This is a genomic window from Chloroflexota bacterium (assembly GCA_038040195.1).
Lineage (GTDB): Bacteria > Chloroflexota > Limnocylindria > QHBO01 > QHBO01 > DASTEQ01.
On the sequence record JBBPIR010000003.1, the window covers coordinates 44,765 to 101,671 of the forward strand.

At 69.6% G+C, this 56,907-nt stretch carries 59 protein-coding genes, 3 tRNA genes, 1 other RNA gene and 2 pseudogenes (1 of these 65 running past the window's edge); 57 read left to right on the plus strand and 8 right to left on the minus strand.

What is annotated here, in order from left to right; genetic code table 11:
• The first annotated feature begins 136 nt into the window (after positions 1–136).
• From AABM41_05625 to AABM41_05635, 3 genes and pseudogenes are all read left to right on the plus strand, one after another.
• A pseudogene (locus AABM41_05625) lies at positions 137–673 on the plus strand (sigma-70 factor domain-containing protein).
• 552 nt (positions 674–1,225) lie between these two features.
• Positions 1,226–2,032: pseudogene (locus tag AABM41_05630) on the plus strand (sigma-70 family RNA polymerase sigma factor).
• A 79-nt stretch (positions 2,033–2,111) separates the two neighbouring features.
• Positions 2,112–2,186: transfer RNA gene (locus AABM41_05635), tRNA-Asn, on the plus strand.
• 13 nt (positions 2,187–2,199) lie between these two features.
• Here AABM41_05635 and AABM41_05640 read toward each other — a convergent pair.
• On the minus strand, positions 2,200–2,616 hold the full coding sequence (locus AABM41_05640) for a VOC family protein (GenBank protein MEK6191791.1): 417 nt from the start codon (positions 2,614–2,616) through the stop codon (positions 2,200–2,202).
• A gap of 140 nt (positions 2,617–2,756) precedes the next feature.
• Between AABM41_05640 and AABM41_05645 the strand changes: the two genes are divergently transcribed.
• The 4 genes from AABM41_05645 to AABM41_05660 all read left to right on the plus strand — a co-directional run bounded on the left by AABM41_05645 (position 2,757) and on the right by AABM41_05660 (position 5,691).
• Complete coding sequence (locus tag AABM41_05645; protein ID MEK6191792.1) at positions 2,757–3,170, plus strand: VOC family protein; 414 nt, start codon at positions 2,757–2,759, stop codon at positions 3,168–3,170.
• A gap of 482 nt (positions 3,171–3,652) precedes the next feature.
• On the plus strand, positions 3,653–4,015 hold the full coding sequence (locus AABM41_05650; GenBank protein MEK6191793.1) for a helix-turn-helix transcriptional regulator: 363 nt from the start codon (positions 3,653–3,655) through the stop codon (positions 4,013–4,015).
• Between the two features lie 61 nt (positions 4,016–4,076).
• A complete protein-coding gene (locus AABM41_05655) occupies positions 4,077–4,997 on the plus strand; it encodes a proline dehydrogenase family protein (GenBank protein MEK6191794.1) in 921 nt (306 codons plus the stop codon).
• Between the two features lie 40 nt (positions 4,998–5,037).
• Complete coding sequence (locus AABM41_05660) at positions 5,038–5,691, plus strand: carboxypeptidase-like regulatory domain-containing protein (protein MEK6191795.1); 654 nt, start codon at positions 5,038–5,040, stop codon at positions 5,689–5,691.
• 2 nt (positions 5,692–5,693) lie between these two features.
• On the opposite strand, the gene AABM41_05665 is transcribed toward AABM41_05660, so the two are convergent.
• A complete protein-coding gene (locus AABM41_05665; protein ID MEK6191796.1) occupies positions 5,694–5,909 on the minus strand; it encodes a hypothetical protein in 216 nt (71 codons plus the stop codon).
• A 30-nt stretch (positions 5,910–5,939) separates the two neighbouring features.
• Positions 5,940–6,494 carry a hypothetical protein gene (locus AABM41_05670; GenBank protein ID MEK6191797.1) on the minus strand — a complete coding sequence of 185 codons (555 nt, stop codon included), beginning with the start codon at positions 6,492–6,494 and terminating at the stop codon, positions 5,940–5,942.
• 94 nt (positions 6,495–6,588) lie between these two features.
• On the opposite strand from AABM41_05670, the gene AABM41_05675 reads away from it, so the two are divergent.
• On the plus strand, positions 6,589–6,945 hold the full coding sequence (locus tag AABM41_05675; GenBank protein ID MEK6191798.1) for a hypothetical protein: 357 nt from the start codon (positions 6,589–6,591) through the stop codon (positions 6,943–6,945).
• 6 nt (positions 6,946–6,951) lie between these two features.
• On the opposite strand, the gene AABM41_05680 is transcribed toward AABM41_05675, so the two are convergent.
• Together AABM41_05680 and AABM41_05685 are read right to left on the minus strand one after the other, a co-directional pair.
• Positions 6,952–7,914, minus strand: a complete 963-nt coding sequence (locus AABM41_05680) for a ParB/RepB/Spo0J family partition protein (GenBank protein ID MEK6191799.1) — start codon at positions 7,912–7,914, stop codon at positions 6,952–6,954.
• Positions 7,907–8,674 (minus strand): ParA family protein, encoded by a 768-nt coding sequence (locus tag AABM41_05685; GenBank protein MEK6191800.1) that lies wholly within the window; start codon positions 8,672–8,674, stop codon positions 7,907–7,909. Before AABM41_05685 ends, AABM41_05680 begins: the two co-directional genes overlap by 8 nt.
• 178 nt (positions 8,675–8,852) lie before the next feature.
• Here AABM41_05685 and AABM41_05690 point away from each other — a divergent pair.
• The 6 genes from AABM41_05690 (at position 8,853) to AABM41_05715 (ending at position 14,566) form a co-directional block, all read left to right on the plus strand.
• Positions 8,853–8,928 (plus strand) — tRNA-Ile (locus tag AABM41_05690).
• A 16-nt stretch (positions 8,929–8,944) separates the two neighbouring features.
• Positions 8,945–10,495 (plus strand): acyl-CoA carboxylase subunit beta, encoded by a 1,551-nt coding sequence (locus AABM41_05695; protein ID MEK6191801.1) that lies wholly within the window; start codon positions 8,945–8,947, stop codon positions 10,493–10,495.
• Positions 10,496–10,532: 37 nt separating this feature from the next.
• Positions 10,533–12,047 carry a biotin carboxylase N-terminal domain-containing protein gene (locus AABM41_05700; protein ID MEK6191802.1) on the plus strand — a complete coding sequence of 505 codons (1,515 nt, stop codon included), beginning with the start codon at positions 10,533–10,535 and terminating at the stop codon, positions 12,045–12,047.
• Positions 12,044–12,523 carry a biotin/lipoyl-containing protein gene (locus tag AABM41_05705; GenBank protein MEK6191803.1) on the plus strand — a complete coding sequence of 160 codons (480 nt, stop codon included), beginning with the start codon at positions 12,044–12,046 and terminating at the stop codon, positions 12,521–12,523. The genes AABM41_05700 and AABM41_05705 overlap by 4 nt, the downstream gene beginning before the upstream one ends.
• Before the next feature lie 10 nt (positions 12,524–12,533).
• Positions 12,534–14,147 carry a methylmalonyl-CoA mutase family protein gene (locus AABM41_05710; GenBank protein ID MEK6191804.1) on the plus strand — a complete coding sequence of 538 codons (1,614 nt, stop codon included), beginning with the start codon at positions 12,534–12,536 and terminating at the stop codon, positions 14,145–14,147.
• Positions 14,144–14,566 (plus strand): VOC family protein, encoded by a 423-nt coding sequence (locus AABM41_05715; GenBank protein MEK6191805.1) that lies wholly within the window; start codon positions 14,144–14,146, stop codon positions 14,564–14,566. The genes AABM41_05710 and AABM41_05715 overlap by 4 nt, the downstream gene beginning before the upstream one ends.
• Here the strand turns inward: AABM41_05715 and sucD are convergent.
• Positions 14,563–15,441, minus strand: a complete 879-nt coding sequence (gene sucD, locus AABM41_05720; GenBank protein MEK6191806.1) for a succinate--CoA ligase subunit alpha — start codon at positions 15,439–15,441, stop codon at positions 14,563–14,565. The two genes, AABM41_05715 and sucD, sit on opposite strands and share 4 nt — an antisense overlap.
• On the minus strand, positions 15,438–16,580 hold the full coding sequence (gene sucC / locus AABM41_05725) for an ADP-forming succinate--CoA ligase subunit beta (protein MEK6191807.1): 1,143 nt from the start codon (positions 16,578–16,580) through the stop codon (positions 15,438–15,440). Before sucC ends, sucD begins: the two co-directional genes overlap by 4 nt.
• Positions 16,581–16,654: 74 nt before the next feature.
• Between sucC and AABM41_05730 the strand changes: the two genes are divergently transcribed.
• From AABM41_05730 to rnpB, 7 genes are all read left to right on the plus strand, one after another.
• Positions 16,655–17,677 (plus strand): isocitrate/isopropylmalate dehydrogenase family protein, encoded by a 1,023-nt coding sequence (locus AABM41_05730; protein ID MEK6191808.1) that lies wholly within the window; start codon positions 16,655–16,657, stop codon positions 17,675–17,677.
• Entirely contained in the window at positions 17,674–18,075 is a 402-nt protein-coding gene (gene sdhC / locus AABM41_05735; GenBank protein MEK6191809.1) for a succinate dehydrogenase, cytochrome b556 subunit, read from the plus strand. Before AABM41_05730 ends, sdhC begins: the two co-directional genes overlap by 4 nt.
• A gap of 4 nt (positions 18,076–18,079) precedes the next feature.
• Entirely contained in the window at positions 18,080–18,517 is a 438-nt protein-coding gene (locus AABM41_05740) for a succinate dehydrogenase (protein ID MEK6191810.1), read from the plus strand.
• A 10-nt stretch (positions 18,518–18,527) separates the two neighbouring features.
• Positions 18,528–20,318, plus strand: coding sequence for a succinate dehydrogenase flavoprotein subunit (gene sdhA, locus AABM41_05745; protein MEK6191811.1), 1,791 nt, complete (start codon positions 18,528–18,530; stop codon positions 20,316–20,318).
• Positions 20,319–20,321: 3 nt separating this feature from the next.
• Positions 20,322–21,023: a succinate dehydrogenase iron-sulfur subunit gene (locus AABM41_05750; GenBank protein MEK6191812.1), complete on the plus strand. Its 702-nt coding sequence runs from the start codon at positions 20,322–20,324 to the stop codon at positions 21,021–21,023.
• The gene (locus AABM41_05755; protein ID MEK6191813.1) at positions 21,020–21,427 is read left to right on the plus strand and encodes a ribonuclease HI family protein; all 408 of its coding nucleotides are present in this window, start codon (positions 21,020–21,022) and stop codon (positions 21,425–21,427) included. The genes AABM41_05750 and AABM41_05755 overlap by 4 nt, the downstream gene beginning before the upstream one ends.
• A 10-nt stretch (positions 21,428–21,437) precedes the next feature.
• Positions 21,438–21,749: RNase P RNA component class A (gene rnpB, locus AABM41_05760), an RNA gene on the plus strand.
• A gap of 2 nt (positions 21,750–21,751) precedes the next feature.
• Here the strand turns inward: rnpB and AABM41_05765 are convergent.
• Complete coding sequence (locus tag AABM41_05765) at positions 21,752–21,988, minus strand: hypothetical protein (protein ID MEK6191814.1); 237 nt, start codon at positions 21,986–21,988, stop codon at positions 21,752–21,754.
• Positions 21,989–22,100: 112 nt separating this feature from the next.
• Between AABM41_05765 and AABM41_05770 the strand changes: the two genes are divergently transcribed.
• From AABM41_05770 to AABM41_05945, 36 genes are all read left to right on the plus strand, one after another.
• Positions 22,101–22,967 carry a hypothetical protein gene (locus tag AABM41_05770; protein MEK6191815.1) on the plus strand — a complete coding sequence of 289 codons (867 nt, stop codon included), beginning with the start codon at positions 22,101–22,103 and terminating at the stop codon, positions 22,965–22,967.
• A gap of 126 nt (positions 22,968–23,093) precedes the next feature.
• The gene (mraZ, locus tag AABM41_05775; GenBank protein ID MEK6191816.1) at positions 23,094–23,543 is read left to right on the plus strand and encodes a division/cell wall cluster transcriptional repressor MraZ; all 450 of its coding nucleotides are present in this window, start codon (positions 23,094–23,096) and stop codon (positions 23,541–23,543) included.
• Positions 23,544–23,636: 93 nt separating this feature from the next.
• A complete protein-coding gene (gene rsmH, locus AABM41_05780) occupies positions 23,637–24,590 on the plus strand; it encodes a 16S rRNA (cytosine(1402)-N(4))-methyltransferase RsmH (GenBank protein MEK6191817.1) in 954 nt (317 codons plus the stop codon).
• 26 nt (positions 24,591–24,616) lie between these two features.
• Positions 24,617–24,823, plus strand: coding sequence for a hypothetical protein (locus AABM41_05785; protein MEK6191818.1), 207 nt, complete (start codon positions 24,617–24,619; stop codon positions 24,821–24,823).
• 15 nt (positions 24,824–24,838) lie between these two features.
• Complete coding sequence (locus tag AABM41_05790; protein ID MEK6191819.1) at positions 24,839–25,255, plus strand: hypothetical protein; 417 nt, start codon at positions 24,839–24,841, stop codon at positions 25,253–25,255.
• Positions 25,256–25,290: 35 nt separating this feature from the next.
• Positions 25,291–27,105, plus strand: a complete 1,815-nt coding sequence (locus AABM41_05795; GenBank protein ID MEK6191820.1) for a penicillin-binding protein 2 — start codon at positions 25,291–25,293, stop codon at positions 27,103–27,105.
• Positions 27,106–27,143: 38 nt separating this feature from the next.
• Positions 27,144–28,550 (plus strand): UDP-N-acetylmuramoyl-tripeptide--D-alanyl-D-alanine ligase, encoded by a 1,407-nt coding sequence (gene murF / locus AABM41_05800; GenBank protein ID MEK6191821.1) that lies wholly within the window; start codon positions 27,144–27,146, stop codon positions 28,548–28,550.
• Between the two features lie 2 nt (positions 28,551–28,552).
• Positions 28,553–29,533 carry a phospho-N-acetylmuramoyl-pentapeptide-transferase gene (gene mraY / locus AABM41_05805; GenBank protein MEK6191822.1) on the plus strand — a complete coding sequence of 327 codons (981 nt, stop codon included), beginning with the start codon at positions 28,553–28,555 and terminating at the stop codon, positions 29,531–29,533.
• 11 nt (positions 29,534–29,544) lie between these two features.
• Positions 29,545–30,972 (plus strand): UDP-N-acetylmuramoyl-L-alanine--D-glutamate ligase, encoded by a 1,428-nt coding sequence (murD, locus tag AABM41_05810; GenBank protein MEK6191823.1) that lies wholly within the window; start codon positions 29,545–29,547, stop codon positions 30,970–30,972.
• On the plus strand, positions 30,969–32,234 hold the full coding sequence (gene ftsW / locus AABM41_05815) for a putative lipid II flippase FtsW (protein ID MEK6191824.1): 1,266 nt from the start codon (positions 30,969–30,971) through the stop codon (positions 32,232–32,234). The genes murD and ftsW overlap by 4 nt, the downstream gene beginning before the upstream one ends.
• The gene (locus tag AABM41_05820) at positions 32,140–33,243 is read left to right on the plus strand and encodes a UDP-N-acetylglucosamine--N-acetylmuramyl-(pentapeptide) pyrophosphoryl-undecaprenol N-acetylglucosamine transferase (GenBank protein ID MEK6191825.1); all 1,104 of its coding nucleotides are present in this window, start codon (positions 32,140–32,142) and stop codon (positions 33,241–33,243) included. The genes ftsW and AABM41_05820 overlap by 95 nt, the downstream gene beginning before the upstream one ends.
• The gene (murB, locus tag AABM41_05825; GenBank protein MEK6191826.1) at positions 33,240–34,199 is read left to right on the plus strand and encodes a UDP-N-acetylmuramate dehydrogenase; all 960 of its coding nucleotides are present in this window, start codon (positions 33,240–33,242) and stop codon (positions 34,197–34,199) included. Before AABM41_05820 ends, murB begins: the two co-directional genes overlap by 4 nt.
• Positions 34,196–35,311, plus strand: a complete 1,116-nt coding sequence (locus AABM41_05830) for a D-alanine--D-alanine ligase family protein (protein MEK6191827.1) — start codon at positions 34,196–34,198, stop codon at positions 35,309–35,311. Before murB ends, AABM41_05830 begins: the two co-directional genes overlap by 4 nt.
• Entirely contained in the window at positions 35,308–36,279 is a 972-nt protein-coding gene (locus tag AABM41_05835; GenBank protein ID MEK6191828.1) for a hypothetical protein, read from the plus strand. The genes AABM41_05830 and AABM41_05835 overlap by 4 nt, the downstream gene beginning before the upstream one ends.
• Before the next feature lie 50 nt (positions 36,280–36,329).
• Positions 36,330–36,665 (plus strand): small basic family protein, encoded by a 336-nt coding sequence (locus tag AABM41_05840; protein MEK6191829.1) that lies wholly within the window; start codon positions 36,330–36,332, stop codon positions 36,663–36,665.
• Between the two features lie 28 nt (positions 36,666–36,693).
• Positions 36,694–37,932, plus strand: coding sequence for a cell division protein FtsA (gene ftsA, locus AABM41_05845; protein ID MEK6191830.1), 1,239 nt, complete (start codon positions 36,694–36,696; stop codon positions 37,930–37,932).
• Between the two features lie 207 nt (positions 37,933–38,139).
• Complete coding sequence (ftsZ, locus tag AABM41_05850; GenBank protein ID MEK6191831.1) at positions 38,140–39,396, plus strand: cell division protein FtsZ; 1,257 nt, start codon at positions 38,140–38,142, stop codon at positions 39,394–39,396.
• Positions 39,397–39,456: 60 nt separating this feature from the next.
• Positions 39,457–40,188, plus strand: coding sequence for a YggS family pyridoxal phosphate-dependent enzyme (locus tag AABM41_05855; protein MEK6191832.1), 732 nt, complete (start codon positions 39,457–39,459; stop codon positions 40,186–40,188).
• Positions 40,189–40,230: 42 nt separating this feature from the next.
• Entirely contained in the window at positions 40,231–40,482 is a 252-nt protein-coding gene (locus tag AABM41_05860) for a YggT family protein (GenBank protein MEK6191833.1), read from the plus strand.
• A 53-nt stretch (positions 40,483–40,535) separates the two neighbouring features.
• Positions 40,536–40,612 (plus strand) — tRNA-Val (locus tag AABM41_05865).
• Between the two features lie 30 nt (positions 40,613–40,642).
• Positions 40,643–41,956, plus strand: a complete 1,314-nt coding sequence (locus AABM41_05870; GenBank protein MEK6191834.1) for an MFS transporter — start codon at positions 40,643–40,645, stop codon at positions 41,954–41,956.
• A 1-nt stretch (position 41,957) separates the two neighbouring features.
• Positions 41,958–43,154, plus strand: a complete 1,197-nt coding sequence (locus tag AABM41_05875; protein ID MEK6191835.1) for a glycosyltransferase — start codon at positions 41,958–41,960, stop codon at positions 43,152–43,154.
• Between the two features lie 42 nt (positions 43,155–43,196).
• Positions 43,197–43,457: a hypothetical protein gene (locus tag AABM41_05880; GenBank protein ID MEK6191836.1), complete on the plus strand. Its 261-nt coding sequence runs from the start codon at positions 43,197–43,199 to the stop codon at positions 43,455–43,457.
• Between the two features lie 8 nt (positions 43,458–43,465).
• Complete coding sequence (locus tag AABM41_05885; protein ID MEK6191837.1) at positions 43,466–43,939, plus strand: NUDIX hydrolase; 474 nt, start codon at positions 43,466–43,468, stop codon at positions 43,937–43,939.
• Entirely contained in the window at positions 43,936–45,078 is a 1,143-nt protein-coding gene (gene gcvT / locus AABM41_05890; GenBank protein MEK6191838.1) for a glycine cleavage system aminomethyltransferase GcvT, read from the plus strand. Before AABM41_05885 ends, gcvT begins: the two co-directional genes overlap by 4 nt.
• Positions 45,075–45,458 (plus strand): glycine cleavage system protein GcvH, encoded by a 384-nt coding sequence (gcvH, locus tag AABM41_05895; protein ID MEK6191839.1) that lies wholly within the window; start codon positions 45,075–45,077, stop codon positions 45,456–45,458. The genes gcvT and gcvH overlap by 4 nt, the downstream gene beginning before the upstream one ends.
• Positions 45,455–46,798: an aminomethyl-transferring glycine dehydrogenase subunit GcvPA gene (gcvPA, locus tag AABM41_05900; GenBank protein ID MEK6191840.1), complete on the plus strand. Its 1,344-nt coding sequence runs from the start codon at positions 45,455–45,457 to the stop codon at positions 46,796–46,798. The genes gcvH and gcvPA overlap by 4 nt, the downstream gene beginning before the upstream one ends.
• Positions 46,795–48,441, plus strand: a complete 1,647-nt coding sequence (gene gcvPB / locus AABM41_05905; protein ID MEK6191841.1) for an aminomethyl-transferring glycine dehydrogenase subunit GcvPB — start codon at positions 46,795–46,797, stop codon at positions 48,439–48,441. Before gcvPA ends, gcvPB begins: the two co-directional genes overlap by 4 nt.
• A gap of 40 nt (positions 48,442–48,481) precedes the next feature.
• Positions 48,482–49,078 carry an RNA polymerase sigma factor gene (locus tag AABM41_05910; GenBank protein ID MEK6191842.1) on the plus strand — a complete coding sequence of 199 codons (597 nt, stop codon included), beginning with the start codon at positions 48,482–48,484 and terminating at the stop codon, positions 49,076–49,078.
• A gap of 2 nt (positions 49,079–49,080) precedes the next feature.
• Positions 49,081–49,650 carry a hypothetical protein gene (locus tag AABM41_05915; GenBank protein MEK6191843.1) on the plus strand — a complete coding sequence of 190 codons (570 nt, stop codon included), beginning with the start codon at positions 49,081–49,083 and terminating at the stop codon, positions 49,648–49,650.
• 383 nt (positions 49,651–50,033) lie between these two features.
• Positions 50,034–51,689: a peptide ABC transporter substrate-binding protein gene (locus tag AABM41_05920; protein ID MEK6191844.1), complete on the plus strand. Its 1,656-nt coding sequence runs from the start codon at positions 50,034–50,036 to the stop codon at positions 51,687–51,689.
• Between the two features lie 93 nt (positions 51,690–51,782).
• A complete protein-coding gene (locus AABM41_05925; protein MEK6191845.1) occupies positions 51,783–52,793 on the plus strand; it encodes an ABC transporter permease in 1,011 nt (336 codons plus the stop codon).
• A 29-nt stretch (positions 52,794–52,822) separates the two neighbouring features.
• Positions 52,823–53,788 carry an ABC transporter permease gene (locus AABM41_05930; GenBank protein MEK6191846.1) on the plus strand — a complete coding sequence of 322 codons (966 nt, stop codon included), beginning with the start codon at positions 52,823–52,825 and terminating at the stop codon, positions 53,786–53,788.
• Between the two features lie 136 nt (positions 53,789–53,924).
• The gene (locus tag AABM41_05935) at positions 53,925–54,905 is read left to right on the plus strand and encodes an ABC transporter ATP-binding protein (protein MEK6191847.1); all 981 of its coding nucleotides are present in this window, start codon (positions 53,925–53,927) and stop codon (positions 54,903–54,905) included.
• On the plus strand, positions 54,902–55,999 hold the full coding sequence (locus AABM41_05940) for an oligopeptide/dipeptide ABC transporter ATP-binding protein (protein MEK6191848.1): 1,098 nt from the start codon (positions 54,902–54,904) through the stop codon (positions 55,997–55,999). Before AABM41_05935 ends, AABM41_05940 begins: the two co-directional genes overlap by 4 nt.
• 125 nt (positions 56,000–56,124) lie before the next feature.
• Positions 56,125–56,907: the start of an ABC transporter substrate-binding protein gene (locus AABM41_05945; GenBank protein MEK6191849.1), read on the plus strand. The gene runs 900 nt beyond the window's last position; the window shows 783 of its 1,683 coding nt (coding positions 1–783); the start codon lies at positions 56,125–56,127; its stop codon lies beyond the right edge, outside the window.

Below are 56,907 nucleotides of genomic sequence, written 5' to 3' on the forward strand. Positions count from 1 at the left end.
CGTGAAAGCGACCGCCGCGAAGCCGACGGCCGTGAAAGCGACCGCCGCGAAGCCGACGGCCGTGAAAGCGACCGCCGCGAAGCCGACGGCCGTGAAAGCGACCGCCGCGAAGCCGGTGGCAGCGAGAGCCCCAGCCGTGAAGGCGACTGCTGCGAAGCCCGCTGCTGCGAAGCCCGCTGCTGCGAAGCCCGCTGCTGCGAAGGCAGCCCCCGCACCGACCGCAGCCAAGGCGAAGACCGCGAAGGTCAAGGCCGCCGCGGTCACCAGCCCGGAAGGATCCGAGGAGGCTGCCGCCGCCGTCGAGGACCTGCTGTCGCATGGCCGCGAGGACGGATTCATCACCCACGACCAGATCCTGGCCGCCGTTCCCGCGCCCGAAACCAACCTGGAACATATCGAGGAACTGTTCGCGGCAGCCGAGGAGCAGGGGGTCGAGGTCTTCGACGCCGAGAACCAGCCGACCTTTGGTGAGCCGACCGACGAGGTCGCCGTCGCCATCCCTGACGAGGACGGCATAGCCGTGGGCAAGGCCGACAAGGAGCCCGAGGAGGACCTCGAGGCTCTCGCTGCCGACCTCATCGGGATCGACGACCCGGTGCGGATGTACCTCAAGGAAATCGGGAAAGTGGCGCTGCTGACCGCCGAGGAGGAGGTCGTGCTGGCCAAGGCGATTGAGCTGGGAGAGCTGGCGATCGAGGACCCGGCGCGCGCGATGGTGATGCTGTACACGTGGGTCACGCTCAGCAGCGAGCCCAAGGCACGGGCCATGGCCGCCATGCGCGCCTTCGACCTGCCCCAGGAGTCACCCCGCGTGACCCTGGACGCCATCGACTGGTGGGTCGCCTCCGGAAAGCCCATCGAGCGTCCCCCGATTCGGTTTACCAAGGCACGCCGCGACCCGGAGCTGGACGACGAGGGTCGGGCGCGGATTCTGGAGGCCGAGTCGCTTCTGAAGTCAATCGCCAGCGACCCGGCCCAGGCGCTGAAAGACGCGGTCCTGTTCGGCCACACGTATCGCTTCCGGCAGCTTGAGCACCCGGGCCGCGACGAGCTTTACGCGCTCGAGCGCTGGGCCCGCGAGACGGCGCAGGCGATCGTCCGCGCCTACATCGAGGCCGGCCGCGACCGGGCGTACCTCAAGGAGCTCGGCTCCGACCCGGAGGTCCCCCCGGAGATCCCGCTCGAGCGGCGCAGCGGCCGGCTGGTGGACCAGAGCGTCGACGGCCGACGGCGCCTGACCGAGGCCAACCTCCGGCTGGTGGTGAGCATCGCCAAGAAGTACATCGGTCGTGGCATGAGCTTCCTGGACCTCATCCAGGAGGGGAACATCGGGCTCATCCGGGCGGTCGAGAAGTTCGAGTACGAGAAGGGCTTCAAGTTCAGCACGTACGCCACGTGGTGGATTCGGCAGGCCATCACGCGGGCCATCGCCGACCAGGCTCGGACGATCCGGATCCCGGTCCACATGGTGGAGACCATCAACCGCCTGATCCGGGTCAGCCGGACCCTGCTCCAGGAGCTCGGTCGCGAGCCCACGGTCGACGAGATTGCGCGCCGCATGAGCCGCGACGAGATCGTGCGCGAGCTGCGCGACAAGCTCGAGCGCGAGCCCACCGAGGAAGAGGTCGACAAGCGCGAGGCGGCCGGGCCGCAGACGGTCAGCCCCGAGAAGGTGCGCGAGATCATGAAGGTCAGCCAGGAGCCGGTCAGCCTGGAGACGCCCATCGGCGAGGAGGAGGACAGCCACCTCGGCGACTTCATCCCCGACCTGGCGAGCGTCGCCCCCGCGGACGCGGCCAGCCACCAGCTCCTCAAGGAGCAAGTGGAGGGGGTGCTGGACAGCCTCACCCCGCGTGAGCGGCGGGTCCTTCAGCTCCGATTCGGGCTCGAGGACGGGCGGAGCCGCACCCTGGAGGAGGTGGGTCGCGACTTCAACGTGACCCGCGAGCGGATCCGACAGATCGAGGCCAAGGCCCTCCGCAAGCTCCGTCACCCCAGCCGCAGCCGCAAGCTCAAGGACTACCTGGAGTAGGGACCCAATGGATAGGCCGATCCGTCCTGCGGCCTATAATCCGCGCCGTTCCCCGGCCGCCGCCGCGGCCGGCATCCGTTCCGGCGTAGCTCAGTGGTAGAGCGGGCGGCTGTTAACCGCTTGGTCGTAGGTTCGAGTCCTACCGCCGGAGCCACTCCCCGCCGACCCTAACGGACGTGGTGCTTGACCTCCTGGACCAGCCAGCCGTTGCCGTCGGGATCGCTGAAGGATAAGTAGGTTCCGTAGTCGCGCCGTTCGGGATCAAGACCCGGCGTCTGTCCCTCCGGCCCGAAGTGGAATGGCTCGCTGACGCCAACCCCACGGTCGACGAGCTCGCCCCGCGCGGCCTCGATATCGGTCACCACCAGGTGCAGGCCCTGGTAGGTGCCGGGCGCCACCTGCGTGACCCCGATTCCGATGGTGATCGAGCACGCCGAGCCCGGCGGCGTCAGCTGGACGACCCGGAAGGCGTCTCCGGCGCGGTGGTCGACGTCCACGATGAATCCCGCCTTATCGGCATAGAAGGACTTGGCGCGGTCCACGTCCGACACGGGGACGACCACGAGCTCGAGTTTGAAGTCCATCGTGTGCTCCTGCCTCGCTGCGTATATCGGTCACCTTACCGATTTCGGCCTAGGGCCCATTCGACGCGTCACAATTCGGCGTCGAGATCGGACATACCAATGACGAGGATCCCATGCTGCATTCAAAAGGAGGCATACCGATGAACCCGCACGTCAGCGGCATCACGCTCGGAGTCAGAGACCTGAACCGGGCGAAGCAGTTCTACAGCGAGGGCCTCGGCTGGCCAATCCAGCTGGAGCAGGGCGAGTGGGTTTCGTTCAGTCTCAACAACGGTACGTCCGCGTTGGGGCTCCTTCCGTGGGATGCGCTCGCCGACGACGCCGGCGTACCGCCGGATGGCAGCGGCTTTCGCGGTTTCACGCTCTCGTACGTCGTCCGCTCCGAAGAGCGCGTTGATGCGGTGTTGGCCGAGGCCGAACGCGCCGGCGGCAAGATCGCCAAGCCGGCGGAAAGCCAGCAGTGGGGTGGACGGAGCGGCTACTTCACCGATCCTGACGGCTATCTCTGGAAGGTCGCGGCAGGCGCCGGGGACCAGCCGATTGCCGCCGAATAGCCGGCCCGTGGGCCACAACGACTGGCTGGCCCGTCAGAGCCAACTACCCCCTATGGCGAAGTCCACACATACCAGTCGCGAAGTTCACCGCGAGGCGAACCGCTAAACCGCCAAGCGTGGCGATCGCCACGCCCTCGACGCAGCAGTTCTCTACTCGAGCCCATGATCTGGTTGCCCAGGAAGCCGGCGATGGCGCCGACGACGATCCAAGCCAGGGATCCCATTGAAATTCGTTCCTTCCGCGTCGCGCGGTCACTCGCGACCGTCGCGGCCTGCGGACTATGCCCTGCCGCTTGGGGGACCGTCATGCGGTCACTTGAACGGTACTCGCGGCCGCGAGGGGCTTCACGACCATCGCCGGGAGCCGCTTTGGGTGGAATACCGTCCTTGCATTGAACCACGCGACTGGGGTATTGTCAACTGTAGTTGTTAACATCAACTGTAGACATGAGGCCCAGTGGATGGCACCATCAATCGGATCCGTGCTCAAGCAGGCGCGCGATGTGCGCCGGCTGTCCGCAATCGAGGTGGCGCGCGCGGCAGGCATCTCTGCGGCGTACTTGAACAAACTCGAGAATGATGCGGTCAAACGGCCGTCGCCCAATGTCCTCTACCCGTTAAGCCAGGCACTGGCCGTGCCGTACGCGGACCTGATGCGACTCAGCGGCTATCGCTTGCCTGGCGAGTCTGATGCGCAGCCCAGCGACACGTTCAGCGCGGCGCTCTTGGCCGGACTCACCGACGACGAGCGGGAGGAGCTTCTCGAGTACCTCGCCTGGTATCGCGCGCGACAGCGATCGGGCCGCCGACGCCAGCGGCCCGGGGTGAGCCCCGCACGTACCTGAGCAGGCCCCAGGGGCCAGGTCACTTCCCGCGCTGGCCTCGACGGGTACCATCCCGCACCTGATGCGCCGCTTCCTATTGTGGTGTGCCCGCAACCCGTGGATGCGGACCCATGTCCCGCGTCTACCGGGCATGCGTCGCGCCGTCCGGCGATTCATGCCGGGCGAGACGATGGCCGAAGCGCTGACTGCCGCCGAAGCGCTGGAGGCTCGAGACATCCCGGCCCTCTACACTCGGCTGGGCGAGAACCTGACCCAGATGGCGCAGGCCGATACGGTGGCCGCCCACTACCACGCTCTCATCGAGGAGATCGCCCGCCGTCAGATGGCGGGGCACATCTCGCCCAAGCTCACCCAGCTGGGCCTGGACCTCGATCCGGAGGCGACCTATCGGCACTGCGAGTCGCTGGCGCGACATGCGGCCCAAACCGGCAGCCGGTTTTGGATCGACATGGAGGACAGCTCGTACGTCGACCGCACGCTGGACCTGTACGTGAGGCTCCTGGGCGCACAGCCAGGGGTGGGCGTCTGCCTCCAGGCCTACCTGCACCGGACGCCCGCCGACGTCGAGCGCCTCCAGCCCTTGGGTCCTGCCATCCGGTTGGTCAAAGGCGCCTACGACGAGCCCGCCGAGCGCGCGTTGCGCGACAAGGGGGACGTGAATGCGGCCTATCGCGAGCTGTCGCTGGCCATGCTTCCCGACGCGGCGGCTGGACGCCTGACCCTGGGCCTGGGGACCCATGACGTGGAGCTGGTGGAGGACATCGCCCGGGCGGGGGGCGACGCCGGGCATGCTCGGGACGCGTTTGAAGTCCAGATGCTGTACGGGATCCGGGCCGACCAGCAGCGTCGGCTGCGGGCGGACGGATACCGGGTCAGGGTCCTCATCGCGTATGGCGAGTATTGGTACCCGTGGTACGTCCGGCGCCTCGCCGAGCGGCCCGCCAACGTCTGGTTCGCCCTGCGCCAGCTCCTGCCATGGTAAGGATGCGGAACCCCGGGCCTCGGGCGAGCGTCCCTCAATCATGAGACAGCTGTCGGCGGTTCTTGTCCTTGCCCTGGTCCGGGGCGCGGCGGCCTGCATGTCGGCACCGTCGGCAACGCCGCTGACCTCCGCGGAGGCGGTGGACCTGGTCCTGGCCCAGAACGAGCTGTTCGCCGGGCTCGCGCCTCGCGACCCCGAGCTCATCGGTCAGGCCGCCTGGTATGAGGTCAGTGAGAGCGACGACGGTTGGCGGGTGGAGATCCGAATGGGGTGGGGCGACTGCCCGGCAGGCTGTATCGACGAGCACCGCTGGACCTACGCCGTCTCGAGCACTGGGGACGTGAATCTGGTTGACGAGTCGGGAGATCCGCCTCCTGCCGACTCGGGCGTGTCGGGGACGGTCACTGCCGGCCCGACCTGCCCGGTGGTCACCGACCCGCCGGACCCCTCCTGCGCCGATCGGCCCGTCGAAGGGGCCGTCCTGGTGGTGACGACCCTGGCCGGGGTGGAGATGGGTCGGACGAGCAGCGATGCCGAGGGTCGGTTCGCGCTGATCCTCGAACCCGGTACCTACCGTCTCGAGCCGCAGCCGGTGGAAGGGCTGATGGGCACGGCCGCGCCGGTGGAGTTCACCGTCGACCCCGGGGCTCCAGCCCTCGACCTGGTGATCGGCTACGACACCGGGATTCGCTGAGGCTAGCGGTCGGGCTCCGGGAAGTCGGGGTCGATGGGAGCCGTGTTGCCCTCGTGGTCGACGGTTGGAACCAGGACCCACATGAAGAAGGTCGCCGCGGCGCCGAAGGCGAGCAGCATGGTCGCGCCGGCCAACTCCGGCGGTTGGCTGAACAGCAGGTAGAAGACGCCGACCGCCACGATCAGGACCGGCAGGAAGAGGTAGCGGCGCGCGGTCATCTCGGGCGCATCATAGCCGCCGGCCGAGGGTCAGACGATCCAGCCGCAATCCGTGCGGCGGAGTGCCACTGAGCCAGGCGGTCGGGTGCCGGCATCCGGGTCGGCGGCGCGCACCAGGGCTCGGGCGCTGACCGCGTCATCGGCCCGCTCCAGCGTCGATCGTCGCACCGCGGGATCGACCACCGGCGGGCCGGTCTCGGCGGCCTCCGGCAGCGCCGACGCCGATGGGGCCGAGGCTCGAACGCGCCCCTCGCGCGCGGTGACGACGGTCTGGTCCGGGAAGGCCAACCACAGGCCCCGCATGCGTGCCACGAAGTGCTCGGCCATTCCTGGCACGAGCATGTCCACCTGGCCCTGGCGGCTCCGGCGGTAGCCGCGCGGCCGCTCGTCGGCACGGACGCGGTCCATGAACGGGCTGGCCAGGAGCTCCTCGAGGGCGGCGCTCACGTTGTCCGGGGCGCTGACCTGCCACCGGCCGCCCTGGAATGTTGCGGCGCCGACTACCGCCTCCCCCTGCGGCCCGGATTGGACCAGGTCGTAGGTGATGACGTCCTCGGTGCGGGGGTCGCTGCTGCGAGACAGCACGGTCCGAGGATAGCAGTGGCGTCTGGCCGGCCCGGGGTCGATTCGGCGTCGATCGGCTCGGCTAGAATCGCCCAGGCTCGAGCGAGGAGAGCGCGTGAATCTGACCGAGGCACAACCGTACCGGGAGATGGTTGCCGTCCAAAGCGACGAGCAGATCGACATCTGGGCGGGCGATCTGTTCATGGACTTCGCCAAGCGGCGCGGGGTGGGAACGGCCATCGCCGCCTTCAGCCGGGCGGCCGGGCTCGATGCCCGCGGCTTCCAGCGCGCCTTCCTGGTCGGCGGCGGCCCTGACCACGTGGTCGGCATCGACACCGCCGGGGCCCTGGCGGCGCCGATCTTCGAGCTCCCAAAGGCCGTCGCCGGCCTGCGCCGGACCGATCCGGATGCACGAGCCAAGCTCGTCGACTTCCTCGTCGAGCACCGCGAGGTGATGTCCTACACCCCCTGAGCGGGGTTACTCCTCGCGCGTGGCGCGGACGATGGCGATCGCGTTCTCGATCTTGAGCTTGGTGATGGTCAGGTACTTGGCCAGGTTGTCGCGGTTGGTGGCGGGGATCTGGTTGATCACCTCGTGCTGGCGGAGCAGGTCGGCCAGCTCGTCGACGACGGAGGCCAGCCGGCCTTTGACGTCCAGCAGCGCGTCGTCCGCGTTGCGGGCGGCCACGGCCACCCCGGCCGCGGTGCGGGCTCGGCGCTTCGGCCGATCCGACGGAGCCTTCGGCTCCCGGGTCCCGGTCAGGCGGCGGAGCTTGGCCAGAGTCAGCTCGCCCGCCGCCACCCGCGTCGCCAGCTTGCGCCGGGTCTTCTCATCGGTCACCTTCATCAGCTCGTAGGCGTGGCTGATGGTGTCCCTGCGGGCCGCCACCAGCTCGCGGATCTCCGGCGGCGCGTCGGCTAGCCGGAGCCGGTTCTCGACGTAGCCCTTGTCCTTGCCGATCTTGCCTGCCAGCTGCCGGACGGAGTAGCCCAGGGCCAGCATCTTGCGGTACATGCCCGCTTCCTCGAGCGGCGACACGTCCTCCCGCTGGAGGTTCTCGATGATGGAGACCTCGAGCGCGGTCTCTTCGTCGAAGTCCAGGACGATGGCCGGGACGGCGTTGAGGCCGGCCATCCGCGCTGCTCGCCAGCGGCGTTCGCCGGCGATGAGCTCGAACTGGGACCCGGCGGGCCGGACCAGGATCGGCTGCAGGACCCCATGCGCGCGGATCGAATCAGCCAGCTCGGCCAGGGAGTCCTCCTCGTACGAGAGGCGTGGCTGGGCGGGGTTGGGGAGAACCCGATTGGTGGGCACGTCCCGGATCTGGACCCGGGTCGACCGGGAGTCGATCAGCGAGACGATGCCCGCCGTCAGCTCCGTCGCGGCTGCCTCGTCGAAGAGACGGGCGATGTTGTCCTTGAAGACCGGCGGCCTAGCCAAGTTCGATCACCTCCCGCGCCAGGTCCCGGAAGGCATGCGCGGCCGCCGAGCTTGGCGCGTATTCGGTAACGGGGCGGCCGGTCAGCGGCGCCTCCCCGAGCTTCACCGTGTTCTTGATCATGGTGTTGAAGACACGCTGGTCACCCAGCTCCCGGAGGTTCTCCAGCATCTCGCGGGCGAGGATCGTGCGGCCGTCATAGAACGTCGGCAGCAGGCCGAGGATCACCAGGTCGTGATTGAGCTTGACCCGGATGGTGTTGATAACTTTGATCAGCGCGGTCAGGCCCTTGATGGCGTAGAACTGGGTCTGGACCGGGATGATGACGCGCGAGGACGCGACCAAAGCGTTGATCGTCAGCAGGCCCAGGGTCGGGGGACTGTCGATCAGGATCACGTCGTACTGCCGATCGGCAGAACCGGAGATCGCATCTCCCAGCACCATTTCGCGGCCGATGGCGGTGAACAGCTCGACCTCGGTCGAGGCCAGCTCCAGCGTCGCCGGAGCGACGGACAGGCCGGCCACCGCCGTTTCGCGAATGACCTCGTCCAGCCCCACTCGATCCTCGTTGAGCACATCGGCCATGGATCGGTGAACATCGCCTAGCGAGATCCCGAGGCCGACGGTCAGGTTGGCCTGGGGGTCCATGTCGATGCACAGAACGCGATACCCCAGCTCGGCCAGAGCGCCTCCGAGATTGATGGTGCATGTCGTCTTACCCACACCACCCTTCTGATTGGCCAACGAGATGACTTTGGTCAAGGCGACACCTTCCGCGGTCTGAATTTCGAGCTGCTGAATCGCGGATGCGATCCGGTGCGGATCATAGGCAGCCGCACCATCCAAGGTCATCGGGGTTATCCACAACGTCGGGGACTGTCGATGTCTTTGTGCAAAGACGAGCCTCTATACTCGGAGTTGTCCACCGCCAGCCCCTGTCGGGCCCATAGCTCAGTGGTTAGAGCATCCGGCTCATAACCGGCTGGTCGCAGGTTCGATCCCTGCTGGGCCCACCATCTCCTTGGAGGACCGGTGTCGACATCGGACAAGCTCGACCACCTGGCCGAACAACGACGCGCCGCGCAACGCGGCGGCGGCGAAGAGCGGATTGCACAGCAGCATGCGCGCGGCAAGCTGACGGCACGCGAGCGCCTGGAGATCCTCCTCGATGACGGGTCGTTCGCGGAGCTGGACGCCTTCGTCACGCACCGGACAACCGAGTTCGGGCTGGAAGACGAGCGCTACCTGGGCGACGGTGTGGTCACCGGCTGGGGAACCATCGACGAACGCACCGTATTCGTATACGCCCAGGACTTCACCGTCTTCGGTGGCTCCCTGTCGGAGGCGCACGCGCAAAAGATCTGCAAGGTGATGGACCTGGCGGTCGCCAGTGGGGCGCCGATCATCGGCCTTGCGGACTCGGGTGGCGCACGGATTCAGGAAGGCGTGGACTCGTTGGGTGGCTACGCCGAGATCTTCCTGCGTAACACCCTGGCGTCGGGGGTCGTCCCCCAGCTGTCACTGGTGCTCGGGCCATGCGCCGGCGGCGCCGTGTACTCGCCGGCCATCACCGATCTCACGATCATGGTCGACGGGTTGAGCTACATGTTCGTGACCGGACCCAACGTCGTGAAAACGGTGACCCATGAAGAGATCGACTTCGAGGGACTGGGTGGCGCGCGGATCCACAACGAAGTCAGCGGAGTGGCGCACTTCCTCGCGCCGTCTGAACCGGCGGCCCTGCTGCTCGCACGACAGATCCTGGGGTACCTGCCTCAGAACAATGTCGATCCGGTCATCACGCGGTCCGAATGGGCACCACCTCCCGGAGACGCGGACGAACTGGATGCCGTGATTCCCGATTCGCCCCAGCAGGCATACGACATGCACGACGTCATTCGCGGGATCGTGGACGCCGAATCGTTTCTCGAGGTGCACGCCGGGTTCGCGCGCAACATCATCTGTGGCTTCGCGCGCATCGAAGGTCGGTCAATCGGGGTCGTGGCCCAACAACCCAACGTGCTGGCAGGTGTTCTCGACATCGACGCCTCCGACAAAGCGGCGCGCTTCGTGCGGACGTGCGACTGCTTCAACGTTCCGCTGCTCACCCTGGTCGACGTGCCCGGATTCCTGCCCGGCGTCGATCAAGAGCATCGCGGCATCATCCGCCACGGCGCGAAATTGCTGTACGCGTTCGCGGAAGCCACCGTGCCGAAAGTCACGGTGATCACCCGCAAGGCATACGGCGGCGCCTACGACGTCATGAGCAGCAAGCACATCCGCGGCGACCTGAACTTTGCATGGCCGACGGCGGAGATCGCGGTGATGGGCGTCGAGGGCGCAGTGAACATCGTGTTCCGCGAGCGCCTCGCGCAGGCCGCCGACCCGGAGGCCGAGCGGCAGCAGCTGGTAGCGGAGTACGAAGAGCGATTCGCGAATCCGTACGTCGCCGCATCGCGCGGCTACATCGATGAAGTCATCCGTCCCTCCGAAACGCGGGGTCGGGTGGCTGGGGCCTTCGCCGTCCTGGACGGGAAGCGTCAGCCGGGCCCGCGGCGGAAGCACGGCAACATTCCGCTTTGACGCGCCGGCAGCCGTTGCCCGTCTTTCCGCAAAGACAGTGACGCCGCCGTTTCGCCGAGTCCTGGTCGCGAATCGAGGCGAGATCGCGATTCGGATCATCCGGGCCTGCCGCGAGTTGGGGATCGAGGCGGTCGCCGTCTACTCGGACGTCGACCGCGACGCACCCCACGTCCGCGCCGCCGACCGAGCGGAGCACATTGGTCCGGCCGCCGCCGCCGAGTCGTACCTGTCGATCGATGCGCTGCTCGACGCCGCCCGACGCTCGGACGCCGAGGCGGTGCATCCCGGGTATGGCTTCCTCAGCGAGAGCGCCACCTTCGCCCGCGCGGTGACGGCCGCCGGTCTGGTGTTCGTTGGCCCGCCGCCCGAAACGATGCAGGGGCTGGGCGACAAGCTGGCCGCCCGTCGCACCGCGGCAGATGCCGGCGTGCCCGTTACCCCGGGTCTGATGGTGGCGGTCGACACGGCGCGCCTGGCCGAACTGGACGATCTCGGCTATCCGTTGCTCGTCAAGGCCGCGGCCGGTGGCGGCGGCCGCGGCGTGCGAAGGGTCGATCGGCCGGCCGACATGCCCGAGGCGCTGGACAGCGCACGGCGCGAGGCGACGGCCGCCTTCGGGGACGGAACGCTGTACGTCGAGCGCCTGATCCTCGGTGCGCGCCACGTCGAAGTCCAGCTTCTCGGGGATCGACATGGGGGACTGGCCGTACTCGGGGAACGCGACTGCTCGGTCCAGCGCCGCCACCAGAAGCTGGTCGAGGAGGCACCCGCGCCCGGCCTCAGTCCAGAGACGCGCGAGCGCATGGCGGCCGACGCGCGCCGCATCGCGGAGGCGGTGCCGTTCCACAGCGCGGCGACAGTCGAGTTCCTCCTCGACCGTGAGCAGCACCACTGGTTCCTCGAGATGAACACCCGGCTTCAGGTCGAGCATGGCGTCACCGAGCTGGTGACCGGGGTGGACCTGGTTGCCTGGCAATTGCGGGTGGCAGCCGGCGAGCGCCTCCCAGTGGAGGTGCTCGAACCGCGGTGGCGCGGTCACGCGATCCAGGTGCGCCTGTATGCCGAGGATCCGTGGGAGGGTTTCCGCCCCACCACTGGCCGGATCGGTGCCTGGCGCATGCCCGACGGGCCGGGCGTCCGCGTGGATGCTGGGATGGAGGCCGACCTCGAGCTGCCCACCGAGTACGACCCGTTGCTGGCCAAGCTCATGGTCCATGCACCGGACCGCCCGGCGGCGGTGGCACGCCTGCGGCGTGCATTGGACGAAACGCGGATCGGGGGCGTGTCGACGACCTTGGGATTCCATCGCTGGTTGGTAGACCAGCCGGCGTTCATCGCGGGCAAGTACGACACCGGGCTGGTTCCCGACCTGTGGGCCGACGGGCCGGGTTTGTCCGACGGCGAGGTCCAGATGGCCGCGACCGCGGTGGCTGGGGCCCGCGCGACGGGCGTCCCGCCTCGGCCCCGCGCCGCTCCTTCGACCGGCGCCGCGATGACCCGGAGCGAACGCCCGTGGGCCCGGCTGGCGCGCGACGAGGCGGTCGAGCCGTGAGGGATGAGGCGGAGTTCCTGGTCGAGGGTCAGCCGACGGCCCCAGACCCCGAATGGGAGTTCGGCTGGCTAGCCCGCGGGCACCGTGAGGCGACCCTGCGCCGCGCCGGCGAGCGCGTCCCGGTCCTGGTCGAGGGCGGCCCGGCGGAGTGGGTCGTCACCATCCGTGGACGCCGGATCGCGGTCACGGTCCGCGGCCATCGGGAGCGGCTGCTGGCCGAGTCGAGCCAACTTGCCGCCCCGCGTCATGGCCCGGCGGAGGTCCGCGCCACCCTGCCGGGGTTGGTGGTCAAGGTCGCGGTCCGTCCGGGCGACCTGGTGGCGGAGGGGGATGCCCTGGTGACGGTGGAGGCCATGAAGATGGAGAACGAGATCCGTGCGCCGCGCGCGGGGCAGGTGGTGAGCGTCGAGGCGGCGCCAGGCCAGACGATCGTCAGCGGCGCCCTCCTTGTTCGGCTGGCCGAGCCCGAACCGTAGAATCGGCGGCGTGAGCAGCGGAGACGAACCGGCGAGCGCGGACAGCGGTCCGCGCCGCGATCGGTCCAGCTCGGGATTTGAGATCCGCGGCGTGTATCGGTCAGGCGACCTGGCCCCCGATCTCGACGACCGGCTGGGAGATCCGGGCGCCTATCCGTACACCCGGGGCATCCACGCATCGGGCTACCGCGGGCGCCCCTGGACCATGCGCCAGTACGCCGGGTTCACCTCGCCCGCGGAGTCGAACCGGCGCTTCCGTGACCTGCTGGCGGACGGCCAGACGGGGCTGTCGGTGGCGTTCGACCTGCCGACCCAGATGGGATACGACAGCGACGACTCGCGGGTGGCCGGCGAGGTGGGCCGGGTGGGGGTGCCGATCGACACCGTCCGTGACATGGAGCGCCTGCTGGATGGGATCGACCTGGGCACGGTCAGCACCTCGATGACGATCAACGCCACCGCGGCCATCCTGCTCGCACTGTACGAGACCGTCGGTCGCCGCCAGGGGGTGGAGCCGGCGCAACTGCGTGGGACGGTCCAGAACGACATCCTCAAGGAATATGTCGCGCGCGGGACCTATATCTTCCCGCCCGGCCCATCGCTGCGGTTGGCGACCGATGTCATCGCCTACTGCCGGGCGGAGCTGCCCCAGTTCAACCCGATCAGCATCAGCGGCTACCACATGCGGGAGGCCGGGGCGACCGCGGTCCAGGAGCTGGCCTTCACGATGGGCAACGCGATCACTTACGCCGATGCGGCCGTGGCGGCCGGCCTTACCTTCGACGAGTTTGCGCCCCGCCTGTCGTTCTTCTTCGCCGCCCACAACGACCTGTTCGAGGAGGTTGCAAAGTTCCGGGCCGCGCGCCGGCTGTGGTCGCGGGTCGCCCGCGACCGGTACCACGCCACCGACCCGCGAAGCATGACCCTGCGCTTCCACGTCCAGACCGCCGGCTCGACGCTGACCGCCCAGCAACCGGAGACGAACACGGTCCGAACGACGGTCCAGGCCCTGGCCGCGGTCCTGGGCGGGACACAATCCCTCCATACCAACGCGTTGGACGAGGCCCTGGGGCTGCCGAGCCCCGAAGCGGCCCGGCTGGCGCTGAGGACCCAGCAGGTCCTGGCCTACGAGTCGGGGCTCAGCGCGCCGATCGACCCGCTGGGCGGCTCGTGGTACGTCGAGGCCCTGACCGATGAGCTCGACGAACGAGCCAGCGCCGAGCTGGTGCGACTGGACGAGCTGGGTGGACCACTGGCCGCGTTGGAGGCCGGTTACCAGGCCGGCGCCATTGCCGACGCGGCCTATGCCGACCAGCGAGCGTTCGAATCCGGCGAGGCAGTCGTGGTGGGAGTGAATGCATTCGTTGAGCCCGGCGAGCAGGCCGCCCGCCCGCAGCCGCAGCGCATCGACCCAGGGGCGGAGCGCAGCCAGGCCGAGCGGACGCGCGCCGTCCGCGCCGCCCGCGACCCCCGCGCCGCGGCCGCTACGGTGGATGCCCTCGGCGCCGCGGCACGCGGGACCGAGAACCTGCTCCCGCGGATCCGCGCCTGCGTCGAGGCCGACGTCACGCTGGGCGAGATTGCCGACGCCCTGCGCGCCGCGTGGGGAGAGCACCGGCCGTGATCATCGACCACATCGCGGTGGTCGTGCGGTCCATCGACGAGGCGCTGCCGCGATACCGGGAACTGTTCGGCCTGGAGTCGTCTGACGGGGTGCGGCCCGTCGCCGCGCAGGGGGTTCGGATCTGCTTCCTGCCCACCGGCCCCGCTCCCGCCGCTCGCCTGGAGCTGATCGAGCCCACCGACCCGGACAGCGGCGTGGCCCGCTTCCTCGACTCGCGAGGCGAGGGGCTCCACCACGTCTGCTTCGGGACGACGACCCTGGTCCAGGAGCTGGCCCGCCTGAAATCCGCCGGGGCCGAGCTGGTCGACCACGTCCCGCGTCCGGGCGCCGAGGGGTCAGTGGCCTTCATCCACCCGCGAACCCTCAATGGGGTCCTGTGGGAGCTCCTCGAGCGCGGGACACCGGAGGACGGCGGCTAGGCCACCCCGGCCTCGCGGAGGAGTGCCGGGATCTGGAGCGGGGAGTCGGCAACCCGTACCCCCGCGTCGCGCAGGGCGGTCCGCTTCGACTCCGCGGTGCCGGTCCCGCCCGAGATGATCGCCCCGGCGTGACCCATGCGCCGTCCCGGCGGCGCCGTACGCCCGGCCACGAAAGCGGCCACCGGCTTGGACATCGTCTTTGCGATGTGCTCGGCCGCCCGTTCCTCCTCGTCGCCACCGATCTCGCCAATGAGCACGACCGCATCGGTCAGGGGGTCTGCCTCGAACAGTGTCAGGATCTCGATGAAGCTGGTGCCCACGATCGGGTCGCCGCCGATCCCGACGCAGGTCGATTGACCGATCCCTTCATCGGTCAAGGCCTCGACCACTTCGTAGGTCAAGGTGCCGGATCGGCTCACCAGACCCACCCGTCCCCGCCGATGAATGTTGCCGGGGATGATCCCGACCTTGGCCTCGCCGGGAGTCGTGGCGCCGGGGCAGTTGGGACCGATGAGGCGGACGCCCTGGGCGCGCAGGACGTGGTACACGCGAAGCATGTCCAGGGCCGGGATGCCCTCGGTGATGCAGAAGATGAGGCCGATCCCGCTCGACGCGGCCTCGAAGATCGCGTCCGGAGCGAAGGCCGCCGGGACGTAGATGACGCTCGTGTTGGCCCCCGTCCGGCCGACCGCCTCGGCGACCGTGTCGAAGATGGGGACCCGGCCGTTGAACGTCTCCTGGCCGCCCTTGCCGGGGGTGACTCCCGCCACTACCTGCGTTCCGAAGTTGAGCATGGCCTGGCCGTGGAACTGACCCTCGCGGCCGGTGATGCCCTGGATCAGGAGTCGCGTGTCGCCATCGACGAGGATGCTCATCGGCCCTCGCCGGCCGTGGCCGCGGCGACGGCCATGGCTGCCGCCTCGTCCAGGGTGTAGGCCGTCTGCAGGTCCGCCGACTCGAGGATGAACGCCGCCTCGTCGGCGTTGGTGCCCACGATTCGGACCACCATCGGCACCTGGCGCTCCAACCCCGCCCGGGCCTCGACGATGCCCTGCGCCACCTCGTCGCCCCGCGTGATGCCGCCGAAGATGTTGATCAGTACGGCGCGGACGTTGGGGTCGGCGAGGATGATCCGGAACGCGGCCGCCACCCGCTCGTGTCGTGCCCCGCCGCCGATGTCCAGGAAGTTCGCCGGCTCGCCTCCGGCCAGCTTGACCAGGTCCATGGTGGCCATGGCCAACCCAGCGCCGTTGACCATGCAGCCGATGGTGCCTTCAAGCTTGATGTAGCTGATGCCGGCCTCGCGGGCTGCGGCCTCGGCCGGCTCCTCCTCGGCCGGGTCGCGCAGCTGCTCGAGGTCGGGATGCCGGGCCAATCCGGAGTCGTCCAGGACCATCTTGGCGTCCAGCGCCACCAGCCCGTCGGAGGTGAGCGCCAGCGGGTTGATCTCGGCCAGCTCCGCATCGGTCTGCACGAAGGCCTCCACCAGGCCGGTCAGGGTGGTGGCGAAGGTCGCCCGATGTGCCTCGGGAATGGCCAGGAAGAAGCTGACCGCGCGGACGTTATGGGGCTGGAGCCCGATGAGCGGGTGCAGCGGCAGGCGCAGGACCGCCGCCGGATCGGTCTGCGCCACATCCTCGATGTCGATCCCACCCTCGGCGCTGGCAATGACGGTCACGGCCCTGGCGGCTCGGTCCAGGATGACGGCGAGGTAGTACTCGTGGGCGATGACGACGGATGGCGTCACGAGGACCGTGTGGACCGGCGCCCCGGCGATGCGCAGCTCCAGGATCTCGGCCGCCCGCGCCTCGGCCTCGGCCGGGTCGGCGGCCAGCTTGACGCCGCCGGCCTTGCCCCGTCCGCCGGCGAGTACCTGCGCCTTGACCACCACCGGCACCCCGAGCCGCTCAGCCGCCGCGCGGGCTGCGGCCGGCGTGGTTGCGATCTCGCCGGGGAGGGTGGGGATGCCGTGACGGGCGAGGATCTCCTTGCTGCGGAACTCCTGGAGCTTCACGGCCCGGAGCGTACCCGACCGGCCGCGCGGTCGACCGGCCACCGGGCGCGAGCCGGGCTGCCTACACTTGGGGCGTGACCTACCAGGTGACCCTCATTCCCGGTGACGGGATCGGGCCCGAGATCGCGGCGGCCGCCCGCGAGGTGCTCGAGGCCACCGGCGTGGCTTTCGAATGGGACGAGCAGACGGCCGGAGAGGCCACCCTGGCCAGCGAGGGCAATCCGCTGCCGGATCGCGTCATCGACAGCGTGCGACGCACCAAGGTCGCCCTCAAGGGGCCGATCACGACTCCGGTGGGAATGGGGTTCCGGAGCGTCAACGTCGCCCTGCGCCAGGCATTGACCCTGTACGCCAACGTGCGACCCGCCCGCAGCTTCGTCGGCGTCGCGTCCCGCTACTCCGACGTCGACCTGGTCATCGTCCGCGAGAACACCGAGGACCTGTACGCGGGAATCGAGCGTGCGGTCAGCGCCGACCACGCGGAGAGCACCAAGATCATCACCCGTGGCGCGTCCGAGCGGATCGCCCGCTACGCGTTCGAGTACGCGGTGCGGAACGGACGGAAGGTCGTCACCGCCGTCCACAAGGCGAACATCATGAAGCTCACCGACGGCCTGTTCCTGGACAGCTGCCGGCGGGTTGCGGCGGACTACGAGGGGCGCATCGGGTTCCAGGATCGGATCGTGGACAACATGTGCATGCAGCTGGTCCAGAAGCCGGAGACGTATGACGTCCTGGTGGCCCCCAACCTGTACGGGGACATCATCAGCGACCTGACCGCCGGCCTGGTCGGTGGGCTGGGCCTCGCCCCGGGCGCGAACATCGGGGAGGAGGCGGCCGTGTTCGAGGCGGTCCATGGATCGGCCCCGAAGTACGCCGGCCAGGACCGGGCCAACCCGACCGCGCTCATCCTTTCCGGCGCGCTCCTGCTCCGGCACATCGGGGAGACGGCGGCCGGCGCGGCGGTCGAGGACGCCGTCCGGGCGGTTATCGGCGAGGGAGCCATCCGGACCGCCGACCTGGGTGGCACATCCGGGACCCGCGCGTACGGCGAGGCAGTGGCGGCCCGGGTGCAGGCCCTGAGATCCGCCGCATGACGATCGCGTCGCGGCTGGCCCGGGCCCAGGCCCGCGTGGTCAGCTACCGCGTCTCCTGGGCCCAGCTGGCCTGGTTCGGTCATCGGCTGTCGGGGATCGGGGTCCTCGCCTACCTATTCGTGCACATCGTGGAGACGTCCATGGTGACCCTGGGCCCAACCGTGTACGACGCGACGCTGGGGCTGTTCCGCAACCTTCCCATCCGCCTCGGCGAGATCGTCCTCATGGCCGCCCTGGTGTACCACTCGCTCAACGGGTTGAAGGTGATCCTTCTCGATTTCTTCCCGGCCACGACGGCGTGGTACCGGCCGCTCACCTACGGGGTGGTCATCGCCACCCTGACGGCCATGATCCCGCTGTCCCTCCTGATGTTGGCCCCGTACGCGCCGTGGTGGTGATCCGATGAGCGTTGGCCGCACGGTCTGGCTTGGCAACCCGCCGGCCCGCAAGCCGCGCCCGGTTGGCCCGGGCCGCGAGCGGTTCTGGTGGTGGTTCATGCGGCTCAGCGGCCTGGCCCTCGTCTTCCTGGCGCTGGGCCACATGCTGATCATGCATGTCCTCGTTCAGCTGTCCGGCGAGGAGGTCAGCTTCGCCTTCGTCACCAGCCGCTGGGGGACACCGTTCTGGCGCATCTACGACGCCCTGCTGCTGGTCCTGGCGCTGGTCCACGGCGTGAACGGGGCGCGGGTCGTGATCACCGACCTCGTGCCGCGCGGATCGGTCCGCACACTGCTCGTGGGCGGCCTGGGGTTGCTCGCGGTGGCCTGGCTGCTTCTCGGGCTGTTCGTGGTCGTGTTCTTCAACCCGGACCAGGCTCCCGCCGTCGGCCCGTTCTCGTGAGCGGCCGCCCATGAGCGTGCCCATGATCGGGCGCGGCCCCGCCGCGGCCCCCCGCGTCCACGTCCTGGATGCGGTGGTGGTCGGCGCCGGGGGTGCGGGCCTGTATGCCGCCCTGGAGCTGAAGCGCAGGCTGGGGACGGCGGGGCGGGTGGGAGTCGTGTCCAAGCTTTACCCCACCCGATCCCACACCGGCGCGGCCCAGGGCGGCGTGTGCGCGGCGCTGGGAAACACCGAGGAGGACCACTGGGAGTGGCACTGGTGGGACACCGTCAAGGGCGGGGACTACCTCGTCGACCAGGACGCGGCGGAAGTCATGTGCCGCGACGCGGCGCAGACCATCCGCGACCTCGAGCACCTGGGCCTGCCCTTCGACCGGACCCCGGACGGGCTGATCGACCAACGTCGATTCGGAGGGCACACGCGGAACCACGGCGAGGCACCCGTCCGCCGTTCCTGCTACTCGGCCGACCGCACCGGGCACGCCATCCTGCAGACCCTGTATCAGCAGTGCATCCGCCATGACGTGACGTTCTTCGACGAGTACCAGGTCCTCGACCTGCTCATGCCGGATGGTTCCGGCGGCCATGTCAGCGGGGTCCTGGCCCTCCGGCTGGCAAGCGGCGAGCTGACGGTATTCCTGGCCCGCGGCGTGCTGTTCGCCACCGGCGGGTTCGGGATGGTCTACAAGGTCACCTCCAACGCCCATACCCTGACCGGGGACGGGGTGGCGATCGCCTACCGGCGCGGCCTGGCGCTGGAGGACATGGAGTTCTACCAGTTCCACCCCACCGGCATGTATCGGCTCGGCTTCCTGCTCTCGGAGGCCATGCGGGGTGAGGGCGGAATCCTGCGCAACGGTGACGGCGAGCGCTTCATGGAGCGTTACGCCCCGACGATGAAGGACCTGGCCGGTCGCGACGTGGTGAGCCGCAGCATCTACCAGGAGATCGCCGCCGGGCGAGGGATCAACGGCGAGGACTTCGTCCATCTCGACGTCCGGCACCTCGGCGCCGAGATCCTCGATCACAAGCTCCCCGACATGGCGGGCTTCATCCGGACCTACTTTGGGCTCGAGCCATTGACCGATCTGGTCCCCGTTCAGCCCACCGCCCACTATGCGATGGGGGGCATCCCGACCGATGTCGACGGCCGGGTCCTGGCCGATGTCGACGGCCGGGTCGTGCCTGGCTTCTTCGCCGCCGGCGAGTGCGCCTGCATCAGCGTCCACGGCGCCAATCGGCTGGGAACCAACTCGCTGCTCGACATCCTCGTCTTCGGCCGGCGGGCCGGCGAGGCCATGGCCGACGGGCTGCGCGACGCGCCCTCGCCCGGACGGGACCCTGAGGCCGAAGCGCGGTCCGCGGCGCGGCTGACCGAGCTGCTGCGCACCACCGACGGCGAGCGTCCGGCCACGATCCGGGCGGAGCTGCGCGAGCTCATGTTCACCGCCTGCGGGGTGTATCGCAGCGGGGCGGGGTTGGCCGCCGGACGGGCCGGGGTGGCCGCCCTGCGTGGACGAGCCCGGCGCCTACGGCTCGACGACCACGGCGTGCGCTACAACACGGACCTGACCGATGCGATCGAGCTCGGGTTTCTGCTGGATTGCGCGGAGGCCATGATCATCTCGGCCGAGGCGCGGACCGAAACCCGCGGCGCCCATGCAAGGGAGGACTTTCCCGAGCGCGACGATGCGCGCTGGATGCGCCACACATTCGCCACCCGCCCATCGGACGGGACGGTCGCGCTGACCTACAAGCCGGTCACGGTCACTGAATACCAGCCGGCTCCCCGGGTGTACTGACCGATGGATGTCGAGCTGCGGATCCGGCGCTTCAACCCGGAGGTGGATGCGACGCCCCACTGGGAGTCCTACGCCCTGCAGGCCGAGCCATCGGACCGCGTGCTCGACCTGCTGCACCAGGTGAAGTGGTTCCAGGACGGGACGCTGACCTTCCGCCGGTCCTGCGCCCACGGGGTGTGCGGATCGGACGCGATGCTGATCAACGGCCGCAACCAGCTGGCCTGCGCGGTTCTCATCCGCGACGCGGGCACCCACATCTCGGTCGAGGCGATGCGCGGGCTGCCGGTGGTCAAGGACCTGCTGGTTGACCAGGAGGGGTTCTGGGAGAAGTACCGCGCGGTCATGCCCTATCTGGTCAACGACGAGGTGCCGGAGGACGGAGGGGAACGCCGCCAATCACCCGCCGAACGGGCCGCGTTCGAGGACACCAGTCGCTGCATCCTGTGTGCGGCGTGCACCACCGCCTGCCCGGTGTACTGGACGAACCCGGCCTACGTGGGTCCGGCGGCCATCGTGAACGCCCATCGGTTCATCTTCGACAGCCGCGACAACGCCCACGCCGAGCGCCTGGAGATCATGGCCGATGCGGATGGCGTATGGCGCTGCCGGACCGTGTTCAACTGCGTCGAGGCCTGCCCGCGCGGCATCAACGTCACCCGCGCCATCATGGAGGTGACGCGCGCCATCGGGGAGCGGCCTGCATGACCCGCCTGCTGATCCACACCGATGGGGCGGCCCGCGGCAACCCGGGCCCGGCGGGCCTGGGGGCGGTGCTTCAGGATGCCGATACGGGGGAGACGGTTGCCGAGCTGGCGCGGTACCTCGGGGAGCAGACCAACAACGTGGCTGAGTGGACGGCCGTCCAGGACGCGCTGGAAGAGGCGCTGCGGAGGGGCGCGCGCCAGATCGACCTGCGGACCGATTCGCAGCTAGTGGCGCGTCAGATCAGCGGGCGGTATCGGGTCAAGCATCCCAACCTCAAGCCCATCCACGCTCGGGTCATGGGCTTGCTCGCGCAGTTCGACGCATATACGGTCGGGCACGTGCCGCGCGAGCGCAACCGCGAGGCCGACCGCCTCAGCAACGTCGCCATCGATCGGCGCGTATGATGCGGGCCCTGGAGGCGGCCGGACGGCCGCGGACGCGATCGTCGAAAGGCGGCGTTCGAGGAAAGTCCGAGCTCCACAGAGCAGGTTCGCGGGTAACACCCGTCCGCCGTGAGGCGAGGACCAGCGCCACAGTGACGATGCCCGCGCAAGCGGGAGTGAAACGGGCAAGCTCGAGCCGGAGCAAGACCGAATAGGAGGGCGCAAGGCGGCTTTCGGGCCGCAGCAGGTGGCTCGCTCAGCCCTCGGGTAGGTCGCCCAGATGGATGGCCGTCCCCGGACCTCGGTCCGGGACAGAACTCGGCTTACAGGCCGCTCTCCAGGGACTCAGTCTTCGTCCGCGCGCCAGATGCCCTTCGCGGTGCAGGCGTTGCAGATCGGCCTGGCCTCCGCGAACGTACCCAGCGGAAGTGGGTGATCCGGCCCACCCAGGAGGCAGCTGACGTCCACGGCGCGGCCGCCCGGGACCGGGGTGATAGCCACGTGACGCACGCTGCAGCGACGGATCTGTCCGGCGCGAGGGATCGGGATCCGCTGTGGCGCCTCGCTACGTTCGACCGCCATGAGGCTCCGAGCGTGCGCCGCAGGCGTGTGGTGCTCAATGGCGCGTTCGTACCAGGCGGGAAACTCGCTTGAGCCGTTCGAACCCGGGTCGTCGGAGGGGTATCCTCGCACCATGTTCAGGCGGGGCAACACGGCGGCCCAATCGGCGGCCGAGACCGAGCGCCAGGCGCTGTTCGAGAAACTCGCCCAGCGACCGGAGACCGTGTGCCCGTTCCTGGGGCTGGCCGCCTCCCGGGCCGACTACCAGGAAAAGGCGACCGATGACCACCGCTGCTATGCCTTCGGCGACCCCGAGCCCATCTCCGGGGAGCAGCAGCGCAACGTCTGCCTCCAGCGGGGTTATGCCAACTGCCCACGCTACCTGCGTGGCGTGCTCGTCATCCCGACCGACGAGCTGGAGGCGCTCCGGAGGCCACACCAACGCGTGCCCCCACCGCCGCCACCCCCTCCGCGACCGGCATCGGTGCCGGGAGGTGGGGGACGGCGAAGGACCGTCGTAGCCCTGCTCGTCCTGCTCCTGCTGGTCGGCGGAGGCGCCGGTGCATGGTGGGTGGTGGCTGGCCCCGGAGCGGTGGCAGTGGAGACACCGACTCCCGTCCCGTCTCCCACGAGCGCGCCGAGCCCGTCGGAGGCCGAGCCCTCACCCTCCGTCACTCCATCCACGGCCCCGACGCCGGAACCCGGCGATGAATTCATCGGTTACGAAGTGACCGTCGAGGAGGGCATCAACGATGTCTTCCGCGTTGACGAGGACGGGCAGATCCAGGACGAGTCGGAGGCCTTCTTCTCCGATCGCAGTCAGGGGCCGGTCGACCGCGTGATGGCCGACAACGGGCTCCTGCACTGGCGAGAAACTGAAGGGGGACTGGCTGGTTGGTCGTTCATCCGCGACCAGTCGGGCTCGTTCGGGATTCGCGAGGTGTACCGCGGATCCGACGGTTCGTTGCGCTACCTGGTGCTGCCCGAGGACGAGACCTAGACCGAACGGATCCAGGTCCCCACCCGAATTGGCCGAAAAAGTGCTTGACGGGGCTTCGTTGCCCTGTAAGATGGCGCCCTGTGGCTCAATGTGGGGCCAAATGGGGATCAATGGTAGGGCCATCGAGTGGAGAGGACCCCGTTCCTTACTGGCGAGTACCGCCACGCGCTAGACGACCGTGGTCGCATCGCGGTGCCCGTGCGGTTTCGGGCTCGCCTGTCGGAGGGCGCGACGCTTACCCGGTGGCTCGATGCCTGTCTCGCGGTCTTCCCGCGTGACGCGTGGGCCGAGCTGGCCGAGAAGCTCCGCGGCCTGCCATTGACCAGCACCAAGGCGCGGGAATTCGGCCGGTTCATGTCGTCGGGAGCGGTGGACGTGGAGCTCGACCGCCAGGGCCGTTTGCTCGTCCCGGGCTACCTCCGGACCTACGCCAGCCTGCAACCAGGCGAGGTGATCGTGGTCGGCGCTCTGAACCGACTCGAGATCTGGGCGCCGGCGGCCTGGGAGCCGTACCGCGCTCGAATCGAAGACGCCCCCGAGGCCCTGGCGGAGCAACTGCAGGACCTGGGGATCTAGGGCCCGTGGCGCCATGACGCACGCCACGACCCGGCCATTCATGCGTCTCCGGGCCGCTCGGCCCGTCAACCGACCGTTAAGGGACAGTCGCGCATGGGAGAAGGGCACCTGCCGGTCCTCGTCGACGAGGTTCTCGCCTCGTTGGCCCTCCGTGCCGGCAGCTCCATCGCGGACTGCACGGTCGGTGGCGGTGGGCACGCCGAGCGACTTCTGGAGGCCGTGTCTCCGGACGGCCGCCTTCTCGGCCTCGATGCCGACCTGGCGGCCGTCCGCGAGGCGTCCCGCTTCCTGGAGCGCTTCGGGGACCGCGCCGTCATCCGCCACGCCAACTTCAGCCGCCTGGGGGAGGTGGCGCGCGCCGAGGGCATGGGTCCCCTCGACGGCGTCCTGTTCGACCTGGGCCTCTCGAGCTATCAGCTCGCCGATGCGCGGCGCGGGTTCGCCTTCACGGCGGACGCGCCGCCGGACATGAGATTCGATGAAACGACTGGTCTTTCGGCTCTGGGTCTCATCGATCGCTCCTCGGAGCGAGAGCTCACCCGAATCATCGCGACGCTTGGTGAAGAGCGCCATGCACGCCGCATCGCGAAGGCGATCCTGGCGTCGCGTACGTCGGGCCGCCTCGTGACGGCGGCCGATCTGGCGTCCGTGGTGGCCGCCGCCGTCCCGGCCAGGGGGGCCGACGCAGGACGGATCCACGCGGCCACCCGGACGTTCCAGGCCTTGCGAATAGCCGTAAACCAGGAGCTCGAGTCGCTGGAGGCGGGCCTCGCCGCGGCGCTCGAGGTCCTGCGGCCGGGCGGCCGTCTGGCTGTCATCAGCTACCACTCGCTCGAGGACCGGGTCGCCAAGCGCTTCATGGCTCGCGAGGCGCGCGACTGCCTCGAGGTTCCGCTGCCCCCGGTCTGCACATGCGGACATCGGGCCCAGCTGCGAGCCGTGACGCGACGGGTCATCCGCCCGTCGCCGGAGGAGATCGACCGCAATCGCCGAGCGCGAAGCGCGCGGCTGCGTGCTGCCGAGAAGCTCGCGTCCGCGAGCGCCTAACCGGGTTCACACGAAGGAGGGTGCACATGAGCCGAGGTCGTCCCCGACACCAAGGAAGTCGGCGCCGCGCCTACAGCGTGCGGCAGCGGGAGGTCCGCGAGCGTCGCGTGCGACTGGCGCACGACGGGGAGTGGATGATCGATGGGCTCAGCGTCACCGACGCCGAGCCTCCGGCTGAGACCGAGGAGCCAACCTGGACCATCCGGCTTCACGGCGCCGCATCGGCCGCCTGAGTCGCATTCCGCAGCATGGCAGTCATCGGCGCCCGCCCGGCCAGCGTCCTCGGCGACCTCCGCTGGGGCATCCGTCGAGCGCCACGGCCTCGGCCCGGACCCACCACCGGTGGCTATCGGCTGCGCAGGACCGCCCTGCGCCGGCGTCGGGCGGCGGGGCTGTCGCTGGCATCGGTCGTCATCGGCGTGGCTGTTCTGCTGTCGTCGTTGTACTTGACCCAGTCGAGCCGGATCGCCAGCACCGGTTACGAGATCACCACCCTGGAGGCACGACTCGATATCCTCCAGGCCGAGCGCCAGGAACTGCTGCTCCAGATCGGACGGGCGCAGTCGCCGGCCACCATCGAGGCCCGGGCCATCGAGCTTGGTCTGACCACGTTGTCCGGGGCATCGGTCCACTTCGCCAGCCCATTGTCTGATCGCCACCCGTAACCGTCGCACGCCTCGGCGCGCGACCCGGAGACGCCATGCTCGCCAGAACCGACAGTCGAATCCGGGCCGTGGTCATGCTCGTCGTGGCGTCCATCGTGGCTGGCGTGATCGGGTACCGCCTGGTCTGGTGGCAGGTCATCGACCGCGAGCGGCTGGCCGACATGGGCCTGGCCCAGCTGGCGCACGCCCAACAGATCCCGGCCGCTCGCGGGCTGATCCTCGACCGCGCGGGCCTGATCCTGGCGACCTCGATTGCTGCCGAGTCGGTCTTTGCCACGCCACCCACGGTCGAGGATCCCGCGCTGTCGGCGCTCTTGTTGGCCGGCATCCTGGATGCGGACGCTGAGGAGCTCGAGGCGACGCTGAGCAGCGACGAGGCCTGGACCTGGCTGCGCCGACGGGTTGACGTCGAGACCGCGACCCGCGTCCGCGCACTGCACCTGCCCGGCATCGGCCTGGTCGCGGAGTCGCGCCGCGTCTACACCATGGGCGGCGCCGCGGACGGAACCAGCCTCGCGGCCCAGGTCCTGGGCTTCGTGAACGTGGATGGCATCGGCCAATACGGCGTCGAGGCGGCCGAGGATGCTCGGCTGGCCGGCTCGCCGGGATCCGTGGTGGCCCAGGAGGACGTGGCCGGTCGGTTGATCGCCGGTTCGGTCCACGAGCTCGAGGCGCCCGTCAACGGCGCCGACCTGACGCTCACCCTGGACGTCGGCCTGCAGCACATCCTGGAGGAGCAGATGCTCGACACCTTCATCAGGAACCGTGCCCGGGGCGTGACCGGCCTGGTGATGGACGTCAACACGGGAGCCATCCTCGGCCTGGCCTCATACCCGACCTTCGACGCCAACCAGTACTCGGTCACCGACCCGGTCCTGTTCGGGAATCCCGCGGTCAGCCGCCAGTACGAGCCGGGATCGGTACTCAAGGCCGTCACGGTGGCGGCCGCGCTGGACGCGGGCGCCATCACACCCGCCGACCTGTTCCTCGATGACAACGACCTGCACATCTACGACGCCGTCATCCACAACGCCGACCGGACGTGGTATCCGGGGGGACATGGCCTGCTCACGCCGGCCCAGGTCCTGGCCCTTTCCAACAACGTCGGCGCGGCCACCATCGGCCTGACCCTGGGAGGGCAAGGTCTGTACGACGCCCTGCGACGCTTCGGCTTCGGTACACCGACCGGCGTCGAGATGTCCGGGGAGGCGGCAGGGGTCGTCCTCCACCCCGATGACGAGGGCGCGTCGAAGGAGCTGACCACGGCCCAGAACGCCTTCGGCCAGGGGATCACGGTCACGGTCGTCCAGCTGGCCGCGGCCTACGCCGCCCTGGCCAACGGCGGGCGGCTGGTGACGCCGCATATCGTGGCGGGCTGGACGGACGGGGACGGGACCTTCCGGCCGCGCGAGATTCCCACCCCAACCCAGGTCATCACGCCCGAGACATCGGACACGATCCTCGAGATGTTGACCGGCGCCATCGACGACGGCATCGCCAACGGCGCAGCGGTGGCCGGCTACTCGATCGCCGGCAAGACCGGGACGGCGGAGATCGCGGGCCCGGTCAACGTCCGTGTCCACACCGGCTGGGATGCCAATGGGCAGCCGATCTACGTCGACACCACCCGGCAGGCGTACATCGAAGGCTGGATCGACTCCAGCTTCGTGGGAATCGCTCCCGCCTCCAGCCCGCGGTTCGTCACGATCATCCTCATTCACCGGCCGGTGGTGGGCGGCGGTGGCATCGGGGAGCGGCCGGAGGACGCCTTCGCGCAGCTGGCGCCGCTGGTCTTCGACTACTACGGCATCCCGCCCGACCGACCCCTCCCCGGGGTTGCCACCCAATGAGGCTGGTAGACTCCCGGCCGAAAGCCGCAGGAAACCGCGTGCCCGCGCCGATTCGAATCGACGACCTCCTGGCCGCCACCGGTGGCCGACTCCTGACTCCCACCCCTGTCCGGTCCTTCCGGCTCGCCGTCGTCGACTCTCGTCGCGTCGTCCCGGGGTGCCTGTTCGTGGCCATGCGCGGGGAGCGCGACGACGGCCACCGGTACGTCGCCAACGCCATCGCCGCGGGCGCCGTGGCGGCGCTCGTCGAGCGTGAGGTCACGCTTCCCTCCACGGCACGGGCGGCCCTGGTCCGGGTCCCGGACAGCCTGATCGCCCTCCAGGAGCTCGCGGCGTGGTGGCGGGACCGATTCGCGGTGCGCGTGGTGGGGATCACCGGGTCGACGGGCAAGACGCTGGCCAAGGAGGTCACCGCGGACGTCCTGGCCCGCGCCCTGAGCGTCCTGCGCAACGAGGGCAACCTGAACTCCGAGACCGGTCTGCCCATGACCCTCCTGGGCCTTGAGCCGGGCCACCAGGTCGCGGTCCTGGAGATGGGAATGTACACGGTGGGGGAGATCAGCCGGCTGGTGGAGATCAGCCGGCCCGAGGTCGGGGTCGTGCTGGCGGTGCACCCCACGCACCTGGAGCGGGCGGGAAGCCTGGAGCGCATCGCCCAGGCCAAGGCGGAACTGCCCCGCGGCCTGCCGGCGGACGGGCTCGCGGTCCTGAACGCGGATGACCCGCGCGTGGCCTCCATGGCCGCCCAGACGCGCGCGCCCGTCCGCACCTTCGGCCTGGGCCCATCGGCCGACGTGCGCGCGATCGACGTCGCATCCGACGGGCTGCGTGGCATGACATTCACCCTGCATGCCCCATGGGGACAGCTCCGGGTCCGCAGTGCGTCGCCCGGACGGCACCTCATTCCGCTCGCCTTGGCGGCGGCCGCGGTCGCGGAGCACTTCGGCGTGCCGCTGGTCGACGTGGCGGCGGCGCTGGAGGCCGGCAGCTCGGCCCCGCACCGGATGGCCATCAAGGAGATGCCGAACGGGTCGACCCTGGTCGACGACACCTACAACGCCTCGCCGGAATCGGTGTCGGCCGCCCTCGAGTTCGTGGCTCAGACCCCTGTCGGGCGCGGGCGCCGGCTGGCGGTCCTGGGCGACATGCTCGAGCTGGGGCCTGATGAGCGGACTCTGCACGAGCGGATCGGCGCCCAGGCCGCCGCGATCCTCGACGGCCTGGTCGGGGTCGGGGAACGCGGTCGCTGGATCGCGGAGGCGGCACAGGCGGCGGGACTCCAGCGGGTGGCGACGGCGTCCGACGCGGAGCAGGCCCTGGCGGTCGTCGAGCAGACACTCAACCCCGGCGCGCATGACCTGCTCCTGGTCAAGGCGTCGCGCGGGATCGCCCTCGACCGCCTGGTGGCCGCTCTGCTGGGCCAACCACCGGACCCGGAGAGCTAGCCGTGCTGCCTCTCCTGCTGGCGGTCGTGCTCGCGTTCGGTGGGGTCGTCCTGCTGGGCCCCATCTACATCCGGCTCCTCCAGCGGCTGGGCTTCGGAAAGCAGATCCGGATCGAGGGGCCCCAGGCCCATGCGGTCAAGGCCGGCACGCCGACCATGGGCGGGATGCTGATCGTGGTGGTCGTCATGTTCCTGGCCATGGCCATGCGGCTCGAGGACGAAAGCACCCTGACCCCCATGCTGACCCTGGTCGGGGTGGGCATCCTGGGTGCCATCGATGACTTCGTGAACACGCGGACCGGGTTCGGCATGCGCGGCCGGTACAAGCTCGTATGGCAGACCGTGGTCGCGATCCTCGCCGCGGTCTACATACAGCGCCACTACGACCTGACCGCCATCAACGTCCCGCTGGTCGGCCAGTTCGAGATCCCGATCCTGCTCCTCGTCCTGTTCATCGCGTTCGCGATCGTCGCCGCCTCCAATGCGGTCAACCTGACCGACGGGCTGGACGGGCTGGCGTCGGGGGTCCTGGTCTTCAGCTTCGTCGCCTATCTGCTGATCGCCCTGGTCGGGGTTCCCGGCCTGAAGCTCAGCCAACCCGAGCTGGCGGTCTTCTGCGCCCTGCTGATCGGGGCCCTGATGGGTTTCCTGTGGTTCAACGTCCACCCCGCCCAGATCTTCATGGGCGACGCCGGGGCGCTTGCGCTGGGTGCGACCCTGGCCGTGGTGGCGGTGGTCACCGGCCAGCTCCTGCTGCTCGTCATCATCGGCCTCGTGTTCGTGGCCGAGACGGTATCGGTCATTCTCCAGATCGGGTCGTACCAGCTTCGCGGCAAGCGGATCTTTCGGATGGCCCCCTTGCACCACCACTTCGAGCTCCTCGGCTGGGCCGAGGAAAAGATCACGCTCCGCTTCTGGATCGTGTCGGCCCTGGCCGGGCTGCTCGGCTTCAGCCTCTTCCTGGCCACCACCGGGCTGTCGTGATGCCGATGCCGATGCCTCCCCTCAGCTCCACCCTCCCCAGCCGCCGATCCGACCTGGCCGGGCGCCGGGTCCTGGTGCTCGGTCTGGCACGGTCGGGGGTGGCGGCTGCCCGCTTCCTGTCCGATGCCGGAGCCCAGGTGACGGCCTACGACCGTCAACCGGCCGAGGCCCTGGCCCAGTCCGTCGCCGCGCTCGGGGATCGACCCGTGACGCTGGCCCTGGGAGCGGCTCCGGCCGCCGTCCGTGAGCTGCTGACCGATGCCGATCTGGTGGTGACCAGCCCCTCGATCTCGGCCCGCTTCCCGACCACCGACCCGTGGCTGCGCGAGGCGCTGACCGATGCCGAGGCCGGCGGCACGCCACTCGTGAGCGAGGTCGACCTCTTCCTGCGCCTGACCCGGGCCCGGATCCTGGCCGTGACCGGGACGAAGGGGAAGACCACCACCGCGTCGCTGGCTGCCGACATCCTGCGCGCGGCCAAGGTGCCCCACGTCCTGGGCGGGAACATCGGGACCCCTCTGATCGAGGAGGCGCACGTCCTCGGACCCGAGACCTGGGCCGTCCTCGAGCTGTCCGAGCTCCAACTGCCGACCGTCAGCCGCGGGGCGGACATCGCGGTCTACACCAACATCCTGGCCGACCACCTGGATCGCCATGCCAGCGTGGAGGCGTACCGGGCGGTCAAGGGCCGCCTGGCCGAGCTGTCGGCACTGGGGGGCGAGCTCGTCCTCAACCGGGAGGATCCGGGGTGCGTGGAGCTCGGCGCGCGGCTGCCGGGTGCCCGCGTGCACTGGTACGGCCTCGAGCCACGCCCCGGCGCGGACGCCTGGGTCGAGGATGGCTGGGTCGTGGTCGGCGGCCAGCGGGTGCTGCAGACCGTCGACGTGCCGCTCCGCGGCGAGCACATGCGCCGCAACGTCCTGGCCGCCGCGGTGGGCGCCCGGCTGGCAGGCGCCGACACGACAGCCGTGGCCACCGGGGTCCGCGCGTTCGGGGGCGTTCCGCACCGGCTCGAAGACCTCGGGGTCCGGGCCGGCGTCGCGTACGTCAATGACTCGCAAGCCACCATCCCGGTGGCCGCCATCGCCGGCATCATGGCCTTCGACGAGGGCCGGGTGGTGGTCATCGCGGGCGGCCAGGGCAAGGGCCTGGACTACGCCGCGCTCGCGGAGGCCATCGTGGACCGCTGCCGGGCGGCGGTCCTGATCGGGGACACGGCGCCCGAACTGGAGCGCCTGATCGGCGGGCGGGTGCCGGTCCGCCGAGCCTCGTCGATGGCCGACGCGGTGGCAGCCGCGAGCGCTGAGGCGCGGCCCGGCGACGCGGTCCTGCTCGCCCCGGCGGCCGCCAGCTTCGACATGTTCGCCGACTACGCCGCGCGCGGGGACGCGTTCCGGGCGGCCGTGGCCGGCCTGCCGGATCCGGCAGGCGACCGATGACCGCGGCCGTCGGCGTCGCGGCCGCGAACCGGCGTGCGGTCCGCACCCGCGGCGTGCAACGTGTGCGACGCCGGGTCGCCATGCCCCTGCTGGTCGCCGTGCTGGCGCTGGTCGCAATCGGGGTCGTCATGGTCTACTCGGCCTCGAGCGTCCGGGCCCTGCTGAGCAGCAACGACCCGGCGCGCTATGGGATCGCGCAGGCCGTGTTCGCCGCCATCGGCTTGAGCGCGATGGTCCTCCTGAGCCGGATCGACTTTCGGGTCTATCGGTACTTCGCGATACCGGCCTACGTGGGGGCGCTGGTCCTCCTGGCGCTGGTCCTGGTGCCGAGCATCGGGTTCGAGGTCGGCGGATCGCGACGCTGGCTCCAGCTTCCGGTGATCGGGAACTTCCAGCCCGCCGAGGTCGCCAAGCTCGCGATCATCCTGTACCTGGCCCATTGGCTCGACCGCCGGGGGCGCGCGGCGCGTGGCCTGCGGGGAGGCTTGATTCCATTCGCGCTCCTCGTCGCCCCCGGGTTCCTCCTCATCGCCTTCGAGCCCGACCTCGGCACGGCCGGCATCTATGCCGTGGCCGCGATGTCGGTGTTCTTCATGTCGGGCGCCAACCTGGTCGGCTTCGTCGCCATGGCCGGCGCCGTGGCGGCCGCGGCCGTGGTCTTCGTGAGCCGGACGCCGTACCAGCTGGCGCGGGTCACGAGCTTCCTCGATCCGGAGCGCGACCCGCTGGGGGCCGGCTACAACGCCATGCAGGCGCTGATGGCGCTCGCCATGGGCGGGCTGGCTGGGGTGGGGCTTGGCGCCTCGCGCCAGAAGTACCTGTACCTGCCCGCGCCCTCGACCGACTTCATCTACGCCATCATCGGCGAGGAATGGGGACTCATCGGGACGCTCATCGTCCTGGTCCTGTTCCTCGTCATTGCCTGGCAGGGCTACCGCATCGCGGTCCATGCCCCCGATACGTTCTCCGGCCTTCTGGCGGCCGGGATCACGACCTGGCTCGTGGTCCAGGCTGTCATCAACATGATGGTGGTGACCGCCCTGTGGCCGGTCACCGGCGTCCCACTGCCGTTCATCAGCTACGGCGGAACGGCACTCATCATCAACCTCGTGGCGGTCGGCATCCTCCTGTCGATCAGCCGCGAGGCGCAGACAGGATCGGTGTTCGATGCGCTTCGTGATCTCAGGCGGCGGGACCGGCGGGCACATCTACCCCGCGTTGGCCGTCGCGCAAGCCCTGCGCGAGCTGCATCCCGAGGTTGAGCTCGCGTACGTGGGTGGCGTCCGCGGCTTCGAGCGCCGGCTGGTGGGCGAGGCCGGCGAAATGCCGTATCACCAGCTGGCCGTCCGTTCCCTGCGCTCCGCCGGGCGCGACGCTCACCTGGTCCTGGACCCGATGCGCCTTGTGGCGGCGGCCCCGCAAGCGTGGCGGCTCCTGCGCCGCCTTCGACCGGCGGCGGTCTTCACCACCGGCGGGTACCTCGCCATTCCGCTCCTGGCCGCGGCGCGGGTCCGCGGCATCCCGAGCATCGTGTGGGAGGGCAATGTGATACCCGGTCGGGCGACGCGCGCCGTCGGACGGCTAGCCACCAGGGTCGCCGTCGCCTTCCCGCCGACCGGGGAGGCGTTCGGGAAGCGCGCGTTCGAGTCCGGCACCCCGATTCGCTCCCTGGCCGGGATCGACCGCGCCGCGGCTCGCGCCGAGATGGGGGTCGGCCCCGAGGACCGACTGCTGCTGGTCTTCGGCGGTTCGCAGGCCGTGGCCCGCATCACGGCCGCCCTGGACGAGGCCCTGCCCGCGCTCGTCGCCGACTGGGTGGTGCTGCACCTGGCGGGCGAGGCGGGGATGGCCGCCGCCCTGGCCAGCCGCGACCAGCTGCCGGAGTCCCATCGCGACCGGTACCGCCCCGAGCCGTACCTGACCGATCGCATGGCCGCTGCGCTGGTGGCAGCCGACCTGGTGCTCGGGCGGGCCGGATCCTCGACCTGTGCCGAGGTCGCCGCCGCTGGAGTCGCCTCCATCCTGGTCCCGTATCCCCACGCCCGCGGGCACCAGGCGGCGAACGCGGCCTGGCTGGCCCAGCACGGGGCAGCCGTGGTCGTGCCCGACGAGGCATTGACCGGTGAGCGGCTGCGGGCCGAGGCGGCCGCGCTGCGGGATGACGCCCGTCGGACGCCCATCGCGGCCGCGGCGCGGCAGCTGGGCCGTCCCCGGGCCGGCCACGAGATCGCGGCCGCCCTCCTCGAGCTGGCCGAGGGCTCGCGCGCGTGACCGCCTCAACTTCCGCCGGGCGCAGGCGCGAGCTGGATGCCAGCCTGGATCGCCTCGATCGAATCGCGGATGAGCGGGCGATCCGGCTCCATCCTGACGTGCCCCTGGCTCCGATCACCACCCTGCGGGTCGGGGGTCCCGCCGACCGGCTGGCCGAGCCCCGCACGGGCGACGAGCTGCTGGCGGTCCTGGACGCGGCTCGCGAGGCCGAGGTGGCGTGGTTGGTCGTGGGCAACGGCAGCAACCTGGTCGTCGCCGACCGGGGCGTTCGAGGGCTCGTCATCCGGAACCGGGCCCGCGCGGTCCGCGTGAATGGCAGCGTCCTGTCCGCGGATGCCGGTGCGCCGATGGCGCTGCTCGTGAAGCGCGCGACCGCCGCGGGATTGACCGGAGTGGAGTGGGGGATTGCGGTTCCCGGCACCCTGGGGGGCGCCGTCTGGGCCAACGCGGGCGCCCACGGTGGCGAGATGCAGCAGCGCGTGGCGCAGGTCGACGCCTGGGACTCCGAATCCGGCCGTCTCCAACGCCTGACCAACGCGGCCTGCCGCTTCGACTACCGCGAGTCGCGCTTCAAGCACGAACGCCTGGTCGTGGTGGAAGCCAGTCTCGAGCTCGCCCCAGACGCGCCGCAGGCGGTGGCGGCGCGGGTCGCCGAGCACCAGGCCCAGCGGGCCGCCACCCAGCCGCTGGCCGAGCAGAACGCGGGGAGCGTCTTCCGGAACCCGCCCGGGGACTTCGCCGGACGCCTGATCGAGGCCGCGGGGCTGAAGGGGGCACGGGAAGGCAGCGCATCGGTCAGCGAGCGGCACGCGAACTTCATCGTCACCCAGCGCACCGGACGCGCCGCCGACGTGCGACGCCTGGCCGACCGGGTCCGATCCACCGTGCTCGAGGCGAGCGGCGTGTCGCTGACGTACGAGATCGAGTTCGTCGGCGATTGGGAGCTGGACCGATGACCCGCCGGCTCAGGGTCGGGATCTTTGCCGGTGGCCGCTCAGCCGAGCACGAGGTGAGCATTGCGTCGGCCGAGTCGGTCCTGCGCGAGATCGACCGGGATCGGTATGAGCCATACCTCATCTACATCGATGCCGCTGGTGGTTGGCATCTGCCCGCCGGCCCCGCGCCAGAGCTGGGACCGGGCGAGAGCCTGGCCTTGCGCCTGGGTGCCGAGACGATCCCCGAGCACAGCGCGCGACTCGAATCGGGGGACGCGAGCCTGCCCGTGGTGGCCGACGCCCCGTCCGCGGTTCCTGCGCGCGCCGCGGTCCGGAACCTGGCCGAGGCCATCGACGTGGCCTTCCTGGCGGTCCATGGCCCGTTCGGCGAGGACGGGACGCTCCAGGGCTTCCTCGAGCTGGCCGGAATTCCGTATACCGGCGCCGGCGTGCTGGCCAGCGCGGTGGCCATGGACAAGGTCGTTTTCAAGGACCTCATGCGCGGCCACCAGCTTCCCGTGCTGGACTACACGTGGTTCTCGCTCTCCGCATGGCGCCGCGCGCCGCAGCAGGTCGTGGATGAGATCGTGGCCCGGATCGGCTCCCGCGCGGTGGTCAAGCCCGCTCGCCTGGGCAGCAGCGTGGGCATGAGCCTGGCGCATGACCCCGACGAGCTGCCGGCCGCCCTCGAGGAGGCATTCGGCTGGGATTCGAAGGTCATCGTCGAGGCCTACCTGCCCGGGGCCCGTGAGTTCGAGTGCGGCGTGCTGGGCAACGAGGACCCGATCGTCTTCGAGCCCGGCGAGGTCATCAGCCACCATGAGCTGTACGACTACGAGGCAAAGTACATCCCCGGCCTGGCCGATGTCGTCCCTCGCGCCGATGTCGCGCCGGAGCTGGCGGAACGGCTGCGCGGGCTGGCGCTTGCCGCCTACCGCGCGGTCGACGCGCGCGGCATGGCGCGCGTCGACTTCCTGGCCGTACCCGACGCGGTCTTCCTGTCCGAGATGAACACCATCCCCGGCTTCACGACCACCAGCATGTTCCCCAAGCAGGCTGAGCTGGCGGGGATCAGCTTCGCCGACCTCGTGGCGCGGCTCCTCGATCTGGCCCAGGAGGGCTCGGGCGAATGAGGTGGCAGCGTCTGTTCGAGCCCACCCGTCCGGTCGCCCGGCGCCGCCGTGGGCCGACCAGCCAGGCGGCGACCAGCGCGACCCCCAGCCGCACGAAGAGCCGGACGACGGGGCACAAGAACCCTGGGCGCGGGCGGCCGGATCGCGGAGCCCGGCCCCCGAAGTCCGTCCCGGCTCCGCGGCGGCGGCGACGCCGCATCAACTGGGCCCGGATCACCGCGCTGGCGCTGTCCCTGACCATGGTCGCGACCCTGGCGTGGCTGGCCGGCGGTCCGTTGCTCCGCGTTCGGTTGGTCAGCTACCACGGCGCCGGGTGGACATCGGACAGCGACCTGGACGCGCTGATGGCCCCCGTCATCGGTCGCAGCGCCCTGATGGTCGACGCGGCCGGCCTGGCCCTCGATCTGAGCGCGCTCCCCGGGGTCGAAGGGGCGAGCGTCGAAGTCGGCGTGCTCGGGTCGGCCCAGGTGACATTGGTCGAGGGCGGCGCCGTGGCGCTGTGGCGGACGAGCGCGGCGCAGCTCCTGCTGGCCGAGGACGGCACCGTGGTCGGCGTCCAGTCCCGGGAGGCGGTCCCCCGGGGCAGCCTCGTCGGCCTGCCCGTCATCGACGACCTGCGGGACGCCTCGCATGACCTCACGGTCGGTGACGAGCTGCCTTCCGGCGAGCTGGACGCGGCGCTGGCCCTGGCGGCGCTGACCGGTAGCCGCCTTGGTTCTCAGACCGCAGTCCTGACCCTGGCACTGGATCCGACCTACGGGTTTGTCCTGTCGTCGCCTCAGGCCGGCTGGCGGGCAGCGTTCGGCTACTACGGGCTCGATCCGCTCGAGACGCCTGACCGCATGGCCGCCCGGATCGCGTCCCAGGCCAGCGCCGTCCGGACCCTGTTCGCGGCGCACCCCGAGGCCGGCGTGGCGTGGGTCGATGCCCGCAACCCGGGAAAGGTATATTTCCGTGCCCGGGGCTGAGACTGCCGGCCGGACGGCGGCGGCACCCGCCCCGTCCAAGCATGGGGTCCTTGAACATCCGGATGTGGCTCCCCCTTATCGGGCTCGGGCTCGGCATTCTGCTCGGACTCACCCTCAACGTGAGCGTCAGCCCGGAACTGGCCCGCTACAGCGCAGTCGCCATCCTGGCCGGGCTGGACTCGATCCTGGGCGCGGTGCGCGCGGAGCTGGATGGCCAGTACGACAACCGGATCTTCCTGAGCGGGTTCGTGGCCAACACGGCCGTCGCGGTAGTGCTGACCTTCGTCGGTGATCGGCTCGGGATCGACCTGTACCTCGTGGCCCTGATCGCCTTCGGCCTCCGCATCTTCCAGAACGTGGCGCTCATTCGGCGCCACTTCCTGTAAGGTCGGCCGGCGTCCGAGCGGAGATTTCGTGGACAGAGAGACCGTCCTGGTCGGCATCGACCCTGGCAGCACCAAGGTGACCACCCTCATCGGCGAGGTCACCCCGGCCGGCGACGTGAACGTCGTCGGCTATGGGATCGCCCCCTCGATTGGCATCAAGAAGGGGATGGTCGCCAACATCGAGCAGACGGTGCAGTCCATTGCCACGTCGATCGAGAAGGCCGAGCGGCTGTCGGGCTACAAGATCGGTTCGGCCTTCGTGGCGGTCGGGGGTGGCCATATCTCGTCCCAGAACAGCCGGGGCGTGGTAGCGGTCAGCGGACATCGGCGCGAGGTCAGCAAGGAGGACGTCGCCCGGGCCACCGAGGCCGCCCGCGCGGTTCAGGTGCCGTCCAACCGGGAGATCCTGCATGTGATCCCGCGCGGCTACATCGTGGACGGACAGGAGGGCATCAAGGACCCGCTTGGGATGAGCGCGGTCCGGCTGGAGGTCGAGACCCACATCGTGGCCGGGGCCAGCACCTCGTTGCAGAACCTCACCAAGTGCGTCAGCTCGGCCGGGGTCCAGATTGACGAGCTGGTGATCGCCTCATTGGCCGCCGCCGAGGCGACGCTGAGCGACACCGAGAAGGAGCTGGGGGTCATCATCGCCGACGTCGGCGGCGGGACGACCGACATGGCCGTTTTCGTGGACGGGGCCGTCCACCATTCGGCGGTGATCCCGGTGGGCGGGATCCATGTCACCAACGACGTGGCGATCGGGCTGCGAACCAGTCTCAACCTGGCCGAGGACGTGAAGATCCGGCATGGCACCTCGAACGTGGCCGAGGTTCAGCCCGAGGAGCTGATCAACGTTGCGGTGATGGGCGACGGCGGGGGACAGACCCTCCAGCGTCGCAAGCTGAGCGAGATCATCGAGGCCCGCATGCGGGAGCTGTACGAGCTCATCCGGGAGGAGGTCGCACGGTCGGGACATGGCACCCCGCTTCCGGCGGGCCTGGTCCTGACTGGCGGCGGCGCGCGGCTGGCCGGCGTGGCCGAGCTGGCGCGCGACGTGCTCGAGATGCCGGTCCGGGTCGCCACCCCGCAGGGCGTGGGCGGCCTGATGGATCAGCTCGCGAACCCGGCCTTTTCGACCTCGCTGGGACTCCTGCTGTGGGGCGCCCGCAACGTGGGTGCCGAGCCGATCGGCTACACCACTCGCACGCCGATGAGCGCCGGTTTGAGCCGCGCCGGGACCTGGATCCGGAACCTGTTCCCCGGCTGAGCCCTTCCGTGTTGCGGCATGGCGATGTGGAGGGCGGAGGGCGTCATCCACCGCCCAACGCGAGGTTGTGGACAACTCGCCGCGAGGTTGTGGACAGATCGACTCTCCCTCGCATGGGACGGTCGGTAGAATCGGCCCAGGCCCGTTAACTCTGGGTTCGGACCCTTCCCGTGCCCGGCCATACCGCCTGCACCCAGGAGGATTCGCATGCCGCTCAGGTCCGACGCAGAGAACTTCGCCCTGATCAAGGTCATCGGCATCGGTGGCGGAGGAAGCAACGCCGTCAACCGCATGATCCGCGCCGAGATGATGGGCGTCGAGTTCATCGCCGTGAACACGGATGCCCAGGCGCTGCTCCAGAGCGACGCGCCGCACAAGATCCGCATCGGCGACAAGATCACCCGCGGCCTGGGGGCCGGCGCCGACCCGGCCATCGGCCAGCGCGCGGCGGAAGAGGACTCGGAGAAGATCTACGAGGCGCTCAAGGACGCCGACATGATCTTCATCACCGCCGGCATGGGCGGGGGCACGGGATCGGGCGCCGCGCCGGTGGTGGCCGAGATCGCCAAGGACCTCGGCGCCCTCACCGTGGCGGTCGTGACCAAGCCGTTCAGCTTCGAGGGCGTGCGCCGCAAGCTGGTGGCCGAGCAGTTCACAGAGGCCCTCAAGGACAAGGTCGACACCCTGATCACGATCCCCAACGACCGGCTGCGCGAGGTCGTGGACAAGAAGACCTCGATCCTCGACGCGTTCCGGGTGGTGGACGACGTCCTGCGCCAGGGCGTGCAGGGCATCAGCGACCTGATCATGGTGCCGGGCCTCATCAACCTGGACTTCGCGGACGTGAAGACGATCATGCGCGAGGCCGGGAGCAGCATGATGGGAATCGGCGTCGGAAGCGGCGAGAACCGCGCCGTGGAGGCGGCTCGGGCGGCGGTCATGAGCCCGCTGCTGGAGATCAACATCCAGGGCGCCCGCGGCATCCTGTTCAACGTCACCGGCGGCAGCGACCTCGGCCTGTTCGAGGTCAACGAGGCGGCCGAGGTGATCAAGGAGGCCGCCGATCCGGAGGCCAACATCATCTTCGGCACGGTCATCGACGACCGGATGCGGGACGAGGTCAAGGTGACGGTCATCGCCACCGGCTTCGATGGGACCCGCAAGCCGAAGCCCGGCCCGCGAGCCGCGGTCAGTGAGGCGGCCGTCGGTCTTGAATCGTCACTCGACGCGAAGAGCCGCGAGCTGCTGGCCGAGATCGAGCGCGAACGGGCCGAGCGATCGCCATTCGCCGTGACGCCGGCGTCCGATCCGCTGCCCGTCGAGCCCGAGCCGGCGGAGGTCAGCCGGTTGCGTGACCGTGAGCCGGTCCCGTCGCGTCCGACCTCACTCGAACGACCCGCGTACGGCGACACCGACCTCGACATCCCGAGCTTCCTGCGCCAGCCGAACCGCGAACGCGAGTAAGGCGGCTCGGCATGGACCGATGAGCCCCGGCTGCGGCCGGGGCTCGTTGCGTACCGGGACATGACCGATACCGATCCGCTGGTCGCTGCCATCGCCGAGCGCTGGGCCCACGTTCAGGCCCGCATCCATGCCGCCGCCGCGGACGCGGGCCGCGATCCGGCCCGCGTTCGGGTGGTGGCGGTCAGCAAAGGCTTCGGGATCGACGTCGTCCGCGCCGCGCGCCGCGCCGGACTGGAGCGGTTTGGGGAGAACCGAGTGCAGGAAGCCGAGGCCAAGGTCGTCTCCGTGCCCGACGTGGAGTGGCATCTCGTCGGCCACCTGCAGGCGAACAAGGCGCGGCGGGCGGTGGTCATGTTCCCGTGGCTCGGGGCCATCGATTCGGTGGCCCTGCTGGAACGAATTGACGCCCTCGCCGACGAGCTGCGCCTGCGGCCACGGGTCCTGCTCCAGGTCAACCTGACCGGATCGGCGTCCCAGCACGGTTTCGGGCTGAGCGCGCTCGGATCCGGAGGCAGCGACCGCGCGGGGCTGGCCCGGTCGATGGCCTCGATCCGGGCCGCGCGGGTTGAGGGCCTGATGGGGATCGGTCCCCTGACGAGCCGGGTCGACGCCTCTCGTGCGGCCTTCGCGCGGCTCCGCCAGCTCCGCGATGAGCTTGAGCAGGAGACGGCCCAACCTCTGCCCGAGCTCTCGATGGGCATGAGTGCGGACCTTGAATCCGCGGTGGCCGAAGGAGCGACCCTGGTCCGTGCCGGGACGGCGCTGTTCGGGGAGCGGCCGATCACCGACTGACCGCAATTCCGGGCGCGTTCAGGGCGCTGCTATTCTGGCCCGGTGGCAGGGGTCCTCATCACCTTCATCAAGCTGCTCAGCACCCTCCTCTGGGTGCTGATCCTGGCCCGGGTCCTCATCAGCTGGACCAATCCGCGAGGCGGCGGCCCGGTGACGGCGTTCGTGTACCAGTTCACCGAGCCGATCCTGGCGCCCATCCGCCGCCTGATCCCGCCCACGTCGGGGATCGACTGGTCGCCGCTGATCGCGATGTTGATCCTGTCCGTCGTCTCGCGCGTCGTCTACGCCCTCTGAGACGCGCCCTGTGGGAGCCGATCAGGGCGTCGCTATACTGGCCGTCCCCCGGTGGGCGATTAGCTCAGCTGGTTAGAGTGCACGGTTCACATCCGTGAGGTCACTGGTTCGAATCCAGTATCGCCCACCACCCCTACGCTGAGCCGCTGAGACCCGACCGATGCGGTCACTCCTCGCTCGTCTGCGCCGCGTCCGCATTCTCGAGCCGCTCGCCGAGCGCGACTTTGCCCTCCTGACCGTCGGCGCGTTCATCTCGCTGCTCGGCGACGGCTTCTTCTACGTCGCGCTGGCCTGGCAGGTGTACGAGATCAGCAACGTGCCCACCGCCCTGTCGCTCGTCGGCCTGGCGTGGACCCTTCCGCTCTTGTTCTTCGTCCTGATCGGCGGCGTGTTCAGTGACCGATACGACCGCCGCTGGCTGCTGATCGGCGCCGATCTGATTCGCGCCGCGGCGATTGGGACGCTCGGTCTGCTGTCCGTGTCCGGCGTACTCGAGCTGTGGCACGTGGTGGCCCTCATCGCGTTCGTCGGGCTGGGCGACGCCTTCTTCAACCCGGCCTCGACCGCCATCGTGCCCGACCTGCTTCCCGAGGAGCTGCTGCCGCAGGCCAACGCCCTGCAGGGATTGGTGCGCCCGCTGACCGTGCGCCTGGTCGGACCCGCGCTCGGCGGCCTGACGGTTGCGGTGGTTGGGCCCGGGACCGCGTTTCTCATCGACGGTGGCAGCTTCATCGTCTCGGCTGTATCGGTGGCGGCCATCGCGCCGCGGCCACGTCGAGAGGTGGTCAGTCACGGCGTGCGCCAGACCCTGGTCGAGATGCGCGAAGGCCTGGCATACGTCCGTGCCACGCCATGGATCTGGGCGACGCTCATCTCGGCGATGTTGGCCTTGCTGGTCTTCATCGGCCCCGAAGAGGTGCTGCTCCCATTCCTGGTCAAGAACCGGCTGGAGCTGGGGCCCGACGCCCTGGGCGCAATCTTCGCGGCGGGCGGGGTGGGGGCGGTGTTGATGGCCATCGTGGTCGGTCAGGTTGGGCTGCCGCGCCGGCGGGTGACCGCCATGTACGCGTCTTGGTCGGCTGGCGTGCTCCTCATCGCCGGATTCGGGCTCATGACCGAGCTCTGGCATGCGCTGCTCCTGTCGGCGGCCGGCGCGGCGCTGTTCGAGGTGGGGTCGATCATCTGGCTCACCATGCTCCAGCAGCTGGTGCCGCGCGAGCTGCTGGGGCGCGTCTCGAGCCTCGACTGGCTGGTCTCCATCGGCCTGGTGCCAGTCTCCTTTGCGCTCACGGGCCCGGTGGCCGGCGTGATCGGGGCCGAGGCCACGCTGGTCGTGGGCGGCGTGGTTGGCGCGATCCTCATGGGCGGGCTGCTCTTCTATCCCGGCGTGCGGGATCCCGAGCGGGAGCCGGCGCCGAGCGGGGTCGCCGACGCCACCCAACCAACGGCAACCTCTGGCGTCCGGGATCCCTGAGATGCGGGTCGCCATCTTCGGTGAGTCCTACCTGCCCCATCTTTCCGGGGTGACGGTCTCGACCGAGGCGCTGGCCCGCGGTCTGGGCGCCCTGGGCCACCAGGTCCTGCTCGTCGTGCCGAATCCGGGGTCAGGATCCGATCCGGGGACCGCGGGCGCGCCCGGGCCCGACCCCGAGACCGCATGGCTGCCGTCCTACCACCTGCCTCCGGCCCCGCCGGGCTACCGGATGCCGGTGCCGCTGCCCTCTGCCGCGCTGCGACGGGCGGTGGCGTTCGCGCCCGACGTCGTCCACGCCAACTCGCCGTTCACCTCGGGGATCATGGCCCGCGCGGTGGCCCGGCGTGCCGGCGCCCCGCTGGTGTTCACGCATCACACCCGCTTCGCCGACTACGGCCACTACCTGGGGCCTCTGGCCGGCGTCTCGAGCCGGGTGACCGATGCCTGGCTGGAGGCCTGGTGGGCCGGCTGTGCGGCGGTAGTGGCTCCGTCGGAAGATCTGGCTGTCGAGATCCGCGCCGCGCTCGGGCCTCGTCCACGCCCGCTGGTGCGGATGATCCCCACCGGCGTCGACGTGGCGGGCATCGCGGCATTGCCGGAGGGCCATCCGCGCCGGCTGGCCGGGTGGCCCCACGACAGCATCGTCCTGGTCAGCCTGGGGCGCGTGGCGCGGGAGAAGAGCCCCGAGGTGCTGGTCGACGCGTTTGTCCGAGCCGCCCGCCGGCGGCCGAGGCTCCGCTTGCTGTTCGTCGGCGGGGGACCCGCCGAGGACGCGCTCCACGCCCGCGCGGCCGAGGCCGGGATGTCAGGGCGGGTGCACATCACAGGCCTGCTGCCGCGGGACGAGGCCCTGGCCCTGGTGAAGGCCAGCGACCTGTTCGTCTTTGCCTCGCAGACCGAGACCCAGGGCCTGGTCCTGGCCGAGGCTCTCGCGGCCGGGCTGCCGGTGGTGGCCGTCGCGGGACCTGGGCTCGCGTCGACCATCCGGCCCGGCATCGATGGCGAATTGGTGCCTGCCGAACCAGGAGCCACCCGCGCTGAGCGTCTGGGGGTCGTCGCCGGCGCCCTGGCCGGGGATCGGCGGCGACAAGAACGCATGGCCGCCCAGGCCCGAGAGGGCGCGGCACGCTTTGACGCTCGCACCCGGGTGGCCGAGGTCGCCGGGCTCTATCTCGAGCTCCTGGCGGGCCGCCGATGACCGGGCTTGCGGCCGGGGAGGCGCCGACTACAATGCCGTGACATGCGTGCCCGCCTGTTCGGCCTCCAAGCCGTCATCCAATTCGAACCCTCCCGGCCGGCAGCGCGCCGCGACCGATTCGGTCTGACCCGCGTGACCACTGTCTACCACCGCCCACTCCGCGACCGGCGGACGACCGCCACCGTGCACGCGCTGCGCTGCCAGACCAGCCGGTACCGCTTTCCGGATCTTGGCCGCCTGGCCGCTCATCGGGCTCGCCGATCCCCGCTCCCGCTCGGCCTTCACCGCGCGCATCGCGCCTAGCGCCGCGCGTGGCCGTCAAGCGCAACGCGCGCGCCACTTCGGCTGGTGGCGTCGTCTATCGGCGCACGCCGGCCGGACCCGAGATCGTCCTGGCCCACCGCCGTTCCCCGGCCCTGTGGGCGCTGCCCAAGGGCACGCCGGCGCGCGGGGAGTCGCTCGAAGAGACGGCCTTGCGCGAGACGGCGGAGGAGTCCGGCCTGGCGGTGGAGATCGAGGAGCCCCTGGGCGCCATCAGCTACGTCTTCGTTCGCGGGTCCACCCGCTACTTCAAGACCGTCCACTTCTTCCTCATGTGCCCCGTCGGCGGTGACCTGGCCGATCACGACCACGAGTTCGACGACGTGCGCTGGGTCCCGTTGTCGGAGGCGCTGCGACTGATGAATTACCCCACCGAGCGGAGCGTGGTCGAGCTGGCCGAGCGCGCGCTGGCCGAGCGCGCGCTGGCCGCAGCCCAGGAATCGACCGCCCAGCCCGCCCGATGACCGCCGCCGATCTGCGGCGGACCCCGCTCGACGCGGTGCACCGGGCCCTAGGGGCTCGGATGGTCGCGTTCGCCGGCTATGAGATGCCGATCCGGTACACCTCCGAACTTAAGGAGCACCGCACCGTCCGCTCCGCGGTCGGCCTGTTCGACCTGTCCCACATGGGCGAGATCGGGCTGACCGGGCCCGACGCGCTGGCATTCGCCCGCTTCGCGCTGGTCAATGACCCCGGGACGTTGGAGCCGGGTCAGGCCCAGTACTCGATGCTGTGCGCCCCCGATGGCGGCGTCATCGACGACGTGATCGTGTACCGCACCGACCCCGGCTACCTAGTGGTCTGCAACGCGGCCAACCGCGACACCGTGGTGAGCCATCTCGCGGCACTCCGCGCCGGCGCGGAGCTCGACGTCGGAGTGGAGGATCGGTCCGACCGGACCGCGCTGATCGCCCCCCAGGGCCCCCGGGCCGCCGAGCTGTTGGCAGGCCTGACCGATGTCGACCTGGATACCATCGGGACGTATCGGTCCGCGCCCGGGCAGGTGGCGGACGTGCCGTGCCTGGTGGCCCGCACGGGCTACACCGGCGAGGACGGCTTCGAATTGTTCTGCGCGGCGCAGGACGCCCAGCGGCTGTGGGAGGCCGTCTTCCAGGCCGGTGGCCGCTTCGGCCTGCTGCCATGCGGACTGGCCAGTCGAGACACGCTGCGGCTGGAGGCCGGCATGCCGCTGTACGGTAACGAGCTCGGTCGCGACGTGAACCCGTATGAAGCCAACCTGGGCCGCGTGGTCAAGCTCGACAAGGGCGATTTCGTGGGCCGCGCGGCGCTGGCGGACATCGAGCGCGAGGGACCCCGCCGCCGCCTGGTGGGACTGGTCATGCAGGAGGAGGGGATCGCTCGACACGGGTATCCGGTGGTCGAGGCGGCGGGCACGCACCAACCTACCGACATCGGCGTCGTGACCAGCGGCAGCGTTTCGCCCACCCTCGGTCAGCGGATCGCGCTGGCGCTGGTCCGCAGCGACGCGGCCGAGATCGGCGGTGGCGTGGCGGTGATGATCCGCGGGCGACCCTGCCGGGCCGAGCAGGTAAAGTTGCCGTTCTATCGACGCCCGCGCCCCACTGAGGAACGGACCACTTGACGCTGCCCGACGACCGACGGTACTCGCGCGAGCACGAGTGGATCCGGCTCGAAGATGGGGAAGGCGTGATCGGGCTGACCCGGTTCGCGGCCGATGAGCTGGGCGACATCGTCTACGTCGAGCTGCCTGCCGCGGGCGCGACCCTCACCCAGTTCGCGAGCTTCGGCGTGGTCGAGTCGGTCAAGGCGGTGAGTGACCTGTTCGCGCCGGCCAGCGGCGCGGTCGTCGCCGTGAACGAGGAGCTTCGAACCCGACCCGAGTTGTTAAACAGCGATCCCCACGACGCGGGTTGGATCTGCCGGATCAAGGTCGCCGACCCAGCCGAGCTCGACGCCCTGCTGGAAGCGCCCGCCTACGCGGAGCTGGTCGGGAGCGAATGACCTACTCCCCGCACACGGACGCCGACCGAGTGGCCATGCTGGAGGCCATCGGGGTGGCGTCGGTGGACGACCTGTTCGCCGACATCCCCGAATCCGTGCGGGCCACCCGCTTCGACCTTCCGTCGCCCCTGACCGAGCAGGAGGTGCGGGCCGAGCTGTCGCGCCTGGCAGGGCGGAACCGGATCCCGGAGGTGTCGTTCCTCGGTGCGGGCGCGTATCGGCGCCTCATCCCGGCCGTCGTGGACGAGGTCGTCGGACGGGCCGAGTTCGCGACCGCCTACACGCCCTACCAGCCGGAGGTCAGCCAGGGGACGCTCCAGAGCATCTACGAATTCCAGTCCCTCGTCTGCGAGCTGACCGGGATGGAGGTCGCCAGCGCCAGCCACTACGATGGGGCGACGGCGACGGCCGAAGGGGCACTGATGGCATGCAGGCTCACCGGCCGGCATCGGGTGGCGGTCTCGCGGGCGGTCCATCCCCAGGTGCGCCGCGTGCTCGAGACCTACTGCTCGGGCCCCGGCGTGGAGGTGGTCGAGGTTCCGGCCGACCTGTCCGAAACCGGCTCCGGGCTCACCGACCTGGCCGCCGTCCGCAGCCTGGTCGGCGACGACGTCGCGTGCCTGGTCGTCCAGGAACCGAACTTCTTCGGCCTGCTCGAACCGATGCCTGAGCTGGCTGCGGCGGCCCATGCGGCGGGAGCGCTGGTCGTGACCCTGGTCGATCCCGTGAGCCTCGCCCTGCTCGAGGCTCCCGCCCGCTACGGCGCCGACATCGTGACTGCCGAGGGACAGCAACTGGGCATCCCGCTCGCGTTCGGCGGACCGTATCTGGGGCTCATGGCGGCGCGGATGAGCGCCGTTCGGCAGCTGCCCGGACGGTTGGTGGGCGCCACTCGGGACGCAGCCGGGCGCCGGGGATACGTGCTCACCCTGCAGGCCCGCGAGCAGCACATCCGTCGCGAAAAAGCCGCCAGCAACATCTGCACCAACCAGGCGCTGTGCGCCCTGGCCGCCACTGCGTACCTGTCGGCGGTCGGTCCCGAGGGCCTGCGGGAAGCTGCCGAGCGCTCGACGATCCAGGCCCGCCACCTGGTGGCCACGCTCGAGACGGCCGGCATCGCCGCCCGCCGGTTCACGGCGCCGTATTTCAGCGAGGTTGCGCTGCGCCTTGCCGATGCCGGCGCGCGACATGCCGAGCTTGTCGATCAGGGCATCCTGGCCGGCCTGGTGCTCGAGCCCGAGTACCCCGAGCTGCCCGACACGCTGCTCCTGGCCACGACCGAGCTGACGACCGACGAGGACATCCGGCGGCTGGCCGCCGCCCTGGGAGCCGCGTCGTGAGCGCCGTGGGAGAGCGGTCCACGACCGACGCCTCCGGCCGAGGAGCGGCGTTTCACTCCCCGCCGGCGGGGGAGGGGCTCCGGGTCGTGGAACCGACCCTGTTCGAGCGGTCCCGGCCGGGGCGGCGCGCCGTTCGATTCCCCGCTCCGTCTGACGCGGCTAGTACAGCGGCCGCCAGCCAGCCGCCGATCCCCGATGCCGCGCGCCGCACCGCACCCCTTCGCCTGCCGGAGGTCAGCGAGCTCGAGCTGGTTCGCCACTTCAACCGCCTGAGCCGGCTGAACCACGCCATCGACATTGACTTCTACCCGCTCGGGTCGTGCACCATGAAGTACAACCCCAAGCTGAACGAATGGGCGGCCCGCCTGCCGGGGCTGGCCGGCTCGCACCCGCTCGATCCTGGACCACTCAGCCAGGGCAGCCTGGAGCTCCAGTGGCTCCTGGCCGAGCTGCTGCGTGAGATCGGGGGCTTCGCCGCCATCAGCCTCCAGCCCGCGGCCGGTGCCCACGGCGAGCTGACCGGGATGCTCATGACCCGGGCGTTCCACCGGTCGCGCGGCGAGGGCGACCAGCGGCGGGTCGTCCTCGTGCCCGACAGCGCCCATGGCACCAATCCGGCCACCGCCAGCATGGTGGGCTTCACGACCCGAACCGTCCCGTCCAACGCCCGGGGCGGCATCGACCTCGACGCGCTGCGGGGCGCACTGGGGCCCGACACCGCGGCGCTCATGATCACCAATCCGAGCACGCTGGGGATCTTCGAGGACCAGATCGAAGACGTTCTGAGCGCGGTTCAGACGGCGGGTGCCATCGCCTACATGGACGGAGCCAACCTGAACGCGATCCTCGGCCGCTTCCGCGCCGGCGAGGCGGGATTCGACGTCATGCACTTCAACCTGCACAAGACGTTCAGCACGCCGCACGGAGGCGGGGGACCGGGAGCTGGACCCATCGGGGTCAGCCCGCGCCTGGCGCCCTTCCTGCCGGGGCCCCTCCCCCAGCTGGTCGATGGCGACCCGGCCACGGTGCTGGCCAATGCGTGGTCCGGCCGCTCGACGCCGGACGCCCGGTTCGCACTCGAGGCTCCTGGCGCGCGGCCAACAGCCATCGGGCAGGTCCGGACGTTCGGAGGCAACTTTGGCATGCACCTGCGTGCGTACGCGTACATCCGCGCCAACGGCGCGGCCGGCCTGCGCCAGGTCACCGAGGACGCGGTGCTGGCCGCCAACTACGTCCGGGTCCGGCTGGGCGACACGTACGAGCTGCCGTTCGACCGCATCTGCAAGCACGAGGTGGTCTTCAGCGCGCGGCGCCAGAAGCGCGAGCATGGTGTGAGCGCGCTCGACATCGCCAAGGCCATCCTGGACGAGGGCATCCACCCGCCGACCATCTACTTCCCCCTCATCGTCGAGGAGGCGCTTATGATCGAGCCCACCGAAACGGAGACGCGCGAGACGCTGGACCGATTCGTGACGATCATGCGGGACATCGCCGAGCGATCAGCGCGCGATCCGGAAACTGTTCGACAGTCGCCGCGCTTCACGCCCGTGGGCCGCCTGGACGAGGCCGCCGCGGCCCGCCAGCCCGACCTGGCGTGGCCCTTTCCGGAGGCCGATCGAACCGGGGCCACACTCAGCGGGTAGTATCTTCACCGATCCGGGCACTGAGCAGCACGGAGAGCGAGTGGTCGACCCACAGGTAATAAGTCTCGTCGAGCGGATGCAGTCGGGCGACCTGCAGGCGTTCGAGGAGTTCTTCCAGACCTACCAACGCCCGGTCTACCTGACCGCGATGGCGATCACGCGCGATCCGTTCCTGGCCGAGGAGATCCTCCAGGACTGCTTCGTCAAGGCCTATCGCGTCCGCCACCGCCTGCGGACCGATGTATCGCCGCTCCCCTGGCTGCAACGCGTGTGCACGAACCTGTGCTACAGCCGGCTCTCGCGGCGCCGCGCGCCCCTCGAGCCGCTGACGGACCTCATCGGCAACCTCGCGCCCGACCTGTCCGCCCGCCCCGACCAGGTCGTGGAGTCGCGAGAGATCGTGGACGTCCTGCAGCGCGGCATCGATGCCCTCCCGCCGAAACAGCAGACCGCGATCATCCTGTACTACCTGCACGGCTACAGCCTGGCGGAGGCGGCCGAGATCGCCGGCTGCCAGGTGGGCACCATGAAGTCCCGCATCCATTACGCCCTGCGCGCGTTGCGTGTGCTCCTGCCGGTCGAGCGCCGCGCTCCCCTGCCTCGCCGCGCCCGGCTGGCGGACGAGCGGAGGACCTGAGCGTGGACTGCCGGCGTGCTGCCCGCGAGCTGATCGAGTTCTTCCGCTTCGGCGAGCTCGACGCTCGCTCCGCGCCGCATCTCGAGCACCTCGAGGTGTGCCTGGCCTGCCGCCAGGAAGTCGGCCTGGACCGCGAACTGGTCATCCAGCTGCACCGCGCCCTGGCGGCGCGCATCGATGGTCACGCCCCCTCGCCCGACGCGTGGCTCGAGATCCGCCGCCGCGCTCTGGAGGAGGAGCCGCCGCGTTGGCGCCTGCGCTGGCGCCTGCGCCTGCAGCCCCTATCTCGCCTCGCCCTCGTTGGAGGTACCGCAATCGTCCTGCTCGCCCTCGTGGCGCCGGCCGGCCTGTCGCCCTTCCACGTCCAGCCCGAGCTCGTGTATCGCGAGCCGACCTGGCAGAACTTCGAGGAAGCGGCCTCTGGCGAGCTGGTGGATCCGTACGCTGGGCGCTGGTGGCTCAGGTATGCGACGCTGGCACCCTCTGCATTGGCCACTGGATCGCTGGCCACGGTGGACCCCTGGGAGCAGTTGGTGACACCGTCACGACGTTCGAGCGGGGCCGTCCATTGAACGTGCCCCGGCCCAGGGTGCCAGAAGCGCAACTCATGGGGAGCGCTGTCGCCTGAACCTCGGCGGGCTGGCGCGGGTAGTTCAAGTGGTACCGGGTGTCCGGATGTCGCCGTGCGCGTCGCGCACAATTCCTTGACGACCACGGTCGCCGCGGGCCATGATTGGTGGGCTTGCCGCGGGCGCCGCCCAACGGCGTGACGCCGGTGCGCCCCGGTCTTGCTATGCACGATTAGGGAGAGGAGGGCCAGCCGAGCGACGATCGCTGAACGTCGTCATGGCTTGAATGCTTCGAGCACATGGCGATCGAACCGAACGCCGCTATCCCGCGGCAAATTTCAATAGGCAAATTTCAATAGTCGCCGAAAAGGCGAAAGGAAATGTGTATGTGGTTCAAGAAGACCATGGGCGTCGCAATGGCGCTCATGCTTCTGCTGGCAGCTTGCCAGGCGTCCGCTTCAGTGTCGCCGGGCGAGAGCGGTGCACCGGCCAGTGAAGCGCCGGCCGTCCCGCAGGTTCTGCACACCGCCCTCGGCACCGAACCGCCGTCGCTCGATCCCAATGTGGCGACCGACAGCGAGTCGATCCAGGTGCTTCGATCAATCACCTATCCGCTGGTCTACTTCGACGTGGAACTGAACGTCGTTGATGGCATGGCGTCGTACGAGATCAGCGAAGACGGCCAGACCATCACCTTCACCCTGAAGGACGGCTACGCCTACAGCGATGGCCAGCCCATCGTTGCGGGTGATTTCGCCTACAGCTGGCGGCGCTTGATCGACCCCCGCACGGCATCGGAGTACGCGTACGTCCTCGACTACGTCGAGGGTGGCGTCGAGCTTCGAAACGCCGATCCTGAGGTCGATGACATCGACGCCATGCTCGAAGCATTCGGCGTAGAGGCACCGGACGAGAGCACGTTCATCGTTCACCTCGCCCAGCCGGCTGCGTTCTTCGTCTACGTCGCCACCATGTGGCTGACGGTCCCGCTTCGCGAGGACATGGTGTTCACCGAGGCCGAAGGCTACATTTCTTCGGGCCCGATGATGCTCACCGAGTGGAACCACAACGCGAACGTCGTCTTGGAGCCGAATCCGAACTGGGGAGGCGAGCTCGTGACTCTCGAGCGCATCGAGATGGCGGTCATCGCTGACCAGGCGGCGGCACTCGCGGCGTATGAAGCGGGTGACATCGACATCACCGCTCCTCCTGCGGCGGAGATCGCCCGCATCGAGGACGATCCCGAGCTGGCCCCGGATGTGTTCCGAGGCAACAACCTGGGGATCGAGTACTACGCCTTCGACCTCAAGGATCCGAATGGGCCATTCGCACGTTCGGCTCTGTTGCGGCGGGCGTTCCATGAGGCCGTCGACAAGGACTCCATGCTCCAGGTGGCGTTCGGAGGCGTCGGGCTCGTCGCGAATAGCGTCGTGCCGCCCGGCATGCCGGGCCACCAGGATGAGGTGTTCCTGCCGTTCGACCTCAAGCAGGCTCAGGCCGACTTCCAAGCCGGCTTGGACGAGCTCGGCCTCGCGTCGGCAGCCGACCTGCATCTGCAGATCGGTTACAACACCGGCAGCACTCACGAAAGCCGGGTCGAATTCCTGCAGCAGCAGTGGCGCGACGCCTTCGGTGTCGAAGTCGAGCCTGTTGGCATGGAGTTCGGCACCTACCTCGACCGGTTGAGCAGCGATCCGTTCGACATCTTCCGGCTTGGGTGGAGCGCGGACTTCCCGCACCCCCAGAACTTCCTCAACGACCTGTTGGGCTGCGGAAGCGGCAACAACAACAGCGGGTACTGCAACGAGGAAGCTCAGGCACTCATGGCCGAGGCGGCCGTGAGCCCGGCACTCGAGGACCAGGTTGCCCTGTACAACCAGGCCCAAGAGATCATGATGGCGGACTCGCCGATGATCACCCTCCGCTGGGGCTCGTTCTTCACCCTGGTCAAGCCGTGGGTCCAGAACCTGGGCATCACCCCGCTCGACTCGGATGCTGGCGAGCACTTCTATGCGTGGACGACCATCGCCCCGCATGACTAGCGCACGCTCCGTTTGAGTTGAACTGAACGTCGGGCGGGCCGGCCACCGGCCCGCCCGACGGCCACGGCAGCCGAGGACTATTCTTCGGAGGCCGTGGCCGTCGGGAAACAGACGGCAGAACGACAGGGAGGGGTAGACGTGCTCGCATACGTCGTCCGGCGGATGCTGTGGATCATCCCGGTCCTGTTCTTCGTGTCGGTCATCACCTTCTCTCTGATGCACGTCGTCCCGGGTGGCCCGTGGTCCCGCGAGAAGAAGCTTCCTGAGGCGACGGTCCGTCTCCTGAACGACAAGTACGGCCTGGATGAGCCGATCGTCGCCCAATACCTGAACTGGGTTGGTCCGCTCCACATCGAGGACGGCAGCGTGGCGTGCTGTGGCGGCATCCTGGCCGGCGACCTGGGTCCGTCGTACAAGTACATCGATCGGTCGGTCAACCAGATCATCGGGGATGGGATCCTGACCACGATGCAGCTCGGGCTCATGGCGTTCCTGCTGTCGGTGGTCATCGGCCTCCCGCTGGGCATCATCGCCGCCCTCGGGCACAACAGGCTGCCCGATTACGCGGCCACCTTCATCTCGGTGCTCGGCATCTCCACGCCAACCTTCGTGTCGTCGATGCTCCTCATCGTCGTCTTCGGCGTCGTCCTCGGCTGGCTGCCCGTCAACGCGTTGAAATGGGACTCTGACCCCACGGCCTGGATCATGCCCATCATTGCGCTCGCGCTGTTCCCGATCGCCCAGATCGCTCGCTACACGCGGGCGTCCATGCTCGAAGTGACCCGGCGTGACTACGTGCGCACCGCCCACAGCAAGGGTATCGGCCAGCGCACCATCGTCATCGTCCACATGGTGCGCAACGCACTGATCCCGGTCGTCACCATCCTGGGCCCCGTCCTCGCCTTCCTCATCACCGGCTCGTTCATCATCGAGTACATCTTCAGCGTGCCCGGCATCGGCCGCGAGTACGTCTCGAGCATCACCCAGCGCGACTACGGCCTGATCATGGCCCTGAGCATGTTCTACGCTGTCACCATCGCGGTACTGAACCTGGTCGTCGACGTCCTGTACGCCTACATCGACCCGCGGATCCGTTACAGCTAGATCCCCTACAGCTAGGAGCCGAGTCAGGCATGACCGAGCAGACGGGCGCGATTGAAGCTGGTCTGGCGCTCGAGCGAAGGAAGAGCACCGGGCTGTGGGGGGACGCGTTCCGTCGGCTGCTCCGCAACCGCCTCGCAATCGTGGGCGGACTCTTCGTCATATTTCTCGCCCTGACCGCCGCAATTGGGCCGATGGTCACGCCGTTTGATTACTTCGAACAGCACACCCAGGAGGTCATCTCCAATAACAATCGGCCCCTGACGCCGATGCAGGAGATCGAAGGCGGCGACCACGTTCATATCCTCGGCACCGACAACCTCGGCCGAGACATGCTGAGCCGCCTGATGGACGGGGCGCGGATCAGCATGATGGTGGCCCTCGTGGTGCAGGCGGTGGTGCTCTTCATCGGAATCCCGGTCGGCGCGGCGGCAGCCTGGTTCGGCGGCCGCATCGACACCTTCCTGATGCGCATCACCGACGTCGTGTACGCGTACCCGGACCTGCTGTTCATCATCCTGCTGGGGGTCGCGTTCCGCGAGACGTTCTTCGGCAAAGCGCTGGACGGCCTGCTGCTTGTCTTCGTGGCGATTGGCCTCACCAGCTGGGTCACCATGGCTCGGCTGGTCCGCGGCCAACTGCTGAGCCTCAAGGAGACCGAGTTCGTCGAGGCCGCCAAGGCGATCGGCGTGTCCGACCGACGCATCGTGACCAGGCATCTGCTGCCGAATGCGCTCGGTCCGATCATCGTGGCCGTCACGTTGGGCATCCCCACCGCCATCCTGGCCGAGGCTACCCTGGCGTTCATCGGGATCGGGGTCCAGGCGCCTCGCGCCAGCTGGGGCAGCCTGGTGGCCGACGGACAGGCCTACCTCCGGTCCTTCCCGCACATGGTGCTCTTCCCGGCCATCGCCATCGCACTGGCCCTCATCAGCTTCACCTTCCTGGGGGACGGCCTCCGCGACGCGCTCGACCCCAAGCTGAAGGGGAAGCAGTAGGTTGACCGTCAGCGACCCACAGGCCCCGCCCGGAGGCGCCGCCGTCACCGAGCTCCCCGACTCGATCGAGATCACGACCGAGGAGGGCCGGCGGCTCGCTGAACGGCTGGCCGACAACCGCCCGCACGCGCGCAAGCTGCTCGAGGTCCGGAACCTGTCGACCCAGTTCTTCACCGGCGAGGGGGTCGTCCACGCCGTGGACGAGGTCAGCTTCGACGTGGATTACGGCGAAACACTGGGGCTCGTCGGCGAGTCGGGTTGCGGGAAGAGCGTCACCGCGCTGTCCCTGGTTCGGCTCGTTCCCGACCCGCCGGGGCAGATTACCGATGGCCAGATCATCTTCGACGGCATCGACATCCTGAAGCTGTCACCCGCCGAGATGCGCCGCCTGCGCGGACGGAAGATCGGTTTCATCTTCCAGGACCCCATGACAAGCCTGAACCCGACCCTGCCCATCGGCTTCCAGATCTCCGAGTCGGCCCGCACCCACCTGGGCCTGTCGCGCAACGCCGCCGCGGATCGGGGGGTGGAGCTGCTGTCCAAGGTCGGCATCCCGCGCGCCCGCGATCGGATGGGCGACTACCCGCACCAGTTCTCGGGCGGGATGCGGCAGCGGGTCATGATCGCCATCGCCCTGGCATGCGATCCCATGCTGCTGCTGGCCGACGAGCCGACGACGGCCCTGGACGTGACCATCCAGGCTCAGATCCTGGACCTCATCCGCTCGCTCTCTGCCGAGTTCGGGACGGCCGTCATGCTGATCACTCACGACCTGGGCATCGCGGCCGGCATGTGCCACCGGGTCAACGTCATGTACGCAGGTCGGATCGTGGAGACCGGGGTGGTCGACGATGTCTTCGAGAAGGCGCGGCACCCGTACGCATGGGGCCTGCTGGACTCCCTCCCGCGGCTGACCGATACCCGAGCGGCGCGACTGCGCACGATCGAAGGCATGCCGCCCGACCTCATCAATCCGGGCGCGGAATGCCGGTTCGCCCCGCGCTGCCATTACGCCCAGGATCGCTGCCGGGCCGAGGAACCGGAGCTCACCCCGCGCGACGGTGAGGGCCATCAGGCCCGCTGCTTCGGGACCGAGCCGGGCGGATGGATCCCGTGACCGGCTCCGGAGACGGCAACGGGGCAGGGCCGCTGGTCGACGTCGACCATCTGAAGGTCTACTTCCCGATCTACGCCGGCCTGCTCCAGCGTCGCGCCGGGGACGTGCGCGCCGTGGACGACATCTCCTTCGCGATCAGCCGCGGCGAGACGTTCGGGCTGGTGGGGGAATCGGGATGTGGGAAGAGCACCACCGGGCGAGCGGTCATTCGACTCCGCAACCCGACCGCCGGCACTGTCAACTTCGACGGCCGCGACCTGATGAGCCTGTCCCGCGAGGAGCTGCGGCTCGCCCGTCGCCGGATGCAGATCATCTTCCAGGATCCATATTCGTCGCTGAACCCGCGGATGACGGTGTCGTCCATCATCGGCGAACCCCTGGACACCCATAACCTGGGCAGCAAGAGCTCGCGCCAGGACCGGGTGGCGGAGCTGCTGCAGCTGGTCGGGCTCAACCCGAACTACCGCAACCGCTATCCCCACGAGTTCTCCGGCGGCCAGCGCCAGCGGATCGGGGTTGCCCGCGCCCTGGCGGTCGAGCCGGAGTTCATCGTGTGCGACGAGCCGATCAGTGCGCTCGACGTCTCGATCCAGGCCCAGGTCCTCAACCTCCTGGTCGAGCTCCGGGAACGCTTCGGTCTGACCTACCTGTTCATTGCCCACGACCTGTCGGTGGTGCGCCACATCAGCGACCGGGTCGGCGTCATGTACCTGGGCAAGCTGGTGGAGGTAGGCCCGCCGGACATCCTGTACGCCGGTCCCGGGCACCCGTACACCCGCGCCCTGTTGTCCGCGGTCCCGATCCCCGATCCCAAGACCGAGCGCAAGCGCAAGCGGGTCATCCTCACCGGTGATGTGCCCTCCCCGGTCAATCCGCCGCCCGGATGCCGGTTCCACACCCGGTGCTGGTTGTATGAAAGCCTGGGGCGACCCGATGTGTGTCGAACCGAGGAGCCGGCGCTGCTCCAGGTCCGGCCCGAGCACTTTGCCGCGTGTCATTTCGCGGAGGACGCCCTGAAAAGCGACATCGGGGTGGCCCACCTGCCTGAGACGGCGGAGCCCGCGGCGCCCGCCGCGGCCGCCGCAACCGCGTAAAGGAGGGGAGCGACCGGTCGCCGCGGATATGGCGGGCTGATATGCTGATGCGACTTGGCTGGCCCTCAGGCCGGCCCATCGCCCACACCCTGTCGGATCAAACGAGGAAGCGGAGGGTTACCCGGATGCGCAAAGTCTTCCCCCTGTTCGTAGTGCTCGGCCTGGTGCTGGCTGCCTGTCAGCCAACCGCATCGGAGTCGCCGGCGGCGAGCGAGGGTGCCGCCGAGAGCGCGGCGCCCTTCTCGGCGATTTCGTACCCCGAGGGCGGTCCGGCGGACTGCGACTACGGCGGCGAGTTCTCCGAGATCAAGGCCGTCGACGAGCTGACGGTCGAATTCACCCTGTGTTACCCAGACCCGGCCTTCCTGTCCAAGATCGCGTTCACCGCATTTGCGATCGCCGACACGGCCGATCTCGAGAACAACATGGAGAACCACCTGATCCTGGCCGCCCCGAATGGCACCGGGCCCTACGCCCTGGCCCAGTGGCAGCGCGGCATCCAGCTGGTCCTCGATAAGAATCCCGACTACTGGGGCGAGAACGTTGGCGCCGACCAGCTCGTCTTCCGCTGGACCACCGAGTCGGCCGCGCGCCTGCTCGAGCTGCAGGCGGGAACGGTGGACGGCATCGACAACCCCGCACCCAACGACTTTGACACGATTCGGAACGATGCCAATCTGCAGCTCATCGAGCGCGACGCGCTGAACACGTTCTACGTCGGCTTCAATGAGAACTTCGAGCCGTTCGACGATGTCCGCGTCCGCCAGGCGCTGGCGATGGGCATCGACCGGCAGCGCATCGTGGACCAGTATTACCCGCCGGGCTCGGAGGCCGCGTCGCACTTCACGCCGTGCTCCATTCCGCTCGGCTGTGAGGGTGATGAGTGGTACGAGTTCGACGTTGCAGGA

Bases quoted from the DNA above. Each gene is read 5' to 3' on its own strand.
- AABM41_05640 (MEK6191791.1), bottom strand. From the start codon at position 2,616: ATGGACTTCAAACTCGAGCTCGTGGTCGTCCCCGTGTCGGACGTGGAC.
- AABM41_05645 (MEK6191792.1), top strand. From the start codon at position 2,757: ATGAACCCGCACGTCAGCGGCATCACGCTCGGAGTCAGAGACCTGAAC.
- AABM41_05655 (MEK6191794.1), top strand. From the start codon at position 4,077: ATGCGCCGCTTCCTATTGTGGTGTGCCCGCAACCCGTGGATGCGGACC.
- AABM41_05660 (MEK6191795.1), top strand. From the start codon at position 5,038: ATGAGACAGCTGTCGGCGGTTCTTGTCCTTGCCCTGGTCCGGGGCGCG.
- AABM41_05665 (MEK6191796.1), bottom strand. From the start codon at position 5,909: ATGACCGCGCGCCGCTACCTCTTCCTGCCGGTCCTGATCGTGGCGGTC.
- sucD (MEK6191806.1), bottom strand. From the start codon at position 15,441: ATGAGCATCCTCGTCGATGGCGACACGCGACTCCTGATCCAGGGCATC.
- sdhC (MEK6191809.1), top strand. From the start codon at position 17,674: ATGACGATCGCGTCGCGGCTGGCCCGGGCCCAGGCCCGCGTGGTCAGC.
- AABM41_05740 (MEK6191810.1), top strand. From the start codon at position 18,080: ATGAGCGTTGGCCGCACGGTCTGGCTTGGCAACCCGCCGGCCCGCAAG.
- sdhA (MEK6191811.1), top strand. From the start codon at position 18,528: ATGAGCGTGCCCATGATCGGGCGCGGCCCCGCCGCGGCCCCCCGCGTC.
- AABM41_05750 (MEK6191812.1), top strand. From the start codon at position 20,322: ATGGATGTCGAGCTGCGGATCCGGCGCTTCAACCCGGAGGTGGATGCG.
- AABM41_05755 (MEK6191813.1), top strand. From the start codon at position 21,020: ATGACCCGCCTGCTGATCCACACCGATGGGGCGGCCCGCGGCAACCCG.
- AABM41_05765 (MEK6191814.1), bottom strand. From the start codon at position 21,988: ATGGCGGTCGAACGTAGCGAGGCGCCACAGCGGATCCCGATCCCTCGC.
- AABM41_05770 (MEK6191815.1), top strand. From the start codon at position 22,101: ATGTTCAGGCGGGGCAACACGGCGGCCCAATCGGCGGCCGAGACCGAG.
- rsmH (MEK6191817.1), top strand. From the start codon at position 23,637: ATGGGAGAAGGGCACCTGCCGGTCCTCGTCGACGAGGTTCTCGCCTCG.
- AABM41_05785 (MEK6191818.1), top strand. From the start codon at position 24,617: ATGAGCCGAGGTCGTCCCCGACACCAAGGAAGTCGGCGCCGCGCCTAC.
- AABM41_05790 (MEK6191819.1), top strand. From the start codon at position 24,839: ATGGCAGTCATCGGCGCCCGCCCGGCCAGCGTCCTCGGCGACCTCCGC.
- AABM41_05795 (MEK6191820.1), top strand. From the start codon at position 25,291: ATGCTCGCCAGAACCGACAGTCGAATCCGGGCCGTGGTCATGCTCGTC.
- murD (MEK6191823.1), top strand. From the start codon at position 29,545: ATGCCTCCCCTCAGCTCCACCCTCCCCAGCCGCCGATCCGACCTGGCC.
- ftsW (MEK6191824.1), top strand. From the start codon at position 30,969: ATGACCGCGGCCGTCGGCGTCGCGGCCGCGAACCGGCGTGCGGTCCGC.
- AABM41_05820 (MEK6191825.1), top strand. From the start codon at position 32,140: ATGCGCTTCGTGATCTCAGGCGGCGGGACCGGCGGGCACATCTACCCC.
- AABM41_05830 (MEK6191827.1), top strand. From the start codon at position 34,196: ATGACCCGCCGGCTCAGGGTCGGGATCTTTGCCGGTGGCCGCTCAGCC.
- AABM41_05835 (MEK6191828.1), top strand. From the start codon at position 35,308: ATGAGGTGGCAGCGTCTGTTCGAGCCCACCCGTCCGGTCGCCCGGCGC.
- ftsZ (MEK6191831.1), top strand. From the start codon at position 38,140: ATGCCGCTCAGGTCCGACGCAGAGAACTTCGCCCTGATCAAGGTCATC.
- AABM41_05855 (MEK6191832.1), top strand. From the start codon at position 39,457: ATGACCGATACCGATCCGCTGGTCGCTGCCATCGCCGAGCGCTGGGCC.
- AABM41_05870 (MEK6191834.1), top strand. From the start codon at position 40,643: ATGCGGTCACTCCTCGCTCGTCTGCGCCGCGTCCGCATTCTCGAGCCG.
- AABM41_05875 (MEK6191835.1), top strand. From the start codon at position 41,958: ATGCGGGTCGCCATCTTCGGTGAGTCCTACCTGCCCCATCTTTCCGGG.
- AABM41_05880 (MEK6191836.1), top strand. From the start codon at position 43,197: ATGCGTGCCCGCCTGTTCGGCCTCCAAGCCGTCATCCAATTCGAACCC.
- gcvT (MEK6191838.1), top strand. From the start codon at position 43,936: ATGACCGCCGCCGATCTGCGGCGGACCCCGCTCGACGCGGTGCACCGG.
- gcvPA (MEK6191840.1), top strand. From the start codon at position 45,455: ATGACCTACTCCCCGCACACGGACGCCGACCGAGTGGCCATGCTGGAG.
- AABM41_05920 (MEK6191844.1), top strand. From the start codon at position 50,034: ATGTGGTTCAAGAAGACCATGGGCGTCGCAATGGCGCTCATGCTTCTG.
- AABM41_05930 (MEK6191846.1), top strand. From the start codon at position 52,823: ATGACCGAGCAGACGGGCGCGATTGAAGCTGGTCTGGCGCTCGAGCGA.